Source organism: Phytoactinopolyspora mesophila, assembly GCF_010122465.1.
In the GTDB taxonomy this organism is placed as follows: Bacteria; Actinomycetota; Actinomycetes; order Jiangellales; family Jiangellaceae; genus Phytoactinopolyspora; species Phytoactinopolyspora mesophila.
This window is the reverse complement of the sequence record NZ_WLZY01000010.1, coordinates 115,344-172,167: the sequence shown is the minus strand read 5'-3', so window position 1 is coordinate 172,167 and position 56,824 is coordinate 115,344. Positions and strand designations below refer to the sequence as shown.

The 56,824-nt window shown below is 63.4% G+C and carries 59 protein-coding genes (2 of these 59 only partly in view); 29 read left to right on the top strand and 30 right to left on the bottom strand.

All coding sequences use genetic code 11. The annotated features are described in order from the left end of the window. The 5 genes from F7O44_RS24510 to F7O44_RS24490 form a co-directional block, all read left to right on the top strand. A protein-coding gene (locus F7O44_RS24510) for a tripartite tricarboxylate transporter TctB family protein (protein ID WP_162452931.1) crosses the window boundary here: on the top strand, positions 1-968 show its 3' end. The gene continues 1,990 nt to the left of window position 1, outside the view; 968 of the gene's 2,958 nt are visible here — the last part of the coding sequence; the start codon falls outside the window, past its left edge; the stop codon is at positions 966-968. Between the two features lie 396 nt (positions 969-1,364). Beyond that, positions 1,365-3,584 carry a peptidoglycan DD-metalloendopeptidase family protein gene (locus F7O44_RS24505; protein WP_162452930.1) on the top strand — a complete coding sequence of 740 codons (2,220 nt, stop codon included), beginning with the start codon at positions 1,365-1,367 and terminating at the stop codon, positions 3,582-3,584. Then, entirely contained in the window at positions 3,581-4,273 is a 693-nt protein-coding gene (locus tag F7O44_RS24500; protein WP_162452929.1) for a hypothetical protein, read from the top strand. The genes F7O44_RS24505 and F7O44_RS24500 overlap by 4 nt, the downstream gene beginning before the upstream one ends. Positions 4,274-4,425: 152 nt before the next feature. After that, positions 4,426-5,328 (top strand): hypothetical protein, encoded by a 903-nt coding sequence (locus F7O44_RS24495; RefSeq protein ID WP_162452928.1) that lies wholly within the window; start codon positions 4,426-4,428, stop codon positions 5,326-5,328. 467 nt (positions 5,329-5,795) lie between these two features. After that, positions 5,796-6,272, top strand: a complete 477-nt coding sequence (locus tag F7O44_RS24490; RefSeq protein WP_162452927.1) for an NUDIX domain-containing protein — start codon at positions 5,796-5,798, stop codon at positions 6,270-6,272. A 68-nt stretch (positions 6,273-6,340) separates the two neighbouring features. On the opposite strand, the gene F7O44_RS24485 is transcribed toward F7O44_RS24490, so the two are convergent. The 11 genes from F7O44_RS24485 to F7O44_RS24435 form a co-directional block, all read right to left on the bottom strand. Beyond that, the gene (locus tag F7O44_RS24485) at positions 6,341-7,507 is read right to left on the bottom strand and encodes a hypothetical protein (protein ID WP_162452926.1); all 1,167 of its coding nucleotides are present in this window, start codon (positions 7,505-7,507) and stop codon (positions 6,341-6,343) included. Positions 7,508-7,515: 8 nt separating this feature from the next. Next, the gene (locus F7O44_RS24480; RefSeq protein WP_162452925.1) at positions 7,516-8,190 is read right to left on the bottom strand and encodes a histidine phosphatase family protein; all 675 of its coding nucleotides are present in this window, start codon (positions 8,188-8,190) and stop codon (positions 7,516-7,518) included. Between the two features lie 13 nt (positions 8,191-8,203). Further along, complete coding sequence (locus F7O44_RS24475; RefSeq protein WP_222851658.1) at positions 8,204-9,253, bottom strand: nucleotidyltransferase domain-containing protein; 1,050 nt, start codon at positions 9,251-9,253, stop codon at positions 8,204-8,206. Next, entirely contained in the window at positions 9,234-10,136 is a 903-nt protein-coding gene (locus F7O44_RS24470; RefSeq protein ID WP_162452924.1) for a phosphotransferase, read from the bottom strand. Before F7O44_RS24470 ends, F7O44_RS24475 begins: the two co-directional genes overlap by 20 nt. Before the next feature lie 188 nt (positions 10,137-10,324). Next, positions 10,325-11,392: a protein-L-isoaspartate O-methyltransferase family protein gene (locus F7O44_RS24465; RefSeq protein WP_162452923.1), complete on the bottom strand. Its 1,068-nt coding sequence runs from the start codon at positions 11,390-11,392 to the stop codon at positions 10,325-10,327. A 27-nt stretch (positions 11,393-11,419) separates the two neighbouring features. After that, positions 11,420-11,830: a lasso peptide biosynthesis B2 protein gene (locus F7O44_RS24460; protein WP_162452975.1), complete on the bottom strand. Its 411-nt coding sequence runs from the start codon at positions 11,828-11,830 to the stop codon at positions 11,420-11,422. 17 nt (positions 11,831-11,847) lie between these two features. Then, positions 11,848-12,111, bottom strand: a complete 264-nt coding sequence (locus tag F7O44_RS24455; RefSeq protein WP_162452922.1) for a PqqD family protein — start codon at positions 12,109-12,111, stop codon at positions 11,848-11,850. Next, positions 12,108-13,988: an albusnodin/ikarugamycin family macrolactam cyclase gene (locus tag F7O44_RS24450; RefSeq protein WP_281353665.1), complete on the bottom strand. Its 1,881-nt coding sequence runs from the start codon at positions 13,986-13,988 to the stop codon at positions 12,108-12,110. Before F7O44_RS24450 ends, F7O44_RS24455 begins: the two co-directional genes overlap by 4 nt. A 74-nt stretch (positions 13,989-14,062) precedes the next feature. After that, on the bottom strand, positions 14,063-14,179 hold the full coding sequence (locus tag F7O44_RS24445) for a lasso RiPP family leader peptide-containing protein (RefSeq protein WP_162452920.1): 117 nt from the start codon (positions 14,177-14,179) through the stop codon (positions 14,063-14,065). 77 nt (positions 14,180-14,256) lie between these two features. Continuing rightward, entirely contained in the window at positions 14,257-15,477 is a 1,221-nt protein-coding gene (locus F7O44_RS24440) for a hypothetical protein (protein ID WP_162452919.1), read from the bottom strand. After that, positions 15,474-15,788: a hypothetical protein gene (locus F7O44_RS24435; protein WP_162452918.1), complete on the bottom strand. Its 315-nt coding sequence runs from the start codon at positions 15,786-15,788 to the stop codon at positions 15,474-15,476. Before F7O44_RS24435 ends, F7O44_RS24440 begins: the two co-directional genes overlap by 4 nt. A 399-nt stretch (positions 15,789-16,187) precedes the next feature. Here F7O44_RS24435 and F7O44_RS24430 point away from each other — a divergent pair, with 399 nt between their 5' ends. From F7O44_RS24430 to fxlM, 9 genes are all read left to right on the top strand, one after another. Then, a complete protein-coding gene (locus F7O44_RS24430; protein ID WP_162452917.1) occupies positions 16,188-16,781 on the top strand; it encodes an RNA polymerase sigma factor in 594 nt (197 codons plus the stop codon). A gap of 146 nt (positions 16,782-16,927) precedes the next feature. Further along, on the top strand, positions 16,928-17,620 hold the full coding sequence (locus F7O44_RS24425) for an SAF domain-containing protein (protein WP_162452916.1): 693 nt from the start codon (positions 16,928-16,930) through the stop codon (positions 17,618-17,620). Next, on the top strand, positions 17,617-18,420 hold the full coding sequence (locus tag F7O44_RS24420; RefSeq protein WP_162452915.1) for a hypothetical protein: 804 nt from the start codon (positions 17,617-17,619) through the stop codon (positions 18,418-18,420). Before F7O44_RS24425 ends, F7O44_RS24420 begins: the two co-directional genes overlap by 4 nt. Next, positions 18,413-19,936 (top strand): TadA family conjugal transfer-associated ATPase, encoded by a 1,524-nt coding sequence (locus tag F7O44_RS24415; RefSeq protein WP_162452914.1) that lies wholly within the window; start codon positions 18,413-18,415, stop codon positions 19,934-19,936. The genes F7O44_RS24420 and F7O44_RS24415 overlap by 8 nt, the downstream gene beginning before the upstream one ends. Beyond that, positions 19,933-20,826 (top strand): type II secretion system F family protein, encoded by an 894-nt coding sequence (locus F7O44_RS24410; RefSeq protein ID WP_222851656.1) that lies wholly within the window; start codon positions 19,933-19,935, stop codon positions 20,824-20,826. Before F7O44_RS24415 ends, F7O44_RS24410 begins: the two co-directional genes overlap by 4 nt. Before the next feature lie 278 nt (positions 20,827-21,104). After that, positions 21,105-21,710 carry a type II secretion system F family protein gene (locus F7O44_RS24405; RefSeq protein ID WP_162452913.1) on the top strand — a complete coding sequence of 202 codons (606 nt, stop codon included), beginning with the start codon at positions 21,105-21,107 and terminating at the stop codon, positions 21,708-21,710. 200 nt (positions 21,711-21,910) lie between these two features. Then, positions 21,911-22,129, top strand: coding sequence for a hypothetical protein (locus F7O44_RS24400; protein WP_162452912.1), 219 nt, complete (start codon positions 21,911-21,913; stop codon positions 22,127-22,129). 167 nt (positions 22,130-22,296) lie between these two features. Further along, positions 22,297-22,587, top strand: a complete 291-nt coding sequence (locus tag F7O44_RS24395; protein WP_222851655.1) for a glycoside hydrolase family protein — start codon at positions 22,297-22,299, stop codon at positions 22,585-22,587. Then, the gene (gene fxlM, locus F7O44_RS24390) at positions 22,584-23,909 is read left to right on the top strand and encodes a methyltransferase, FxLD system (RefSeq protein WP_162452910.1); all 1,326 of its coding nucleotides are present in this window, start codon (positions 22,584-22,586) and stop codon (positions 23,907-23,909) included. Before F7O44_RS24395 ends, fxlM begins: the two co-directional genes overlap by 4 nt. Here fxlM and F7O44_RS24385 read toward each other — a convergent pair. From F7O44_RS24385 to F7O44_RS32090, 3 genes are read right to left on the bottom strand one after another with little or no spacing between them, the layout of a single operon-like run. Then, positions 23,802-24,635, bottom strand: coding sequence for a hypothetical protein (locus tag F7O44_RS24385; RefSeq protein WP_222851654.1), 834 nt, complete (start codon positions 24,633-24,635; stop codon positions 23,802-23,804). The two genes, fxlM and F7O44_RS24385, sit on opposite strands and share 108 nt — an antisense overlap. 26 nt (positions 24,636-24,661) lie before the next feature. Then, positions 24,662-25,405, bottom strand: coding sequence for an AAA family ATPase (locus F7O44_RS24380; protein WP_162452909.1), 744 nt, complete (start codon positions 25,403-25,405; stop codon positions 24,662-24,664). A 12-nt stretch (positions 25,406-25,417) separates the two neighbouring features. Beyond that, positions 25,418-26,326, bottom strand: coding sequence for a radical SAM protein (locus F7O44_RS32090; protein WP_162452972.1), 909 nt, complete (start codon positions 26,324-26,326; stop codon positions 25,418-25,420). A 519-nt stretch (positions 26,327-26,845) separates the two neighbouring features. On the opposite strand from F7O44_RS32090, the gene F7O44_RS32375 reads away from it, so the two are divergent. The 10 genes from F7O44_RS32375 (at position 26,846) to F7O44_RS24325 (ending at position 34,106) form a co-directional block, all read left to right on the top strand. Then, positions 26,846-27,235 (top strand): TadE family protein, encoded by a 390-nt coding sequence (locus tag F7O44_RS32375; RefSeq protein ID WP_162452908.1) that lies wholly within the window; start codon positions 26,846-26,848, stop codon positions 27,233-27,235. Then, positions 27,232-27,681: a TadE/TadG family type IV pilus assembly protein gene (locus tag F7O44_RS24365; protein ID WP_162452907.1), complete on the top strand. Its 450-nt coding sequence runs from the start codon at positions 27,232-27,234 to the stop codon at positions 27,679-27,681. Before F7O44_RS32375 ends, F7O44_RS24365 begins: the two co-directional genes overlap by 4 nt. Positions 27,682-27,878: 197 nt before the next feature. Next, entirely contained in the window at positions 27,879-28,541 is a 663-nt protein-coding gene (locus tag F7O44_RS24360) for a hypothetical protein (RefSeq protein WP_162452906.1), read from the top strand. A 245-nt stretch (positions 28,542-28,786) separates the two neighbouring features. After that, complete coding sequence (locus F7O44_RS24355) at positions 28,787-29,479, top strand: hypothetical protein (protein ID WP_162452905.1); 693 nt, start codon at positions 28,787-28,789, stop codon at positions 29,477-29,479. A 363-nt stretch (positions 29,480-29,842) separates the two neighbouring features. After that, positions 29,843-30,478, top strand: coding sequence for a hypothetical protein (locus F7O44_RS24350; protein ID WP_162452904.1), 636 nt, complete (start codon positions 29,843-29,845; stop codon positions 30,476-30,478). Between the two features lie 145 nt (positions 30,479-30,623). Continuing rightward, positions 30,624-30,851 carry a hypothetical protein gene (locus F7O44_RS24345; RefSeq protein ID WP_162452903.1) on the top strand — a complete coding sequence of 76 codons (228 nt, stop codon included), beginning with the start codon at positions 30,624-30,626 and terminating at the stop codon, positions 30,849-30,851. Continuing rightward, entirely contained in the window at positions 30,841-31,902 is a 1,062-nt protein-coding gene (locus tag F7O44_RS24340) for a hypothetical protein (RefSeq protein WP_162452902.1), read from the top strand. The genes F7O44_RS24345 and F7O44_RS24340 overlap by 11 nt, the downstream gene beginning before the upstream one ends. A gap of 137 nt (positions 31,903-32,039) precedes the next feature. Then, positions 32,040-32,459, top strand: a complete 420-nt coding sequence (locus F7O44_RS24335; RefSeq protein ID WP_343073916.1) for a pilus assembly protein TadG-related protein — start codon at positions 32,040-32,042, stop codon at positions 32,457-32,459. A 22-nt stretch (positions 32,460-32,481) separates the two neighbouring features. Continuing rightward, positions 32,482-33,144 (top strand): hypothetical protein, encoded by a 663-nt coding sequence (locus F7O44_RS24330; protein ID WP_162452901.1) that lies wholly within the window; start codon positions 32,482-32,484, stop codon positions 33,142-33,144. Beyond that, entirely contained in the window at positions 33,135-34,106 is a 972-nt protein-coding gene (locus F7O44_RS24325) for a hypothetical protein (RefSeq protein ID WP_162452900.1), read from the top strand. The genes F7O44_RS24330 and F7O44_RS24325 overlap by 10 nt, the downstream gene beginning before the upstream one ends. A 544-nt stretch (positions 34,107-34,650) precedes the next feature. On the opposite strand, the gene argS is transcribed toward F7O44_RS24325, so the two are convergent. The 5 genes from argS to F7O44_RS24305 all read right to left on the bottom strand — a co-directional run bounded on the left by argS (position 34,651) and on the right by F7O44_RS24305 (position 39,523). Continuing rightward, positions 34,651-36,408 (bottom strand): arginine--tRNA ligase, encoded by a 1,758-nt coding sequence (argS, locus tag F7O44_RS24320; RefSeq protein ID WP_162452899.1) that lies wholly within the window; start codon positions 36,406-36,408, stop codon positions 34,651-34,653. 62 nt (positions 36,409-36,470) lie between these two features. Continuing rightward, positions 36,471-37,076 (bottom strand): hypothetical protein, encoded by a 606-nt coding sequence (locus F7O44_RS24315; protein WP_162452898.1) that lies wholly within the window; start codon positions 37,074-37,076, stop codon positions 36,471-36,473. Positions 37,077-37,204: 128 nt separating this feature from the next. Next, positions 37,205-37,717 (bottom strand): hypothetical protein, encoded by a 513-nt coding sequence (locus F7O44_RS29775; RefSeq protein WP_222851650.1) that lies wholly within the window; start codon positions 37,715-37,717, stop codon positions 37,205-37,207. 70 nt (positions 37,718-37,787) lie between these two features. Continuing rightward, positions 37,788-38,123, bottom strand: coding sequence for a methyltransferase domain-containing protein (locus F7O44_RS29770; protein ID WP_222851649.1), 336 nt, complete (start codon positions 38,121-38,123; stop codon positions 37,788-37,790). After that, on the bottom strand, positions 38,120-39,523 hold the full coding sequence (locus tag F7O44_RS24305; protein WP_162452897.1) for a pyridoxal phosphate-dependent decarboxylase family protein: 1,404 nt from the start codon (positions 39,521-39,523) through the stop codon (positions 38,120-38,122). Before F7O44_RS24305 ends, F7O44_RS29770 begins: the two co-directional genes overlap by 4 nt. 400 nt (positions 39,524-39,923) lie before the next feature. On the opposite strand from F7O44_RS24305, the gene F7O44_RS24300 reads away from it, so the two are divergent. Further along, on the top strand, positions 39,924-41,138 hold the full coding sequence (locus F7O44_RS24300) for a helix-turn-helix domain-containing protein (protein WP_162452896.1): 1,215 nt from the start codon (positions 39,924-39,926) through the stop codon (positions 41,136-41,138). Then, complete coding sequence (locus F7O44_RS32085; protein ID WP_162452895.1) at positions 41,135-41,737, top strand: flavoprotein; 603 nt, start codon at positions 41,135-41,137, stop codon at positions 41,735-41,737. The genes F7O44_RS24300 and F7O44_RS32085 overlap by 4 nt, the downstream gene beginning before the upstream one ends. A gap of 114 nt (positions 41,738-41,851) precedes the next feature. On the opposite strand, the gene F7O44_RS24290 is transcribed toward F7O44_RS32085, so the two are convergent. The 6 genes from F7O44_RS24290 to tyrS form a co-directional block, all read right to left on the bottom strand. Further along, a complete protein-coding gene (locus F7O44_RS24290) occupies positions 41,852-42,421 on the bottom strand; it encodes a flavoprotein (protein WP_162452894.1) in 570 nt (189 codons plus the stop codon). Further along, positions 42,418-43,950: a helix-turn-helix domain-containing protein gene (locus F7O44_RS24285; protein WP_162452893.1), complete on the bottom strand. Its 1,533-nt coding sequence runs from the start codon at positions 43,948-43,950 to the stop codon at positions 42,418-42,420. Before F7O44_RS24285 ends, F7O44_RS24290 begins: the two co-directional genes overlap by 4 nt. 103 nt (positions 43,951-44,053) lie before the next feature. Then, complete coding sequence (gene tgmC / locus F7O44_RS24280; RefSeq protein ID WP_162452892.1) at positions 44,054-45,268, bottom strand: ATP-grasp peptide maturase system methyltransferase; 1,215 nt, start codon at positions 45,266-45,268, stop codon at positions 44,054-44,056. After that, a complete protein-coding gene (locus F7O44_RS24275) occupies positions 45,265-46,116 on the bottom strand; it encodes an MvdC/MvdD family ATP grasp protein (RefSeq protein ID WP_162452891.1) in 852 nt (283 codons plus the stop codon). The genes tgmC and F7O44_RS24275 overlap by 4 nt, the downstream gene beginning before the upstream one ends. 11 nt (positions 46,117-46,127) lie before the next feature. Beyond that, positions 46,128-46,373 (bottom strand): putative ATP-grasp-modified RiPP, encoded by a 246-nt coding sequence (gene tgmA / locus F7O44_RS24270; RefSeq protein ID WP_162452890.1) that lies wholly within the window; start codon positions 46,371-46,373, stop codon positions 46,128-46,130. 639 nt (positions 46,374-47,012) lie between these two features. After that, positions 47,013-48,416, bottom strand: coding sequence for a tyrosine--tRNA ligase (tyrS, locus tag F7O44_RS24265; RefSeq protein WP_162452889.1), 1,404 nt, complete (start codon positions 48,414-48,416; stop codon positions 47,013-47,015). 763 nt (positions 48,417-49,179) lie between these two features. Here tyrS and F7O44_RS32370 point away from each other — a divergent pair. Beyond that, complete coding sequence (locus F7O44_RS32370) at positions 49,180-49,755, top strand: HD domain-containing protein (protein WP_162452888.1); 576 nt, start codon at positions 49,180-49,182, stop codon at positions 49,753-49,755. Here the strand turns inward: F7O44_RS32370 and F7O44_RS24255 are convergent. Both F7O44_RS24255 and F7O44_RS24250 read right to left on the bottom strand, forming a co-directional pair. Then, positions 49,723-50,193, bottom strand: coding sequence for an NUDIX hydrolase (locus F7O44_RS24255; protein WP_162452887.1), 471 nt, complete (start codon positions 50,191-50,193; stop codon positions 49,723-49,725). The genes F7O44_RS32370 and F7O44_RS24255 overlap by 33 nt on opposite strands. 14 nt (positions 50,194-50,207) lie before the next feature. Beyond that, complete coding sequence (locus F7O44_RS24250) at positions 50,208-50,954, bottom strand: XRE family transcriptional regulator (RefSeq protein WP_162452886.1); 747 nt, start codon at positions 50,952-50,954, stop codon at positions 50,208-50,210. 1,543 nt (positions 50,955-52,497) lie between these two features. On the opposite strand from F7O44_RS24250, the gene F7O44_RS24245 reads away from it, so the two are divergent. Further along, positions 52,498-55,110, top strand: coding sequence for a BTAD domain-containing putative transcriptional regulator (locus F7O44_RS24245; protein ID WP_162452885.1), 2,613 nt, complete (start codon positions 52,498-52,500; stop codon positions 55,108-55,110). A gap of 27 nt (positions 55,111-55,137) precedes the next feature. Here F7O44_RS24245 and F7O44_RS31340 read toward each other — a convergent pair whose 3' ends face one another. From F7O44_RS31340 to F7O44_RS24235, 3 genes are all read right to left on the bottom strand, one after another. Then, positions 55,138-55,266 (bottom strand): hypothetical protein, encoded by a 129-nt coding sequence (locus F7O44_RS31340; RefSeq protein WP_281353664.1) that lies wholly within the window; start codon positions 55,264-55,266, stop codon positions 55,138-55,140. A gap of 61 nt (positions 55,267-55,327) precedes the next feature. Further along, entirely contained in the window at positions 55,328-56,026 is a 699-nt protein-coding gene (locus tag F7O44_RS24240; protein WP_162452884.1) for a hypothetical protein, read from the bottom strand. 163 nt (positions 56,027-56,189) lie between these two features. Next, positions 56,190-56,579 (bottom strand): VOC family protein, encoded by a 390-nt coding sequence (locus F7O44_RS24235; RefSeq protein WP_162452883.1) that lies wholly within the window; start codon positions 56,577-56,579, stop codon positions 56,190-56,192. Between the two features lie 89 nt (positions 56,580-56,668). Between F7O44_RS24235 and F7O44_RS24230 the strand changes: the two genes are divergently transcribed. Further along, on the top strand, positions 56,669-56,824 hold the beginning of the coding sequence (locus F7O44_RS24230; RefSeq protein ID WP_222851648.1) for a plasmid pRiA4b ORF-3 family protein. It continues 1,380 nt past the right edge of the window; only the first 156 of its 1,536 coding nucleotides appear in the window; it begins with the start codon at positions 56,669-56,671; its stop codon lies beyond the right edge, outside the window.

The window sequence follows — 56,824 nt, the reverse complement described above, 5'->3', positions numbered from 1 at the left end:
CCACGATGGCCATGGGCGGCGCGTTCGCCGGAGCAGCCGGCGGATCAGCGGCTGGCACACTTATTTCTCGGCGAGGCCGTCAGGCCGGACGCGCGGCAACCGACCGAACGAGATCCGAGATCGGGCGTTATCTGTCAGGTGCGAACGTGACTGGATCGGACCGGAAACGGCGTGGGCGTGGCTCCATGTCGGAGAGCCTGGCGTCCGACACCAACAGGGGAACCGCGCCGGAGAGTTCTGAGCCGAAGTTGACCACGTTGACGCCGGAACAGCAGGAAAAGGCGAAGACGTCGAGACTGGCTGAGCAGCGGTTGGCACTCAAGGATCAGCGTCAGCAGGCCCGGACCGGCAAGCGAATCCAGAAGGACATACTCACCCAGCGGTACGGACACAAGTTCGGTCCTCGGCGGATGGGTCATGCCGCGGGAGAGCGCGTCGCCGCCGCCACACGCCGATTCGCGGCTTCGCCGGTCCGGGCGACACTCAAGTACGGCGGGCTCGCCGGGGCTGGACTGCTCGCTGGATTCGGCTCGTTGCCGGTGGTCGCCGGAGGCGCCGCGGCACTTTGGGGGGTGCGTCGACTCCGCCGGCGTCATGATCTGCGTGATGAGCGGAACCGGCATCGGATCGGGTTGTGGAGGGAACAGCAGGACCGGATTCGCGAACGTCAGCGTGCCGAGGACAACAATGCGACCAAATCGAACACGCAGCGGCATGTGCGCGAGACATCGAGAGTCCACCGATCCCGGCGGCACCCTGATCCGGGGCCGCTGCACGGACCACAGGGCCCACCTGACCAGGACGACTCGCCCGACGGGAGCGCATCGGCGACCGAAAACCAACCGGTCACTGGTCGCGAGCGGGACAAGCGGCGTAGGCATGACCCTGACCGGCGGAGACCAGATGACCGTCGGCGAGCCGACGACGACACAGGGCCCGATCCAGGCGAAACGAACCGAGGCGAGTGACGGCGCGCAGTATCCGCATCAGCGGCACATGTTTCTGACCTTCGCATGGTCTGTAGCGTGGCGACTGGGAAAGGTGCGAAACCGGGACGATCCAAGGCCGGTGGCTTGCTGGGCCGCGTGTCCCGGCGCCTCGGCAGTCCTCGTAACGCCAGCAAGCGTGGTAAGGGGCGGACAGACCGGGCCCGAGCAGCCCGGCAGCGGCCAGGCAGTCGCGGAACGCCCCGCGGTCAGTCGGCCAGGGGTGACGATCGTGCGACTCAACAGCACGGATCGTCGGATGGTGCGATGGCGCAGCAAGGGCGATCAGGAGATCGGCAGACGGCGCGGACCTCCGGGCAGAGGAGCGAGCCAACACAAGGACGCGGGTCAGCATCGCGCAAGAACGCCCGCGCGGGCGTGGGCGCACTCAAAGGGCTTGCCCGGGGTACAGCCAAAGGCGCGAAGAAGGGCGGGCATGTCGGTGCGGTGCTGGGAGGTGTCAAGGGCGCGTTCTCGGGTGGCGGGACCCGTGGAATCGCGGTGCTGTTGGTCGTTGTACTGCTGATATCGGCCGCACCGGGGTTGTTCCTCATAGTGGTGATGGGAGCTTTGATGTCCTCGGTCAGCGCATCATCCCAGCTGGCTGAAGGCTCGGTACAAGTAGCTGGGGAGGACGGCGTCGAGAACGCGCAGACGACGTTGGACGCTGCTCACGCGTATGACGTTCCCTGGGAGTTGATCAGTGCAGTGCGGCGTGTACAGTCCGGCGAATCCGAACTCCGACCCCCGGGCGATCACGACCCAGAGCTTGATCCGGACGAGTTCGAACCGGACGATGAAACCTGGGTGGTCCCGTTGCCGGAGGGCTCATACCGGGTCGGATCTGGCTTCGGGCAGCCCGGACGGCTGTGGTCGCTCGGGTATCACATGGGGCAAGACTTCGTCGCCGCCCGCGGCACACCGATTCTCGCCGCTCATCAGGGTCTGGTGATTACCGCGGGACAAGGTCCGGACTCTGGGTGGGCTGGCCTCTACGTCGAAATCGATCATGGCAACGGGCTGACCGGTGTTTATGCCCATGCCTCGCACATCGCCGACGGGCTGGTTCCTGGCGTCGTCGTCCAGTCGGGTGATCAGATCGCGGCGGTCGGTTCGACGGGCAACACCACCGGGCCACATTTGCACTTCGAATTGCGACTACGCGGGACGCCGGTGGACCCTTTGCGTTATCTACGGGGTATTCCCGCGGCTTCTGGCGGGGATGACCTGGAGGGTGGCGTGGTGCGGGGCGCTGGCCATTTCTGGGGGCCGTACCGGATCGACGCGGACGCACTCGATGAGCTGGGTGTGGAGTATGAACGAGCCGAGAACCTGACGTGGTCGAGTGGTCAGATCGGGCACTGGCTCGCGGCTGGATGGTCGGAGCACGCCCGGCCGAGAGCCTCGCGCACCTTGTCGGCCGGGGTGGCGCTGACCTCCGGTGAAGGCGCGTCATTGGACAACAAGAGCGCGGAGGCCGTAGCTACTCGGGACGCTTACGTCGCGGCGATCGCCGAGCTTCCGGTGCGTGGTGCCGGCCGCGACTTCGCCGAACGTGTCTATGACACCGCGATGGCGTGGCATCTGGGTGAGTCGTCTGGTGAGACGTCGCCGGACGGGCCTGACGACGGAGTCGTGTGTTATGTGGGAGATGGCGAGACAGTCACAGGAACGACGACGCGTGGCGAAAAGGTGGTGATCGGTGAGGGACAGTTGGCGCACGCCGCTGTTGTCGTGCAAACGGCCCTCGGGATGGACGAACTCGGCGCAGCCGGGGAGCACGCGATGGTGACCGCCGTGATGACAGGGTTGCAGGAGTCGAGCTTGCGGAATCTCGCCAACCTGAAAGTCCCGGAGTCCTTGGAACATCCGCATGATGGGTTAGGGCGTGATTATGACAGCGTCAACGTATTCCAGCAGCGCGCTTACGCCAACAACTCTGCCTGGGGAAGCGTTGATCAGCTGATGATTCCGGCGCATGCGGCAGCCGCCTTCTTCGGGCGCGCTGAGGGGGCACGTGCGCCGGGACTACTGGATGTGCCTGGATGGGAGAAGACCCGGCCGGGCGCATTAGCACAGAAGGTGCAGGTGTCGGCGCATCCGGACGCGTACGACAAATGGGAGCCGGTCGCGGCGAAGGTAGTTGGGGTGGCGCTGGGCATCGAGTGCGACACTGGCGACCCCCCGTCCGACGGGGACGACCGGGAGGTTCTCGTCGCGGCCGCGATGGACCAGTTGGGGGTTCCCTACGTGTGGGGAGGCGGGGACGAGAACGGCCCGACGGATGGTGGGTTCGACTGCTCGGGCCTGACCGTCTACGCGTACGCCCAGATCGGTCAGCGACTGCCGCGTACCTCCGCGGAACAGTGGGAACGGGTACGGTCGTCGGCCGATGGACATGTCGGTACCGCCGCGGAGCTGACGCGAGGTGATCTCGTGTTCTTCGATACCGGCCGCACGGTGGGCGTCGACCATGTCGGTATCTATCTGGGCGAAGGCGAGATGGTGCATGCGCCACGTCCCGGTAAGGAAGTCGAGGTCGTTGACATCATGTCGGGCTACTACGCGGAGCGCTTCGTCGGCGGTGGTGTCCCGTGAGGCGCCGGGCGCTGGTTGTCGCCACGGCTGTTGCCTTGACCGCTTGCTCCCCCGGCGAGGATTCTCACGACGACGGCCCGTTCGGGGGCAACCTCCCCGCACCGCACCATACTCCCAGCGAGTTGGACGACGATCCGACCAGTGCGTCGCCTACCCCCGTTCCGGGCAAAGATGATGAGGAAACCCGCGAGCGCGACAGCCTGGACCGGTATTCGGAGGACGAAGCCGGCTATCTCCTGCCCGACGTGCGTGCTTGGGCAGAGCCGGGCACGGCGGAGTGGACCGCGGCCCGCTACACCGAAGCGGCGTTGAGCCTTGACTACCGATGGCCGGACATCGGCCATTGGGTCGAACTAGCCGCGGACTATATGGCGCAGGACTATCTTGACGAGACTCGAGCCGCGGTGAACGCGGCACTGGAGGCTGGGCGCGACGACGCGCACTGGCGTGACTACCAGGTTGTCGAACGGAGGGAAGAAGTCCGCGTCATACACGCATACGTCGTGACGGCCGCTCCGCTCACCGAGGACGAGCGCGTTGTCGAGGTGCGTTACCAGCTCACCAAACGCGGCACTGACGTGTGGCGTGGCCGCTGGTTGTCCGACGAGCTGGTGCGAACCGCCCGGATGGTTCGCGCCGACGATGGCTCGTGGGGTGTAGCGGCCTTCGAAACACCGAACGCCGGATAGCCACCAGCAGCGAAGCACTCCGGTGGCATGACCAGCCTTCGCCGGTGATGCCACCATTTCGATCATGTGGCGTGAGGGGCGAATCCTTCGCATGTTCTTGAGATAGGAAATTCCGTCGAAGCTGGGAGAGGAGGGCGTCACGGTACCGTCAGGTGGCCGTGCCCGCCGACATGCAGACACGAAGGAAGCCCTACCTGTTGGAGAAGGGCGAACCGCTTCTCATCGCGACCGACCCGATCATGGCAGCTATCCGGTTCGGCGACGTTGTCGCCGATACCGGCATTGACGAGACCAGTCTGCTCTCCTCGCCGTTGTGTGCTGTGGCTCTCCCGAAGTATCCGGCGTCCTGGGGGCAGGATATGCGCCGCTGGGAGGGCACAGACGCTCGGATGATGTGGCATCCATTGCTATGGCTTCCTCATCGGGTCGCTGCGCGCTACGTCGATTCCGAAGGTGAGATGGAGGACGATCACGCGTGGGCGGCCCGCGTTTCGCTGGAACTGACCCAAGCCGGCTTCTACGAAGACGCGTCTGGCACCTGGTTGGACGTTCTGTCGCTGATCGGCATCGACATTGACACCGACGAAGGCAGTCAGCGGGTGGAGGCGTGGCTGGAGGGCGCGGCTGACTCGGCGTTGGACAGTCTTGATCTGACCGAGCATCTTGACGTTTCTGATGATCCACATTGGGCGCTTGAGAGTGTCGCGGAACTGATGCCCGACCTGTGGGCCGTGTCGAGTGCCCTGGCGGCCGATTCGCTTCTCGAGACGACGGACGATCTGCTTGCCGAGAACGAGATGGGTCGCGAAGACGTCACCTACGCATGCGGGGTAGTCGCCAGTCTCGCGCTGGCATTCGTGACTGCGCCGGAAGTATCCGGCAGTGCCTGGGAGCAGATTCGCGACCGGTTGCGTACCAGCGGCGACGTAGCCGATCAACGGACCCAGTTGCATGAGCTGTCGGCGCGGTTGCGATCGGTCCGGGATCAGTACTGGCCGGCTGTCGAAGAGTTGCGTCGGCAGACTCAGGGCGTGCTGGATTCGATCCGATCTTGACGCGGAGTGTGTCCCGGGGGGGGCGACGAATATCGCTACAGTTGGCTGAATCATCTATTGCCAAGAACCCTGGTTCTGGCGTCTGTGGCGACGTTGCGCTTTGTGAGCACTTCGCCCCAATCGACACAAACATGCGCGGCAAGAATCTCCCTGCGCGTCCGATGCCTGCCCAAACTTTTGAAGGATTACGAATGACAGTTCGGGAAGCCGATACAACGGACAACTGCCCAGGCACTGGCCAGCGTGGTCAGCTGGAATTCAGTGCGCCAGGCGACGAGTGGTACGTCACGTGCCCGGTGTGTGGAACTACCTGGGCGGGCGGCAGTGAGGTGATCGACCCTCATGGGGATTGGCGAACTCGCTGACTTCTCAACGGGCGCAGAACGCTGCTCACTACTGGGCAACGGACCGCCGTCGAACACCAGGTTGCCGTAACAAGCGGGATATCGAACCGTAAGGTGGATAGTGTGGCGAAGCAGTTGACAGTGGCCGTGGAACGGCGCGCAGCGCGGGCGATCTTGATCGACGATCTTGGGCGCTTGGTGTTGATCAAGCGGACGAAGTCGGGACAACCGCCGTACTGGACCGCGCCCGGTGGGGGCGTCGAGGACACGGACGCCTCGGTGGAGGCAGCTCTGCACCGGGAACTGGCGGAGGAACTGGGCGCGAAGACCACGGAAGCCTCGCAGGTGTTCTTGTTTAGCTCGCCGTCGGACGGCGGGGTCGCTGTGCAGCACTTCTTTGTGGCGCGGCTGGCCAGCCTGGACGAGTCGGCCAGGAGCGGCCCGGAGTTCAACGCCCCGGCGCGAGGCAGGTATGACCTGGACCGAGTTGACCTTCGAGGAGACGAACTCGTGTCGATCGACTTGAAGCCGACCGCTTTGAAGGAGTTCATCCTTACCAACCGCCAGGCTCTGCTGGTCGAGGCAGGCGCCGTCGTCTGATCTGCGGCTACATGCCCCAGCGGATGTACGCAGGAGCGACGCGGCCCGAAAGGGAGCGGAGGTGATGGCTACGGCGCGGCGCTCCCGGTCCCATCCGGCTCTCCGGCCTCGACCATGTCTGGCGAGCTAGGGGCGGCTAACACCGTGCCCAAGAGGCGTCTGCGTGTGAGCCAGTCGGTTTCGCCTACGGCGACGGCCTCGTGTATGGAGGCGAGCTCGAATGGATCGGCGTGGGAGGGGCGAGACATGTAGGCCCGCATGAAGTGCTTGAAGAGCTGGGGGAGCAGTCCGGGGCGGGTCCCGCCCTTCTCCTTGAGGGAGAAGAGGGGGAGGAACCACGTCTCGAAGGTCCGCCGGGTGGCTGCTGTGGCTCTGTACGCCGCATACACGGGCTGGAGAATTGCGGTGTAGTCGTAAGGGAGGTGGCCATGGAGGGCGTACTTCAGCCGAGTCTCGCGGTACTTGCGGAAGTGCTGGCCATGGGCGGCGATGTGGTTGGCAGCATTCTGCGTGATGGTCATGACGGCCGTGTTCGCGTTTAGCCTGTGTGCTGCCGCGAGAACAGTGGCGTGGACACCGACGCGGGGGTCCAAAACCAGGCGGGGAAGACCAAGGGGCGATAGGTCGATGCCGTGGTCGCGGGTGCGGGAGATGAACAGGCGGCTTGCGACGTTGGCAGCTGTGTTTTGCAGGTGTTTGGGATGGGCGCGGTGGCTGGAGTGGATGTCGGCACGGTCGAGGACCGGACGGTCTCTCGCGACCTTGGCGATGAGATGCCGTGCAACGCGATCACGGATGTCGGTGCAACCGCAGGCGTTGCAGGTACGGGTGCCTTGACCCGTCATGTGGCCGCAGACGCGACAAGTGGGGACGGTCTCGCGACTGATCGTCACGGTACCTGTGCGCAGATTCTCCTCGATCAGCTCCAAAGCTAGTACGGCGACCTCGGGATCGGTGTCGGTCACCGTGCCGGCCGCGGGCGCGGGATGCGGCGCATACTTGGCGGCTATCAGCCTGGCTTCGAACGCAGCGCGGGTGACGGACCCGCCGCTTACTGCGGCGCGGTGGCGTAAGTCGCCGTCCAGGGTGACCGTATTCCACAGATGAGGTGTGAGTGGTGCGCCGAGGATGGCGTTGAGCGCGGCCGCAAGACGGATGCCGACGGCCTTGCCGGGCTTCGCCTGAAATGTGAACGGTCCATTTTGGACAGGGCCGTTGAAGAACAGGGGGTGCACGGCGTCTCCTAAAAGGGCGGGCGGGTCATTCCGTACCTGATGAAGTGGCCATCGTGCAGGTCGTAGCGGAGGATCGCGGCGTTGGGGAGCTTGCCTCTGCGCTCCTCGGCGAGGACTTCGGGCAGGGGCAGACCTTCGAGCAAGGCTCTAAGCGCCACGGCGGCGGTCTGGTGGGTGAAGGCGACGACGGTACAAGGGACGGAAAGCGCGGTGCGCGCGAGCGCGGTGAACTCAGCGGCCCTCTTGGCGACACCATCGACGAGAGACTCGCCTCCCCCGGGGGCAATCCAGGTGTGCTTGCGGCGTCGGCGGTCCTCGGCCAGCTCGGGGTAGGTCTCGTACAGTTCGCGCTTGGTCATGTAGGTCGCGTCGCCGTAGTGCTGTTCGTCGAGGAGCGGCGTCGGGCGGGGCCAGCCGTCGGGGACGGTGGGCAGTGCAATGGCAGCGGTATCGATCGCACGACGGTATGTGGACGTGTAGATGGCCAGCGTATCGTGCATCAGGGCGGGGATGGTTTCCGCCAGCCACTGGGCCTGGCGGAAGCCCCGCGGTGTGAGGCCGACAAGGTTGCGCGAGATGCCGTGGGCAGTCGCTCCGCTGAAAGGGCGGGGATCCTGGTAGAAGCCGTTGTACTTGTCGGCGTTCTCCACTGACTCGGCATGCCGGATGATCAGCAGGGTCATCGGCGCTCGGCTCCTATCCGGCTAGGTTGGCGACGTAGGAATTGCTGACGGTCCACGGGGTGAGTTCGATGCCGAAGCCGCTGCGTTCGCCGTCCTGAGTGTGGACGAGCTTGCCGGACAAGTGCACGGTGTCCCCCGATCGGAAAGCGCCCGTGTATGCGCCGAGGTAGGAGCGCATGTGCGTTATCCTGCGGGCGAAGGAGTCTGGCTCATCGACGGTGGAACTGAGGATGGTCTTGACACTTATCTCGTAGACCGCCGGGGTGGTCAGGCCTTCCGTATGGTCGGTGATCTCAGCCAGTAGGGAGACCTCGCCGATCTCCTTGGAGGAGACCCTGCTGAATGTCTTGTCGCGGTCGGCGCGGATGGGCTCGCAGTTGATGTGTGCTCCCGCGTTAGCGGTCAGGCCCTGGAGCTTGCGACGCTCCTGCTTGATGAGGGAGTCGAAGGAACTGCCCTCCATGTACTTGGCCCGCCGGATGTACAAGCGGGTCAAGTCTTCCCCGTCGTAGGGCCTGATCAGCTGCTCGTGATTGAAAAGCTCCTGAGCGGCCTCGTATCCCTCGGGGCCGTAGCAGACGAGGTCGATGTCGGAGCGCTCGTTGTAGCAGCCGACCAGAAAGGACCCGGTGACGCCGATCAGCCCTTGGACGTCGTTCGTGGCGATCCAATCGGTGATCGCGAGCAGGTCCTTGCCTGCGGGGCGTTCAGCCACAGTTCCGGGATTCTCGTGAATGGCTACGAGCGCATGACGGCAGGAGTAGTGGACTGCGATGTCGTCGCGGGGGAGGCCCGTGATGACGCAGCCGAGCGTGTCGGAGTAGACGTAGCACTCGGGGCGGCCTGCGAGAATGCCAAAGGATTTCGACACCACGCTGTTTTGCCGGTATGTCCGGCCGAACAGGCGCCGATCGCCGTTCTCGTCTGGGTGGTACTTCACGTAGCCGAGGTAGTGACTGCTCGGGTGGCTGTCTCCGATGACCTTGAAAATGACGCCGTGGTGATCCATTAGGTAGTCGCGGTCACGGACAGCGGGTACCGGCCTACCGGTACCCGTCTGCAAACTCCGCCAGTGTGGGGAAACTATCGGTGTCGATAGTGTTGGACGACTCATACTGCTCAAGTCCCATCGTGAAAAGGGCGCGGCGGTACTGCCACTTGACATGCTTGTCCGGCCGTGTGGAATCGGTGGGTCGCATGAGGGCGAGGAAGAAGAAGCACTTGACGAACATGAAGTCGCCCAGATGCTCGCTCACCGGCCGGCCGATCAGATCGGCGGTCGTCTCGTCGAGGGTGCTCATGTAGGCCGTGCGTTGGGCGGGGCTGACGCTGTACCCCTTGCCGCCTCCCTTGAAGCGCACGATGTCGAGAGCGGGATACACGTCGTATCCGAGGGGGATCGAGCCGTGGTGCTGCCAGTCGATTACGCCGTTAACGAGGAGGTTCGGGAGCCCGTAGTCAAGGTGTCCGTGGACCGTGGGAAGGGCCGCGGTGCGGTCGAGGGCCCGTTTGACGGCATCGTGCACTCGAGGGGTATCGAGGTCCGGGTTCTCCCTGAATACATCGGCCGCAAAGGCTGCCTTCTCGAACCATGATGCCGCGGGAAGGGGGTGGGTAGCCTGAGCGCGCAGAAGACGGGAGGATATGGTGGCCGCCAATCCGATCACGTGGTCGCTGATCCTGCCATCTCGTTGGGCGTCGGCGAGCGCCTTGTCGTGAAGTGAGGTGGTGCCCAAGGAACGTTCGATGACGAAGTAGCGACCGTTCTCCCTGCCTCTGTCGACGATCTCCGCCACGGGGAAACCGAACCCGGCGGCGAGCCGCTGGAACTCGATCTCCCTCCGTAGGTCTTCGCCTCCGGTCCGTTTGTAGAGAAGGCCATCAGACGACCTCCACACTGATCCCTGCGTGGCTGTCCTGTCCTTGACGAACTCCCAGTTGCTCATCCATCCGTCCTTATTCAAATTCGAGTTGACCCTGGTTCAGGCGTCGAACCTGCGCGTACGAGTCAAATTGTGCGGAACCTAACTGCCTGGCTTTCGGAACAGTCCCGATCATGTATCGGAGCGGCCGACACGGTGCCTTGTTTCGGCGTGAGGACTCCCGAGATAAACAGGCATGGCTCTTACAGTGCCTACGTCGATGAACCTTGATTGCTCGCGTGGCGATCCAGCGTCGCTTCGAGCGTCCAGCCGTCGTAAAAGGGGATGAGTTGCGTACGTAGGTCGGCAAGGCCAGGGCTTCCCAGTTGACGCCAGGTATCGGCCCAACCAGCGAGCACAGCGGCTGCCTCGGTATCACCGTTGGTAACGGTTTGCGTGGCGCTTCGGACGTCGGTCAGGGCTGCTCCACCAGAATGGGCGTAGCCCAATTGCCAGAGAGGTTCGCCGAGGGCGGCGGTCGTGAGCCCGCCAGGCCTCGTGGCGAGTAGCCAGGCCCGGAAGTCGGTTGCGGACTCCTCGGATCCCAGCGGACCGGCAGTTGATTCGCGGTTGGTGATGAGACTCTGGAGTAGACGCTGTCCCTGGACATAATGCTCCGGGCTGCGCAGCCATGGGCCTGACAGCCAACAGGGGCGACCAGAGTCGTCTCGGCTGACCACGTCAACGCCGTATGGTGGGAGGAGCCATTGGTCTAGCTCTTGGCCGTGCATCTCGACAAAGCCAGCGGGAAAGAGTTGATCGACGTATGGCGTGGCGCCACCTTTGAGGCGAGTTCGAGTGCCGACACCGCTCTTGCTGACCGGCGCCAGTGCGATCGGCGAGACGATCACACCGTCGGGGGCAACTTGGGTAGTCCACGTGGTGGGCAGATGAGGCGCGGTAGTCCAGACGATGATGCGGTCGAACGGCCCGTGCTCTGGGGCACCCTGAGCACCATCAGCACGCAGAATCGTGGTGTTTGAGTAGCCATCGGCGGCCAGGAGCCTTCCAGCTCGCTCGACAAGATCGGCGACAACATCGATGCTGACGACCCAGCCCGTATCCTCGGCGAGGTGTGCGAGCAATGCGGTGGAGTAACCGGAACCAGTCCCGATTTCCAGCACCCTCATGCCAGCCTCAAGATCGAGACGATCGATCAAGTCAGCGATGATCTGCTGTGACGAGCTCTGCGCCACTAGGTCGCCGCCTTCACGGCGCACGTACGTATCTTCATGGACAAGGGTCAGCGCCTCGGCCAGCGTGGGTGAGTAGATGGGCATCGTGGTCCCTTCGAGATGTTGGCCCGGCTATATACGAACTAGCACGTTGTAGGGGCGGTCGCGGTGCTCGGGTTCTCCGACCGGGCAGCCGTTGAGTTCGATCCAGGCGTGTGAGCCGTAGGGCATGAGCCGTGCCCCGATGCACCACTGAACCGACTGGCGATGAAGACCGGCGAGGAGGACGGTGGCCAGTGAATACTCCAGGCATGCCACCCGCCCTGCCCGGTGACGCGCGGCAGAACGGACAGCGGCTGTCATGCTGGCCGCCTCGGAAACCGTCGCAGGCCGGCGGCACCGGCGGCTGGTCCAGCGCGCGAGTGCGAGGACACGGCCGAAACGTAGCTGTAGGATCATGCAGGCCAGAGAGAGGCAAAGGGGCGCGAGGAGTTGGTCACTGCGGCGCTGAAGCTGCCTTCGGTCGCTGGCTTCTAATGCCATTGGACTGCTCATAGCGGTCAGCCGATTGCCAGCAGGCCGCGATCACACAGTTGCGCAACCAAATCTGTCACGTCACCGCGGATGCGGTCGGGCGGGGTATCAAAGCGCGTACCCAACTCCCGGATCACCTGGTCGACAGTATTGCCCTCGCATAGGGCTGTCCAGATCACGCTGCCGGCCGGATTCAAGCCGTAGAAGTGACCGCGGTCGGCGGCCAGCAGCACGGTCCCATCAGCAGTGCTGACCTGGTGGACGTCGGGCATCGGGTGAAGTTTGCTCATCGAGTCCCCTCCTCTTGGATACGAGGTTCCCACCATCCAGCGGGATCGAGCGTGTCGAGGTTGTGTAGCCAGGCTTCAGCGGCGACAACCGCGCTGAGAGCACCCAGCGGTGCCGCCGCGCCGGCTAGGCTCCGACCCAGTGCTCCGCGAGCTTGGTCTGGGTTGATGACATCGAGGTCGGCCAGCATCGAGTTGTCCAGCAAAGCGTTGAGTTGCCTGGCATTAGTACGTAGGCCGTGGTATTCACACGCGGTGTAATCACCTTTGGTCCGTCGGGCAATCAGAGTGGGTGGCATCCGATCCCCGACAGCTGCGGCTAGAAGTGGTTTTGCATGATCAACGGTCGTCCGGCTGGCGGCTGTAGCGGCAAGACATGCATCAACGACCTGGCCATCGAAGTATGGAGCCTGCACAGTGATGCCGAGGGACCGAGTGACTTTTGTGAAGCTGCGGGTGGCTGCTCCGTGCCAGTGAATCGCCCGTAGCGCAACGGCGTCGGCGCTGTCCGGGCGTATGCCGTTGGGATACGGAGCTCCAACTACGCGCAGCCGCTCAGCCAGTTCTTGACGACTACGCAGGGTGCCCCAAGAGGCAGCTGGCGAGAGCATGGCCCAGGCAAGGTGCCCGGCCGGGCCCCGTCGCGGAGGGAACGGCACGTGAGAAGCGGTGAGTTGGCTGGTGAGAAGCTGGAGCGTTTCGTTCCAGGACGTGTTCGCTAGCGTGGTCGCGGTTCTGCGAACTGTCCGGGCAGAGTGGTGCCGCAACCGGGCCCAGCCGGTGGATTCATGTCGGAGCTTCGCTCCGCTCCCAGCGCGGGCAAGATCCCCCAGATAGATCATGCCAGGCGCGGTGAGCACGACGTCGCCGCCGTCGCCGGTCAGGTGACAACTACTCTTGTGTGCCAACGCTGGAGCGAGTCGATGGCTGGTCCTGGCATAAATGACGGCATCGAGAGTGGGGTCGTCGGTCATCGGTGTGGAGTTGAACGCGGTAAACGGCAACGTGGTCTGGTTGCCGGTCACCACGATGTGGTCGAGTCGGGGCTCCGTGGCGGCGATGGCGCGGGCGAAATGAAGATCCTCGTCATTGCCGGCGTACGGATCCGTGTAGGTGACTGCGACCGGAGTCCCTCCCGCTTGGGCGGACAACACCGCGAGCGTCGAAGAGTCCAGGCCCCCGGAGAGGTCCGTGCTTAGTTTGCTTGCGGCGCTGACCCGACGATCGACTGCTGTGAGCAATGCAGATCTGAGCAATGAACAAGCTTCCTCGGCATCAGCGAAGGCCGCCCGGATCGCCAGCGCGGTGACTCGTGTGTGACCGCTGGGAAAGAGCGTAAGGACGTTGCCCGGACCGGCCCGTGCGACGCCTCTGAACATGTTGGAGTTCAAGGACTCGGTTAGGTCTGGGACGAACAGTCCCGCCGCCAGAGTCCCGGAGTTCACGGCTTCGCCGAGGTTTCGATGGCGCAGAGCCGCCAGTATCAACGCGTCGGATCCGAAGACTGTGCCCTCGGCTAGCTGCGTGTGGTACACCGGGTGCAAGCCGGCTCGATCGGTCAACACGTGAATGTCCTGGCCGTACTGGACGACGACCGCGTACGAGCCCGGGAGTCTCTGAAAGCTGTCTAGCATGGTTTCTACGGTTGCGGTTCTCAACGCGCGGCGAAGTTCGTCATCGGTCGCGAGGCAGGTGCCGAGGAAGACTGCTTTCCTCGAGCCTTCTGCCACCGCGCGTGCTTCGTCGGGACGCCAGTCGCCGACCGTCCATAGCGGCGACGGTGCGGACCATACCGGTGTACGTCCGGCGGGCAGCATGGGAGGATGCGGCGATTTGCCTGTCCACCCTACGAAGCACCGGGGTGTTTTTGTGTGGATCATCGATACTTATGAACTCCATCAAGCCTGGGGCGGCCCAGAGCTTAGGGGCTCCGGGCCGCCTGGTCTGTCCACGATCAGTAGTAGCGAGCCGTGTTCATATCAGCTGTGTCGTGCGCAGCGGTGCCGAGTGTGAACTCGGTGACCTCGCCGAGGTCAGTCAGCTCCGGTGGTTCATAGGGCTGAGTCTCCATATTCGTCACCTCCTCTGTTAGGTACTTGTGTATTTCGCGGAACACAGGTGCGTGCTGTCGGGAGTCGGTTCAGAGGCTCAAGTACTGGCGTGGTCGGTCTCAAAGTCTTCAAGCATTCTGATCAGTGATTTGTGAATGTCGTCCGAGCACTCTCCGAGGGTCCGGAAGCCTGCTTCGACGAGTTTGGCGGCGGCGTATGCCCAGCGGGCTTGATCGGCTTGTAGCGTTTCGGGGCATTTGGGCACAGAGGCTGTCGAGCGCGTTGGCGGGTTGGTTTCGGCCACACTTGCGGCGAATGCGGTGACCGCCTCGCGGGCGAGTCGTGAGTCCATGCCTTTGGCAGCGGTCAGTGCGGTGACCTGTTGCCGAAGCCGGGTAAGCGTCTTGGCTTTCGGCGGAGGCCATGGTGTCACCGCGCTCAGGACGAGCTGGTGTGCGACGTGGGGGTCCATGTGCGCGAGCTCGTCCAACTCGTCGTTGGACCAACCGTCGAACACCGCAGCAAGGTCCGCCATCTCGTCGTCCGGTTGTTCCCCTGCGGCCAGGTGTCTGACGGCCCGCGCTGCGGCGGCCACATCGCCCTCGACTGAGCGCCGCAATTGTTCCCGTCGCTCTGGTGCGACGATCCGGCCCGTGTCGGGTAAGCGGAACGCTGCTCGCAGTGTACGGGCGGCTAGGTGGGTCTTCGAATAGCCGCGCAGTCTTGGGGCCATGCGGGTGTATGTGTCGATCGCGGCCTCGATCCGGGCGTCTTCGGCGTCGAGTACGTCGTAGGTCTGTGTCCTGGCCGTCCTCTTATCGGCGAGCATCTCCAGGGCGGACTTCCCGGAGCTGAGGTCGCGGTCGTCGTACTGGATGCCGACCGGCGCCACCGGAACGCCGTTGCGGCGGCGGGCCCGTACGAGGTCCCGTTTGAGTGAAAGCGCGCTGCCTCGGGCGAACTGCCGCATCCAGCCTCGAAACGATGTCCCGCCGACAATTCGTCGCAGGTTCAGCGGGCTTGGCTGTTCAGCGGTGCCGACCACCTTGGTGATGACCAGATCCCGCAACATGCTGGTGAGATCGACTGCGACCTGATCTCGCTGGTTCAAGAATGCGGCGGCGACAGTGGGACATACATCGGATTTGTACACGATTGCCGCGAGCCGCCACCTTCCCTCCGGCTCGGAGATCCGGCCAGCGAGCACTGCGCCTGAGATCTGCCTCGCGGTGCGATCCTCATCGTGGGCTCGGTCATCGAGGCCTGCGCATTCGCTGCCGGACTGTGTGTGCACCTGATCCCGCTCCGATAGGTTCATCGCTCGCCTCCGCTGAGATCAGGGGTGTCAGGGCCCTGTGGTGGCGGGGAGGGTACGTCGCGTTTGCCATGTTCGGCAGCAGGGTCCTTGTCAGACTCGAGTAGTGCCATCAGTTCGTCGCGCCTGAGTTCGTAGATCAGTTCATCGGCCGCTACGATGGCGCATTCTTGAAGGCGTTTGATGTCGTTGGGTGCCTTCTTATCCATGGGGTGCGCGCCTAGCTCGGCGATAGCTGTGTAGAGCTCGCTTTTCGCCCGCAGCGATTTCACCGCAAGGTGCAACTGGCGCCGGGAACGAACGATGTCTGCCATCCCAACCGGTCCCTTCTGTCGGACTCGTTTCCTGATAGCCCGGCATCACACACGTTGTGACAAGCCAGTTGGTCCTGTTCCGAGGAGACGCAGAAGTTCTGGTCATTTGACTGGTGATTCGGGATCGGGCAACCGATCGGGCAACCCCGGTTGGGTGCGCTGGGCGCATCGAACCGTTCGCGCTGACGCGCGCACACGACTGAGGAGCCCGCCGTGTCCGCATCGACCGCAACTACGCCAGCGACATCTATCATCGACAAGCTCAACGCCGACTGGCTTCGGCTCCAGGGGCGCCCCGCGCCCAGGGCTCTTGTCGAGACTCCGGCCCTGCAACCTTGCCGCACACTTGGCGAAATTCATGATTTGACCAAAGCGGCTATGCGTGACGATGCCGATCAGGTGAGGGCTGATTCTGCATTGGGGGCACTTATCGAAGCCGCTCAGCGCGACGCCGCCGCTAACGACGCTGGGCGCACCGTTCTCCAGATCCTGCTCGGCCATGCGGTCCGAATCGCTGCTCGGGCGTATCGGCCCGGCGTGGCTGGGATTTGCGGAGACCTGTCCCAACTGTCAGCATCGTCGGTCACAGGCGTGTGGGAAGTCATCCGTGTCTATCCCGTCCGGCGTCGAAGCCGCCGGATAGCCGCCAACGTCGCGTTGGACGCGAGGCGCACCTTCGCCCGGACCCTCCATCAGGCGAACTGCGCGGAGTTGCCGGTTGAACCGGCGTATCTGGACGTGCCCGTTCCGGAGGCTGCGCTCGATGCCGGAGTTGAACTGCTTGGTGTCCTCGCGTGGGGGATAGACCAGCGAGTCATTACTCCTAGCGAGGCGGCCTTGCTGACGCGCGTGTATTGTCCCGCTCCCGGCGAGGCCGGCGGTGCCGCCGTTGCCGATCAGCTAGGCCTGCCTTGGCCGACGGTGCGGCAGCGTTGCAGCCGGGCAGTGCGGAGACTCGCATCGGCGGTATCGGCCGTCGGCCACTGCGCTTAGGCGTCGACAAGGACTGTGACAGTGCGTCGAGCCCATGCACCCGAAGGGAACGCTACGATCATCCCGATGTCGTAGCCCAGCGGTCCGGCGACGGACGGATCACCCTTCTCATGGCCACGCAGCACGATTCCCAAGCAGGAGAGCCCGTGAGTACCAGTGTCGATGATCAACAAGCGGGAGAGTACGTTGACCAGCGTGAGGATGCTGGCGGCCGGCCGGTCGCGGCCGTCCGCATGCGATATGCGCGTCGCCGTGGCTTGATCGGTCTGGGCGCGGCGCTCCTGGCACTCGGTGGCGGGGGCGCATACATGTTGGCGGAGCAGGCTAGCGATACAGTCCAGGTGATCGCGATCGCGGCCGATGTCCCTCGAGGTCATGTGATACAGGCGAGCGACCTGACAACCGCGGCAGTAACCCCGCAACCCAGCCTGGAGTTGGTCGCGGCCAGCAGGTTGAACGAGCTCGTCGGCCAACGGGCTTCCGTGGACCTGAGTCGTGGGAACTTGCTTACTCCGGAAGCTGTGTCCGAATACCTTATTCCGGCAGCGGGCCAGACCGTCGTGGGTGTCGCGGTCACGCCCGCGCAGCTGCCCACCGAGCCGATTACTCCGGGGGACCCTGTGCGGGTAGTGGACACTCCGGGTCAAGGCGGCGACCCGCCGTCCGGTGATCCGGAGGCCATCCCCGCCACGGTGACTAGCGTCGTGCACACCGATACTGGCCACATCGTGGTGAACGTGCTCGTGGATCACGATGCCGCGCCCGGCCTTGCCGCACGGGTCGCCACCGGCCGGATCGGTATCGTCTTGGACTCGCTTGAGACCGGAGGCAACCCGTGACCGTGCTGGCCCTTACGTCTACACGTGGGGCGCCCGGGGTCACCACTACTGCGCTCGCCTTGGCCTTGGCCTGGCCACGCGCTGTACTGCTCGTCGAAGCGGACGTGTCAGGTTCAAGCAGCATCAAGGCTGGGCATCTCCGAGGCCAGGCTGGTCCCGAACCCAACATCGTCGACCTGGCGGTCGCGTATCGCAACAATGCGCTGAACCTCACCTCGCTCCGCGCGTCCACCATCGAGCTGCCGTTGGATTCCAGCCGAGCTGTGCTACCCGGCCTGGTCAGCGCCGCGCAACGAATCAGCCTTACCCAGGACTTCTGGATCGCCTTGGGGGCGCTGCTGGTGGGACTTCCGAATCACGGCATCGATGTGATCATCGACGCGGGCCGGCGCGGCATGCGTTCTGGCCCAGATCCGCTGCTCGAACGGGCCGACCTGTTCATCGCCGTTTCGCGCACCCGGCTCGACGATGTTGTGTCAGTCGCTGCCAATGCCGCCGACCTCAGGGGTCCCACCGACGTCGCCGTTGACCGGGTTGGCACCGTCCTCGTGGGGGAAGGGCAACCGCACTCAGCTCCGGCAGTCGGCCGGGCGACAGGTATCCCCGTCTGGTCGACGATCGCGTGGGATCCGGTCAATGCTGAGCGTCTCAGCGGCGGCAAGGAGATTAACAGCCGACAACGCTTCGACAAGTCGCCGCTCATGCGCAGCGCCCGGACAGCGGTAGACGATCTGTCCCGCATCTATCAACGACGCCAGCATGTGGTGGCGCCGCCTATGGGGGGACGAGTTCATGGCTGAGACGCCCTCCGACAAAGCGAATGAGATCACCGACCTACCGATCTTCCGCCGATCGGCCGCACCAGATACAAGCGAGCAGTACGAGTCGTCACCCCATGGCCGCTTGGCCCCACTAGCCGGGTCAAGACCTGGCGGTACTTGGCACACGGCGAAGGCGAACGGCAGCTACGGCAGCCGGAACAACTCGGACCTCGAGACAGCGGACGGCGAGGTCGACTGGGCACAGGTGAGGGCGTTCCGGCGCCTGGCGGCTGACCGTTTGGCCGAGCAGCTGCGCGATCTAGACGCCATCGACGAAGAGCGCCGACGAGAGATCGGGCGAGAGATCATCTCTCAGATTCTCGACGAGCATGTTCGGCGCTCCATGCAGACGAGCGGCACCAGCATGGGACCTAGCCAGCAGGCCAGGCTCGAAAAGTCCATCTTCGATGCGTTGTTCGGCCTTGGCCGCCTGCAGCCGCTCGTCGACGACGAGAGCTTAGAAAATATCGAGGTGTTCGGTGCGGACAAGGTCGTCACCGTCGATTATCACGGCGATTTCACGGAGTTGCCGCCTGTCGCGGACAGCGAGGACGAGCTCCGCGACATGCTCGCTTTTCTGGCAAGTCGGGGCGGTGCTGCTGAGCGCACGTTCACTGAGAACTCGCCTATTCTGCATCTGAACCTGCACGGTGGGCACCGGTTGGCTGCCATCGGGTGGGTTGCTAGCCAGACGGTGGTCAACATCCGGCGTCATCGGCTCGTCGACCTCACGCTCGAGGACCTCCAGGGCCGCGGGACTCTCACGCCTGAGCTAGCCCGCTTCCTTGACGCGGCGGTGCGAGCTCGACGCAGCATCGTAGTCGCCGGTGAACCCAATTCCGGCAAGACCACGCTTGTGCGGGCGCTGGCAGCATCTATTGAACCAACAGAGAAGATTGGGACCTTCGAGACGGAGTACGAACTCCACTTGGATCGGCTACCGGGGCATCGAGTACGTAACCCCATCGCGCTCGAGTCCCGGCCCGGCAGCGGTGAGCGTGGGCCTGACGGTCGTGCCGTCGGAGAGATCAGTCTCGATGACCTCCTTGAAGCGGCGCTTCGAATGAACCTGAATCGGATGATCGTTGGTGAGGTGCGGGGAAAGGAGGCGTTGACCATGTTCAAGGTCATGCAAGCCGGAGCCGGTTCACTGTCGACGATCCATGCTCGTGACGCTCGTGACGCGATCCAGAGACTGGCTACATGCGCTCTTGAGAGCGGTGTCACCGATTCGTTCGCCTACCGGCTGATCGCCCACCACGTGGACCTGATCGTCCACATCAAGCTGCGTGACGTACGTCAGCCCGACGGTTCCGCTGCCCGGATGCGCTACGTCGACGAAGTCATCGCTGTCGAGCCCGGGGAGAACGGCATGCCCGCGGTGACCGACGTGTTTCTGTCCGGCCCGAATGGGCACGCGGTGCCCGGCACCTTTCCGAACTGGGTCGCTCAATTGGCCGATTATGGCTATCGCCCTCCAGCGGGGCAGGCATGAATCCTCTACTGGCTGCCTTGACCGCGATAGTCGTGCTGGGCGGTGCGTGGGCTGTTGTCGCCGGTCTTGTTCCGGTGCGGCAGGATCCATCCAAACCGCGCGGGGGGCGGCTCCGCACGCGTATTGATCGGCTTAGCGGCGGTTCCCCCGCTCAGCGGCGACAGCGCGCAGCAGTGGTCGGTGCGGCTATTTTCGGCGCGCTGATCTGGCTCATGACCGGATGGATCTTGGCGATCGTCGTCATGCCAGTTGCGGTCGCGGGGCTTCCGGCCATCTTACAAACGACGAGCGACAAGGCTGAGATTGCTCGGCTGGAGGCGATGAGCGCATGGACGCGAGATCTAGCTGGAGTGATCGGCGCCGGGATCGGCATCGAGCAGGCTATCCGTACCAGTCTGGTCACCACGGCTGCGCCGATCCGTACTGAGGTCGGCAGGCTCGTCGCTCGTCTGGAGGCACGCTGGTCGACCGACGAAGCCCTGCGTGCATTCGCAGACGATCTCGACGACCCGACGGGCGACCTCATCGCCTCCGCTCTCATCCTCGGAGCGCAGCGGCGAGGGGCCCAGCTATCCAGCGTTCTCACCGGGCTGGCCGATACAGTGGCCGACGACGTCCGGATGCGGCGGGACGTATCGGCTGAGCAAGCACGGCCCCGTTCTAACGCAAGGATCATCACGCTGATTACCAGCGCAGTCCTGTTGGTCCTGTTCGCGATGCCATATTCGGAGCCTTACCGCACACCATTGGGACAGATGATCCTCGCCGTCTATCTCGCCCTGTATGGGCTGTGTCTTGTATGGCTGCGTAGCATCACCAAGACACCACGTCAGCCACGGATTCTCGGTGCGGGCGCTAAAGGCCCCACCCAGGGCGTCGGTGCCATATGACGACGCGGCTGGTCATTGCTTCAGGACTGGTGGCAGCACTGGGAGCCATCCTCATCATTCGTGAGCTTCTGCCTCGCCACCCGCATGCGGCTGACACGGTTGACAGGCTGACTAATGTCCGCCGACCGGCGGCAGTGCTAGCGAGTGGTTCTTCGAGTCTGTCCGAGCTTGTCGGCCAAGTGCTGGCGCGACGTGTAGGCGCGTGGCCAATCATCAGCATTCCTCACCGTGACCTTAGTCTGCTTCGGATCAGCGTCGCACGTTTCCTCGGGGAACGTGTGCTCTTCGCTCTCGTCGGGCTGGTGACGCCTCCGGCGGCCGTCCTGGCTGTTTCCCTGACTGGTATAGGCGTGCCCGTAGTCATCCCGGCTGTGGTTGGTGTTGGGCTGGGGCTCGCGATGTCCTTCCTCCCTTATTACAACGTTGCCGACGGCGCGAAGAGAGCCCGCGCAGAGTTCTCACGAGCGATGACGTGTTACATCGACCTGGTGGCCTTGGAACGTGCAGCCGGTGCCGGTCCAGTTCAGGCCCTCGAGCATGCGGCGGCTGTCGGAGATTCGTGGGTATTCCACCGGTTGCGGGACGAACTTGCCCGCTCTCGCTATCGAGGTACCTCGGCCTGGGAAGCGTTGCGGGCCGTCGGCGAAGAGCTTCGATTGCCTGAGCTCGTGCAGGCCGGCGACGTCATGCGTCTTGCGGCCGTCGAGGGCGCCACCGTATATGACAACCTTCGGGCCCGCGCCCACGACATGCGCAACGAGTTGCTTACACAGGACAAGGCAGCCGCAGGTGTGCGAACCGAACGAGCGAGTGCCCCCGTAGCTATGACCACCATCGTTTTCCTACTGATCTTTGCCACTCCCCTAGCCCTCACGATTGTCTGAACCTGGAGCCTTGGAGGTTGTCTCGAATGGCGGCTGACTTGGTGCCGGTCGGCCGAGACCAACTTCAGTATGTCGAGTATGCGCCGAAATAGCTGAGACGTTCAATAACGTCTACGGACACCGTACAAGCTGAAAGTTCCGGCACCAGTCACCCGCGGGAAGACTTGGCGCATACACGGCCCGGTACGGACGAGCGGAAGATGAGTAAGTCCTACGGCAACACAATCCCGCTATTCGCTCCCGAGGCGAATCTGCGCAAGCTCCTTCGTCGGACTCCGACTGACAGTGTCCCGGTAGATGCCCTGAAGGACCCGGACTCAGCAGCGGTGTTCACGTTGTTAGAGCGTTTCGGTGAAGCTGAGGCGGTGAATGAGACGAGGGTGGGGCCGCTGGCGGGCGGAATGGCTCTGGCGACGTGAAAACCCTGCTGACCGAGGCCCTGGTCACAAGGTTGACACCGTTGTCGGAGCGCTACGAGGCGTTGATGGAGTGCAGGAGCGGGTTGGACGACACGGCCAACACCTTGTCGGGCTCGCCCTGAACGACCACCAGCGGCAACGTCTCGCGCTCGAGACCCTCGCTTGGTGTGTCACCGACGAACCAACTCGCACGCTTGGGGGATGTGTCGCTGTGCCACGGCTGGGCCGGGCTCGTCTACGTCGCATGGCGCGCGGGTGCACACGACCACCGTATTCGGGCGGCCGTGCCGCGCCTGATCGACCGGCTCACCACCGCGCTACATCAGGAACCCCGCGAACGCGGGCTGCTGGTCGGCGAAAGCGGCGCGCTGCTCACCCAGCTCGCCGTGACCGCCGACACACCGCCAAGAACGCAGTGGGACGCTTGTCTCCTCCTCAACGCTGAAAGGACACGATGACCACGAACACGGCGACCCTGGACGCTCTCCGCGTAACCATGATCGAAAAAGTGCAGAAAATGGGCTGGGCGAAGCGGCCCGAGGTAGAGCGCGTGCTACGGGACACGTCCCGGCACGAGTTCGTGCCCGAGGCCCCGTTGGAGAAGGCGTACGACCCGTACAACGCGGTGATTACCCACCGGTTCTCTGACGGGTCGTCGCTATCGTGCGCGTCCGCGCCGTTCGTGGTCGCGATGATGCTCGACCAGCTCCAGGTGTCCCCCGGTAGCCGAGTGTTGGAGATCGGCGCGGGTACCGGCTACAACGCATCCCTCCTCGCCGAGCTGACTGGCCCGACGGGGCGCCTAACTACGATCGACATTGACCCTGACGTGACCGCTCAAGCCTCCCACGCGCTCCATGCGGCCGGGTACGACGACGTGCGAGTGGTCACCGGTGACGGTGCGGCAGGCGTGCCCGAGAACGCCCCCTATGACCGACTCATCGCCACCGTGTCCCCCTGGGACATCCCGAACGCGTGGTGGGACCAGCTCGCCCCCGGCGCACGCGTGGTCGCGCCGCTGCGCTGGCGTGGCCAGGCCCGAAGCGTCGCGTTCACCTACACTGATGGCCGACTCGTAGCGGACTCCATCGAGCTGTGCGGATTCGTCTACCTCGTCGGCGAGGGCGAAGGTGAAACCTCCGCTCCAATCACCAACGACCAGACGATCACGGTGCACTGGGACCGCGACCAAGCCGTGAACCCGGACGCGCTGCGAGGAGTGTTCGATCAGCCGCGCGTCACTGCGTGGTCAGGCGTGACCATCGCCGGGGACGAACCCCACGACGGGGTATGGCTGCGGCTGACGGTCACCGACCGCCGGGTATGCCGCATCAACGCACCCGGCGGCACCCCGCCCGAGGTGTGCGATCCGGTAGAGGCGTGCCGCGCCCCGGCACTGGTCGACGGCGACTCAATGGCCTACCTGGCATCCCGTCGCCGCGAAACCGACGACGGCGCGCGCTGGGAGCTGGGTGCGTACGGCCACGGCCCAGCAGCAACCAAGCTCACCGAACGGCTGTGCAACGAGGTCCGCGCCTGGTCAGTCGAACGTGACCAGCGAAAGCCCAACCTGACCGTCTACCGCGCGGGTACGCCGGACACTGACCTGTCCGGCACCATCATCGACAAAACCAACAGCCGTTTCGTTCTCAACTACGACATCATCGGGTGCCTACCGTCCGACGAGTTGATCGGCGAGGCGGTGAAGAGGAAGCACGAGGTCGGGATAGTCGCCGAGGATGCTTCGATCGAAAATCCGAGCAATGACCAAGAGTTGTGAACGGACTCCATCCGGGCTGTCGAGAATCTCCGCGTAACCTCTCCGGATACGTTCGGCGACTCCGGGGACGAGGAGGCTGTGACAGTACAGCGTGGCGATGTCGTAACCGAACGGCGCTTGGCCCCAGCTCTCCCAATCGAGCAGAACACAATCCGGTGCGGTGAGGTTGTTCCAATGCAGGTCGGCATGTGCGGTGTGCCAATACGTCACAGCAGGATCCACCCTGTCGGCGAAGTACGCACGCAGGCGCCGTGTCGTTTCTAGTTGGCTGTAAGCGGCACGATCGGTCGGATGTCCAGCAAGTGATTCCAGCGCCGAATCGAATGTCCGCCACCACTCGTCGGTCAGGTCAGGTTCGGCGAGCAACTCCTGGCTGGCAGACACCGGCGAAGGACTGATGTAGGTGAGTAACTCGGCGCGGAAGCGCCGATCGCGATGGCCCCATTCGAGCATGTTCAGAACTTCCGGTTTGGGTACCGACGTGATGTCGGAGGATGCCGCATTTCCTTCCCAGAAGTTTCCACTTGCCCAACTGACCAACTCCGACACGACCCGCAGCCAGAATGTACCGGAATCAACGGTGACCTTGGCGGCAATAGTCCGGTCGTGCCACCCATAGACTGGAGTGCCATGGATGGTGCAGTTGAGCCGACGGGCTGCGGTCAGCAGATTGCTTCGGAGCATCTGTCGGTGTTGCACGTTCAGGCTGGTTGGCTGGTACTCCATGCGAACCTACTTATCAGAGTTCCAACTCATCGCGCCGTCACGTGTCGGAGATAGGCATTGGGGTTGTTCAGGTAGCGCCGCCAATGGTCGACTATGTCGAGCTCTTCCCACGGCAGTCGGCGAACGCCGTGGTCGCCCATCTCGATGATGTCCGCTTCTGGGGTGGCGGCGAGCAGTGGCGAATGTGTAGCACAGACAATCTGTGCGCCATCGGCCGCGAGTTCGTGCATGAGCCCGATCAGCCGCAGGCATGAGGTGAAAGACAAAGGCGCTTCTGGCTCGTCCATGATGTAAAAGCCGGGGGCCGTGAACATCGTGTCGAATACGGTTAGAAACCCCTCGCCGTGGCTGAGCATGGCGGTGTCTTGTTCCCAGTAGCCGGCCATGCCGCTCACGAATGACATCAAACCGAACGCGGTCTCGGCACGGAGGAAATAGCCCTTCTGTTTGAGCCTGTGACTGCTCTTCATTCGTGCGCCTTGGGTGGTGAGGTCGAGTTCCAGCACCTCGCCCAGCGCGGTTTTAGGGCGGTCGTTGACGTACTTGCGCCCGGCGCGCCCGCCATGTGCGTCTAGGCCGAACGCCTCGGCGAGCGCCTCGACCACGGTCGATTTGCCAGAGCCGTTCTCGCCGACCAGGAAGGTGATCGGTTGCTTGAACTCAAGTCCGTGCCCGATCAGCTGGGCGACGCACGGCACCGTGAACGGCCACTCCTCCCGTTCGGCGTCACTGAGTCTCTCTTCGCGGACGAACGCACGACGAATCAACACACTCCTATCCTGTCAGCGATACCATGGGACGCATGCCCCGACCGGCCGGCAGTTGTTCGATGGAGGGCAAGCTGGGCTGCACGACGGGCCGCACTGCGGGTCGCACATGTCAGGTACGCACGGCAGTTTTGTCGTGAGGGTTGCGTCGAGTTCAGCTACGACTGACAAGTACCGGCTGCCTCTAAGGATGGCACTCAGCGGCTCCACAAGCACATTGCCGACAGGTAGCCATCGTGAAAAAACACATGGCCATACTGCGCCACTCGAGCCGATGGCGAGCTTGCCCTGAGCGCAATGACCGCACAGCTGCGATATGTCCGGGTTGGGCTGGCCCGCACCCCGACCGACATGTCGGAGGTCGTCGTAACCGATATCCTCCACGCCGAGATCCACGAGCACTTGGCGTGCTTTCGCTACGCGTTGGTCTTTGAGCACACCGACCAGACCAACTCGAATCGGTATCGACCGGCGAACCGCTTCTGCGATGTTCGCTCGGGTGGGGGAGTGGGATGACCGCCTGGTGACGGCGGCATGCTCTTTCGCGTTGTCGGAGTACCAACTCGTCGCAAGCCGCACTCCAGGGCGTGCGAAAACTTCCCACAGCTTGGGTGTGACATGTACTAGATTTGTATACACCTCGACAGCAAGGTGCCGTGCCAGGGCGTGTTCGATCATGTCCGGTAGGTCGTTGTGCAGGGTAGGTTCGCCGCCGATGAACTGAACCATCGACACGCCCATGTCATAGACCTCGTCTATCAGTCGCGTCCAATCCAGGGTGGTCATACGGCCATGTGTGCCGGACGGTCCGCGGTCGGCGTAGCAGTGAACGCACTCCAGCTGACAGCGTCCGGTGATCTCGAACGAGACAAACCGAAGCTGCTGGTGATGCGGCGGTCGAACGACGTCGGCTGCGGCGCTCATCATGCGGTGTGTCATCAACGACCTTCCCGATGCAGGTCTGGACGCCACAACTCGAGCACGTTGGGGTTGCCGAAATGGTTGCCCTTGACGATGACCTCGGGTGTACGCGATGGCAGTGGATGACGGAGGCGTGTCACAGGGGCGGGGTGAAGTTGGCTATCAGAGGTGAACATGGCGGCTGCGACGTGACTTGGGGTTCCGCTAGCTGGCGAGAAGCCTTACTGTTTGGTCACGGAGATCGTCAAGTGCCGGCAAAGACGGTGTGCGACCGTGGAGGAGAACAGCATGAACAATGAGGCGGTTCTAGCCGTCAGCGCCTGGTTGCACGCGGGCATGGAGCACGTTCGAGGTCGTGTCCGTGATCGGCTTGGCAGTACTGGGCGGCGTGAGGGCGGGGCGGCGGGTTTGGAATACGTCATTATCGCCGCGGCTACGTTCGTCGTAATCACTGCCTTGGCTGCCTTGCTCGTCCGAGTGATAACACAACACAGCAATGAGATCACTCCATAGGCGGCAGCGATGAGTACAGCGCGCCGGAAGCGGAACGAGCGCGGGTCGGTGGCGCTGGAATCCGTCATCGTCTGGCCGTTGGTGCTCGCTGCACTCTTCGCGATCATCCAGGGTGGGTTGTGGTTCCATGCTCGAAACGTCGCGCTGGGCGCTGCGCAAGAGGGTGCCCGGGTGGCTTCTGCCGAGTCTCGTGGGGATGGCGCAGCTCGTGCGAGTGCGTTCATCTCTAATGCGGGTGGTCCAAAGATCATGAGCAGTTGGTCGACGTCGCAGAGTTCCACTGCGAGCGTAGTCACGGTCACCGTTACCGGGAGGGCGCCGTCGGTGCTTCCCGGGGTTTCGGGGCCTAAGGTGACTCAGTCTTCGACGGCACCGCTACGCGAGTGGACGACGCGATGACCGCACCGCCGCTGTTCAAGCGAGGCTTGCACCGTACGGGTGAGAAGGGGTCGGTGGCGCTGGAGTGGGTGATCATTGCGCCGGGGGTGTTGCTGGTGATGGCGGTGCTGGCGTTGGCGGGCCGAGTGATCTTGGCGTCGGGCGCAGTCGAGCAAGCGGCGGCAGATGCCGCCCGTGCGGCTTCGTTGGCCCGGCATCCCGCCGCCGCGGTCAGCGAGGCGCAGTCGGCGGCGGCGATGTCCCTGCAAGGCCAAGGGCTTGAGTGCCTGTCGACCAGCGTGGATGTAGATACTTCGGGATTCGCGGTTCCAGCGGGACAACACGCTACGGTCTCGGTCACCATCACGTGTCCGATCAAGGTGAGTGACCTTCCCATCCCGGGTCTAAGCTCGCGCACCGCTGTCAAGACCGGGGTTAGTCCAATCGACACCTACAGGCAGCGGTGAGCGTGATGCGACGGCGTGGCGGGGAACGTGGAGCGATCGGCCTGGGCGTGAGTGAGGGCGGAGATGATCACCGTTGCCACGACCATCACCGAAGGTACGACGCTGCTATCAATAATCGGCATCACGACGGTGACGCGATCCGGTGAAGCGGACGTGTGGATGACGACTGTTGGCCAACTTTGAGGATTGGATACTCGATGCGACAGAAGCGTTACCTCATCCCTGCGGTCACAGCGGCCATGATGCTCGTGGTGGCTGCTTGTGGAGGCGACGACGCTGACGACGACACACCGCCGGTCGCCGAGCCCACCGAGGACACCACACCGGAACTGACGGCGCCGCCCCAACCGACAGAACCAACCGAAGAAGAACTCGCCGAAGAAGACATCCAGGCCGCCTTCGAACGACTGGTCGTGGCGTGGGAGGACACAAAGATCAACACCTCCGATTACGCCACCGACGAGTCGGGGTGGGCCATCGAAGTCGTCGAATCGTGGCCCGTCTACGGGGATGCAGGGCTTGAATTTGAGAACTGGATCAGCGTGTGGGGGACTGTTGGGATCGAACAAGTCGGGGACTCCGACGTCGCCTTCCACACCGTCAAAGACGTGGAGCTCTCCGACGCTGAACAGGTCGACCTCTCCGACGACGAAACGGTAAGCACGGCCACCTCCACCGCGTGCCTTGATCAACGCAACCTGGAGCTTGTGGACTACAACGGGGATCCCTACGACGCCCCCAGCGACCCGGCCCAGTTCCAGACCTGGCGAATGACGTGGCAGTTCCATCCGTCGTTTGGAGATGATGGTGGCTGGGTTGTTGTCGACATTGCGTTGACAGTGGACGAACCATGCGAATGATCGGCCGCGGCGTTGCAACGCTAGTTGCCGGCCTCCTCATCGCCACAACCTCAGCGCAGGCGTCGACCCGCCCGCCAGATCATGACTGCCCCCCAGGAACTTCTTGGACGGGTACCTTCTGTTTGCCCGATGACGACCCAGAGACCGAGACTGGCTGCAATCAGAACGACCCCACTGTTCCCAATGCGCCGTGCACGTCGGCTGGGTTTTTGTTCGTCAGGGAGCTGGATCGATACCTGCGCCCGGTGTCGGAAGCTCGCATCGGCTCGTTTGAGCCAGGTGGGGATAACCATCATTACTGGGCAGACAATTACCCCGACGGCTGGATCTATGAATGGCGCAAACTCTCCGGAGTGATACCGCCGGCCATCGCGATCTGGGGCGAACGGGGACACATGTGGTTGGCGGAGACCCCGATCGGCGAGGCCCCTCGACGCGACCCTGCCGAGATCGCGCGGGAGATTCTCGATGACATGGATCTGCAGCCGATCGAGATCGGGATGGCGCCGGCCACGTTGTCCCAGAACCCAGGATCGATGGGTCTGGTGGGCGCGCCGGTGTGGATGTGGGCGGTGGATCCTTCGCCGCAAACGTGGGGGCCGCTGGAGGAATCCGGCAGTGAGCAGGGTGTGACTGTCACCGTGGTGGCTGAGGTTGAGCACGTCGAGTGGGACATGGGCGACGGTGGATCGAAGACGTGCGGTACGCCGGGTCAGCCTTACAACGAGGCGATGGGTGTGCGAGATTCGCCGGACTGTGGGTATCTGTACACGCGCACCAGTGGCGATCAGAGCGATCAGGCCTACACGGTGACGGCTTCGACGATGTGGGCTGCGAGTTGGGAGGCTTCGACGGGGGAGTCCGGGACGTTGGATGTGGATCCGTTGACGTCTTCGGCGTCGGTGCGTATCGGTGAGCGGCAGCTCATTGAGCAGTAGGGAGAGGGGCAGCGTGCGCCGGTTTTGGAGGTCTGGCTCGCGCCGAAGAACATCAACGATGCCGCAAGGCGCCTACAGTGCGATCCGGCCCAGGGGCCCATTTCATGCCGAGATTCCCAGAACGCGAAGGGTCTAAGACGTGTCAGACACAGTGAGTGCGCCGCGACGGAGCGATTGCGAGCGTGGAGTGATCGGTTCGGGCGGGAGTGAGGGCGGTGGTGATCATCGTTGCCACGACCATCACCGAAGGTACGACGCTGCTGTCAATCATCGGTGTCACGACGGTGACGGGAACCGGTGTAGCGGACGTGTGTGGATGACGATGACGACTGGTGTTGGCCAATTTTGAGGATTGGATACTCGATGCGACAGAAGCGGTACCTCATCCCCTCGGTCACAGCAGCCATGTTGCTCGTGGTGGCTGCTTGTGGAGGCGACGACGCTGACGACGACACACCGGCGGTCGCCGAGCCCACTGAGGACACCGCCCCGGAATTGACGGCGCCGCCCCAACCGACAGAACCAACCGAAGAAGAGCTCGCCGAAGAAGACATCCAAGCCGCCTTCGAAGACCTCATAGCGAAGATGGACCACTACTACGCGAACGTCACCGAGCTAGCGGGCACAGACGATGAAGCCTGGCCCCTCGAGGTCATCGCCGACTGGCCTCTGACCCCTATCGGGGTGGCCGGACTGGAGCTTGAAGGCCTCGTCCACGCCTGGGCGCGCAACCAAGCCAACCAGATCGGCGAAACCACCGTCATGCACCACGAGGTCAACGAGTTCGAAACCATCGGCAATCTCGACACAGCCACCTCCACCGCATGCGTCGACCGCGGCGGACTGGAATACGTCGACGTCAACGGCGAGCCAGTCGACATCCACCAGCCCCCGGTGACAACGCACAGGTGGCACATGACCTGGCATTACATCGAACTAGACGGGCAGAGTGCCTGGCTGCTGGACGAAGCCGAGGTCGAGTCAGACGAGGATTGCTAGTGTGGCGCACCGCCTACCGCTATCCCCCCAGGCGAGTACGCCCGCTGGGGATGACCACGACAAGCACCTTCGATGTCACGCGGCGCGCCACCGGGCTGCCCTCCCCATGTCTTATATCCACCGGACGGCGGCGAGGTGACAGCTAATGGCCGATTTCAAATCAGGGGTCAGGGTATACGTGCTGGACGAGGGGCTCGCGCAGTTACGGGCCCTCATGCGCCAGGCGACGGGCATCGACCCAAAGCCCAATCACCACGGACCCATAGCCGAGGTGTGGGACGACGACGTGTTGATTCACTTCGACGACGGCAGTGGCGCGCCATATCCCCCTGCTCTCGTTAGGCACCTGAAAGAGGCGTCCAATGGCGAGTGAGATAACACCGAACGAGAACGACCATCCAGGCTGGCGCAAGTACCGGCCGTTGGCGCGGCTCGCCCTGGGCACCGGTATTGCCGCCACGTTGATCCTAAGCGTCACGTTCGCCACCCTGGCCAGCACGCCGCCCCAAGACGACTGCAGACCTGGGCAAACCTGGCAGTTTGGAATATGCGTAGACGACGACCCAGACGGCCCGGACCTTCCGGACCCTCCGGACGTTCCGGACGTTCCGGACGTTCCGGAGAGGACTCTTTGCGCGCAGAACGACCCCACAGCGCTCAACATCCCATGCCGATATGGAGACGCCGTCTTCGTCTCCGAGTACGACGGATACCTCCGCCGAATGAGTGAGTCTGAGGCCGAGATGTATGCGCCGCACGGCACACACGGCTGCGACACCTGTCTCCACCCAGGCGTCTGGGAAAACTACCCGGAAGGGTGGATTTATCAACTCCTTCGGCTGGCCGGATCTGGATATCCACCAGCGTGGGCGTCCCGAACCCCCGTTTGGCTTCCGGAAGGCCCCGAGGGGCCTCCGCCGGTGGATCCGGCCGCACTCGCGCAAGAGATCCTCGATGACATGGACCTTCAGCCGATCGAGATCGGGATGGCGCCGGCCACGTTGGAGCAGCGTTCGGACTCGATGGGCCTCGTCGGTGCGCCGGTTTGGATGTGGGCGGTCGACCCTTCGCCGCAAACGTGGGGGCCGCTGGAGGAATCCGGCAGTGAGCAGGGTGTGACCGTCACCGTGGTGGCCGAGGTTGAGCATGCCGTGTGGGACATGGGCGACGGTGGATCGAAGACGTGCAGCACGCCAGGTCAGCCTTACAACGAAGCCATGGGTGTGCGAGATTCGCCGGACTGTGGGTATCTGTACACGCGCACCAGTGGCGATCAGAGCGATCAGGCCTACACGGTGACAGCTACGACGATCTGGGCTGCGAGTTGGGAGGCTTCGACGGGGGAGTCCGGGACGTTGGATGTGGATCCGTTGACGTCTTCGGCGTCGGTGCGTATCGGTGAACGGCAGCTCATCGAGCAGTAGGGAGAGGACAGCGTGCGCCGGTTCGGAAGTCTCGCTCGCGCCGAAGAACATCAACGACGTCGTAAGTCGCCCACAGCGCGATCCGACCTAGGGGCACGCTTCATGTCGAGATTTGCAGAACGCGAAGGGTCTAAGACGTGTCGGACACAGTGAGTGCGCCGCGACGGAGTGATTGCGAGCGTGGAGCAATCGGCCTGGTCGCGAGCATCCTGGCGGTGGCGTTGATCGCGATCATCGGGCTCGTGTTCGACGGCGGCGTGAAGGTCCGAAACATGCAGCGGGCGGATAATGCTGCCGCTGAAGCGGCGCGTGCAGCGGGCCAACACATCGACGGTACGGATCTGGGCGGTGGTTTCGGGCTAGATGCCGGAGCCGCAATTGCCGCTGCGCGAAGTTACCTGGCCGAAGCAGGTGTCCAGGGCGACGTGTCGATCAGTGGCGACTTGATCACCGTCACGACAATCACCACCGAGAAGACCGTCTTCCTGTCCATCATCGGAATAACCACTATTACCAGCCACGGCGAGGCCACGGTAAGAATCGCCGAAGATCTGTGACACCAAGGAGCGGAAGGCGAGTATGAGCGGGACGGGTTATAGAGCCATTGTCCTTACCGGGATAACGGTGTGTGTGCTCACCGGATGCACGAACAACAGCGAGCCAGATAGCACGACTCCGATCTCCACTCAAACGCCGCCAACTGCCACCCCGACGTTTGCCGACCCGGACGAACCTGTGGGGCCGCCCCTCACGGCGCCGACTCAGGAGACGGCGACGCCGGATGAAACAACGCCGGAGGCGGAGCTTGAAAGCGAAGAGGATCTCGCATCTGGGGCGGCTGAGCTGGCGATTCTCGATTTTCATACGGTGATGGACCGGCTCTTTTCCGATCCAGAACTAGAGCTCGAAGAGTTGGACGAGGTTGCCATGGGGCAGGCATGGATCAGCGTTCACGAGAGTGTGCAGGATGCGCGGGCGGCTGGCCGTATACGTACGGGCGAATCAACAGTCCACGGCTTTGAGGTTATTGATCACGACCTTGATCCTGATCAGCCTGAGGAAGGGGTTGCGCCTCGACGAATCGTGGTTCGTGGCTGTCTCGTTACTCACAATGGTGATGAGGTGTATTTCCAGTACCTTTTGCACGATACGTCGGGCAGTGAGGATTACCACTGGCGAGTCGTCGTCGACGAACCGGTGTTCACCGATGATGATCCGCCGGAGCCTGAGCCATGCCCCTGAACCGCTGCCGCTGGCTCGTCCAGGTTATTGCGCCCTTAGTTTTGATGAGTTTCTTGGCCGTTGGCCCCTTATCTTGGCAAGCCCATGCAGGCCTCGCAATCTGCTGGGATCGCGATAGCGGAACTTTCATTGATTGCGAGGTGACGGATGACGACGACGATGGAGGCGGCGAGGGGGACGACGGTGATAACGACAACGGAGTTGAGCGCAGCTGCTACGTCATCCGGGGTGAAAGTCGGGAGGAGGTACCCTGTACCGCTGAAACTGGATACGGCACAGGTACGTGGTCGAATGGCCGCCAATGTTATGTAGGATTGGCGACACCTCAGCCAGAACCGGATAATGCGGTGTGGGAAGGGAACTATCCGCAAGGCGCTATCTACTACTGTGCCGATATGGGGCTTACCTTCTACGGCGAGACCTATCTGTTTTGGTCGGAATCATCGCCCGATGAGATTGCCGTCGACCCCGAGGTTCTCGCTTACCAAGCCTTGACGTCAATGCAGTTGGGCGCCATCGGTGTTGGTATGGCTCCGGCGACGTTGTCCCGGAATCCTGACTCGATGGGGCTGGTGGGTGCGCCGGTGTGGATGTGGGCCGCTGACCCGTCACCGCAGACGTGGGGCCCCAATACGGCCTCGGCGTCGGCCGGAAGCGTGTCCGTCACGGTGACCGCTGCGGTGGAGGAAGTGGTGTGGGATATGGGTGATGGCGCCTCGGTTACCTGTTCGACCCCCGGTGAGGCGTTCAATGAGGCCAAGGGTGTCCGTGAGTCCAGCGACTGTGGTTACCGATATCAGCGGACGAGTAGGGATCAGCCTGAGCAGGGCTTCACCGTCACGGCCACGACGTATTGGGTGGCGCCGTGGGAATCGAACACTGGCGCTTCCGGCACGATCAGCTTGGAACTGACGGCCACTGAACAGGTCCGTATCGGTGAACGCCAACTGATCGAACAATGAGTGGGCGTTCAGACACCAGTTGCCGGGTCCGGGTGGCGCCAGTGGTCTTCCAGCTTCCGTCAGCCACTCCGACTGCCGCATCGGTCTACAGCAGCTCAAGGTACACCGCCACTAGATCTCAAGTGCGGGAGTGCCGTCAGCCGCATCAGGATCCAATGCGTGTAGGTCGCCACTCTGTACGGCGAGTAGCTCGGATACGATGCTGCGATGCCAGGTGACCGCGGCAAGATGTTTAATCGGTCACCGCAGCGGAAATCGTCGGACGCCGTCAGCGCGAATCGTTCACGACTGATCGGCGTCGGGCGCGTGTAGAAGCACGGAAGCGCTTGTCGAGCAGGGGAGACTTCCACTTGCGACAGTTCAAAGTTCCTCAGGTGGAAGGCACCTCAGCCGCCCAGTGGCAGCAGCAGCGCGTAGGCCTCATTTCGCCTGGACCGCTGAGGTTGGGAGCTGCCCGTTATCCGGACCGTGCCATGGCGGTCTCGATTCGAGGGTGGACCCTGAGGTTCGGCGGTGACCCACTGATGCCGATTGAATGCTTCGGTCACATCCGTTCTGGTGCCTTGATGCCAAGGAGGCTAAGGCCATGTTCGAGCGTGCGGGCTGTGAGTTGGCACAGTGCGAGCCGGTTGCTGCGGAGAGGTTCGGCGGCGCTGAGGACGTGGCAGGCTTCATAGAACGTGGTGAAGTCACGGGCGAGGTCGTAGAGGTATCCGCAGAGCCGGTGCGGCTCGAGGGTGTCGGCTACGTCGGTGAGCGTGGTGCCAAAGGCATCGAGTTCCAGGGCGAGGGCGCGTTCGGCCGGTGCCAGCGGAATGCTGGGATCGATGGGCATTTCGGCGTCGCTGGCTTTGCGGAGGATGGACCGGATCCGCGTGTGCGCATACTGGAGGTAGACGCCAGTGTTGCCGGTGAACGACACCATGTGGTCCACATCGAAGGCGTAGTCCTTGACCCTGGAGGTGGACAGGTCGGCGTACTTGACGGCACCGATTCCCGCAGCTTCGGCGATTCGGTCGAGATCTGCTGGGGCCATGCCGGGGTCGCGCTCCGCAACAATGGTGCGAGCACGTTCGACCGCGTTGTCCAGGAGATCCATCAGTCGCACAGTGCCACCCGCACGTGTCTTGAAGGGGCGACCGTCCGGGCCTAGCACGGTGCCGTAGGCAACATGTTCGGCGTCTACGGCGTCGGTGAGCCAGCCGGCGCGGCGGGCTGCTTCGAAGATCAACTGAAAGTGCAGTGCCTGGCGGGAGTCGGTGACGTACAGCAGCCGTTTAGCCTTGAGATCGTGGATGCGATAGCGGATAGTTGCTAGATCGGTTGTGTCGTAGCCGTAGCCGCCGTCGCGCTTGCGCACCATGAGCGGTACGGCGCTGCCGTCGGGGCCGGTGACCTCTTCAGAGAAGATCACCAAGGCGTCGTCACTCTCCACGGCGATACCTGCGTCGACGAGTTCGTTGATCGTGCTGGTGAGCATCGAGTTGTAGAATGACTCGCCGACGGAGTCCTCCGGTGTGAGCAACACGTCGAGCCGGTTGTAGATGTCGCGGAAGGAATTCTCGGACTCGTCGACGATCTCCTGCCACCGGGCGGTGGTGGTGGGCTCGCCGGATTGGAGCGCGACCACACGTGCGCGGGAGCGGTCGGCGAAGGCCGGGTCGGCGTCGAACTCCTTGCGCGCGGCCTTGTACAAGTCGTCCAGGGCTGATGCGGCCGAGGTTTTGCCAGTAAGTTCGTCGTGGCGCCAGGTCGCGTCGGGGTGCTCGTCCAGGTATTGGATTAGCATGCCGAACTGGGTTCCCCAGTCGCCGAGGTGATTCTGCCGGACGATCTCCGCGCCGAGGAACTCGAGGATGCGGGCGAGACTGTCACCAATGATCGTCGTGCGAAGGTGGCCGACATGCATCTCTTTGGCGATGTTCGGCGCCGAATAGTCGATGACTGTCCGTCGTTCCGCTTGGGACACGGCAATGCCGAGCCGATCGCTGGCCAACCGTGCGGACATCTGCTCCCAGATGGCGTGCTCGGGCACCATGATGTTGAGGAAACCTGGACCGGACAGCTCGACGCAGCCGAACTGCTCGCCGTCGAGCGCAGTGGCCAACTCGGTGGCGAGGTCAAACGGTCTCATGCCCACCCGCTTCGCGAGCGCGAACGCCGCATTGGACTGGAAGTCAGCGTGTTCGGATCGGCGTACCACGGGGTCCGCACCTGCCAGGTCGGGGCGTGAGCGGTCGATGGCCTCGGACACGGCGGAAGCAACGTGGCCCGATAGCGGCAGCACCTCGTGGTTACTCACAGATACAGTCCTCCTTGATCGTCGGGCTATCATCCCAGGTCCGCCCATTGGGCCGTCGCCGGCTATGGGATGCGCCTGAGCGCTGTGATGACGGCGTGAAGCACCGCTTGGTCAAGTGTGAAACAACTTCCGTCGACATCACGGACGATACCCTCGGCGGCCAACTGAGCCAGTCCGCGGTGCAGGACGGAGATCAGGTAAGTGTTGGCAGCGTAGCCGAGGTAGTCCTTCTTACTTGCGCCATCGGGGCCCAGGGTGATCGCCGCTACCGCACTCGAAAGTGTGATCACCTGTCCATGATGGAGCGATAATGCGAGCATTGCTACAGCACGCTCGGCTGCTTGTCGATGCTTTTCGTATAGCGCAACGTTACCGCCGAGGAAGGAATGGGGGCTGGTCAGCGCATTGAGCAGAAGCCGAAGACGAAATTGTTTGGAGTTGAGGAACCATGGCTCCACCACGACTGGTTGCACCTCGATCATGTCGTCGTCGGCGAGGAAGGAGCATAGCGAGACAGCGGCGGCTACGTCGTTGCAGGTGGCGTGCAACTTGACCGCATAGTCGACCTCTCGGTCGAGGCCCAAGCCATGATTTTGGTGAAGCTGGCAGGCGGCGTGTACGAGCTCCGCCAGATGGCGGTCGGCGAGCGGCTCGGGCGTAACGAACACGAGGTCCAGGTCCGAGGTCGCGGTGGCAGTTTCCGCAGGAAAAGAGCCGTAGGCGATGCCATATCCGTCTGGTCCGGCGAACCGCTGTCGCAGACGGCTCGCCGCGTGGAGCGGAGCCAGTGGCGACATCATGGGACGCGCCCAGGTAGGTGGCAGGCGGGATGGGGTTTGGTGTGGAAATCGATCACGTGGACACCGCTGGGCAAGGCGACGTCGCCAGACGGTTGTACGTAGCGATCCACGAACCTGCCGATCTCACGCTGGACGGCGGGTGCATTGATCAAGTCGGGAAAACTCTTGAGGTGTACGACGTTGAACCACGCCATGGCCGCCTCGCGATCGGCAGCCCAAGCCACCCCGCCGTAGCGGCTGTGGGTCAACGTTCCATGACCGTGCTCCTCGGCCTGTCGAAGTCCACTGAGCAGGAGATTTAGGGTGTGGTTACGCCCACCTTCTGGGAATGGTGCAATGCGCTCCCACAAGCGGGTAACCAGTCGCTGCTCAGAGGTCTCGGCATCGAAGAACAGCGCCAGAAAATGACCGCCGGGGGCTGTCAAACTTAACAATTGGTGCACGAAGTTGAAAGCCTGCTCACGACCGCGGGTGATGTCGTCAACAGGTCGTACACCTTCAGCGGTCATCGTTTCGAAATACTCGCCAAGCGGATAGCTCAGCGACCAGAACGCGGCGACGAGGTCGAACGAACCGAAATTACCCTCGTCCAGTAGGTGAATGACCGCGTCGCGGGTCTCCAGGCAGAGGGTCTCGGCATCCGGAAATCGTCGCTGAACGAGCCTCGATCATGATCGGGCTGTAGTCGGCTGCGATCAGTCGTCGTGAGTACGGAGCGAGCCGAGAAGTCATGCGGCCGGTGCCGCAGCCGAACTCTACGACGGCAAGGCCGGCTGCGGCCTCACCGTAGTATTGATTCAGCACGTCGGTGACCAGGTCCACGTCTTCAATGCCGTTGAAGAAGTGCGGCAGTAGCCGCTGGTCGTATACACCGGCTACCTCGTACACTGCCCGGAAGTGTTCCAGCTCGGTCATCGGGCTTCACTTTCGAGGTCGCGGCCGAGCCTGGAAACGTAGGTCAGCACCTGTGTCATATCCTGCTCTGTGGTGCGCGGGTTGTTCGCCATGAATCGCAGCGGGTACAGAGTCGCGCCAGGGCGGAGGCGACCCAGATCGTCCGGGAGGCTGAACTGGTGCAGATGCCACTGCCCTTCAGCGAGCATTCGCGAGTGAATCCGTTGATTGACCGCGTTGATTCGCGCGACGACCGTCGTGCTCAGATTGCCTCGTCGCAGTTTGGTGCCCTCAGGTAGATACATGAACGCCACCGCGACCAAGTCCGGCTCGTGCACGCGCACCAGACTAGGATGGTCGTCAACCAGCGTGGCGAACCGGCGTGCTCGCTCGATTCGGTTCTCGGCGATTTCGGCCAACCCGGTCTGGCCGTGCGCGCGTATCATCATCCAAAGCTTCAATGACATCCAGCCCTTGGTGCCGATGAAGGGTGTGACCTGACCAAAGGCGTAATCCTCTTGCATTATGAGATCGGAATAGCTGGAGATCGTCCGCAGGGCCGCCGGGCGCCGCACCAGCAGCGCGCTTAGGCTATAAGGCACCGCCATCACCTTGTGCGGGTCCACGGTCACACTATCGAACAAGTCGATACCGTCGATCATGGATCGGAAGCGCTCGTTGAATGCACACACGAGTCCCCAACAAGCATCCACGTGGAGCCAGATGCCTTGGTCGGCAGCGTGCACAACGTCGTGAACGGCCCGCAAGTGTTCCACCGTCTGGGTGCGACTGTCACCGGCATAGGCAACCACCGCCATGATCTGCCCAGCGTGGTCACGCAGGGCCCGTCGCAGGCTGGACATGTCGTAGCGGAAACCTGCCGTGTCGACCTCGATGATCTGAGCGCCGACGCCGATCCAGGTCAGCGCGCTCTTCACGCTGTAGTGTCCGATTCCGCGGGGAACAATCACTCCAAAGCGGCCCGGATCGGTGACGCCGTGCTGCGTGGTGTCTGGAGCCGCGTGCTCGCGCGCCAGCATCATAGCGATCGTATTGCTTGCCGTTCCACCGTGGGTGACTACGCCACCCACATCCCAAACGGTCGTTACATCGGACGCCGCAGGATTGGTGAAACCAAGCAGATCACGCAACCAGCGGAGAACCTGCATTTCGACGAAGGTCGCACTCGGTGAATCGAAACTTTGGTTGATCAGATTCTGTTGTGTAAGGAGCGCCAAGATTCCGCCGGCAAGGGCGGCGGCATCGTCACCCGTGTCCCCGAACCCGAGAAACCGAGGGCTGGCTTCGTTCTTGCACAGCGGCAGAACTTCGTCAACGAAGGACTCCAGGACGGCGTCGAGGGTGCTCGCCTTCTCAGGTAGGTCACGGATCAGCAGGTCTCGGATCCGCTGCGGGGCCATGCGGCGGCCGAAGATCTCGGGTCGGGCCTTGAACTCTAGACCGACATCCAGCGCACGATGTAAGAGCGCGGCTTCACGATCGGCGTCGGAGGCATGGTGCGCAGAGTAGAAGGCCGTGTCTCGCGCCGGACTGAGCCTAGGCCACCGGGAGGAGCGTGCGTTTGTGGCCAACGGTACCTCCGCGGTTGGCGACGAGCGGAGCGACAGGCTATCTCGCCCTGACCATGCCTGGCGGCTCAAGAGGCGATTCAACGGTCTTAGCGGCGGCAATTGAGCCCACATCACCAAACTCCGATCTGGTGTTGTCTACAGCGACAACTCCAGGAGACACGAGCCAGCCGCGCGGTAGCCGGACAAACTGTCCGGGTCCAAGAACGTGTGCTGAACTATCGTTGGCTCCATGCGTGGAGCGGGAGACCACCTCAGCATCGGGGAGCGCATCGCGTTCTACCGGATACGCCGTGGGCTGACGCAAGCCGTACTCGCGAACCTCGTGGGTCGCTCAGAGGACTGGCTCAGCAAGATCGAGCGCGGCGAGCGGGAGATCCGGCGACTCGACATTCTGACGGAGCTCGCCCGCGCGATGCGCGTAACGCTAGGCGACCTCGTCGGCCAACCCGTTTTGGTCGAAGACGACCGGGGGGACGACGACGTACCAGCCGTACGCGACGCGCTGATGAACCCACGGCGTCTGTCTCGACTTCTGTTCGACCAAACCGCCGCCGACCCGCTCGACGTCATGCGCACGGAACACATGACGGTGGCTGCGTGGAACGACTACCAGAACGGTAGCCTCGGCCGGACGATCGCCGCCTTGCCTGGACTCATCATGTCGGCACACGAGCTTGAAGGCGACAGAACGCGGCCAGGATGGCGTGTTTCAGCGAGAATCCATCACCTGGCCGCTACGACACTCAGCAAGATCGGTGAGGTCGACCTGGCGTGGATCGCATCTGAGCGAGCGATGGGTGCGGCAGACCTGTCTGATGACCCCTTGGTGCTGGCATCCGCCGCACGAGCTAGCACCCACGCGTTGCTGTCGGCTGGTCGCTACGACGACGCACTGCAGGTTGGCGAGGCTGCCCGCTCGTGGCTCGCCGACAGGGCCCAAGGCGGAGATCCCGACGCCCTCAGCCTGATCGGTATGTTGGACCTCCGAATGTCGGTCGCCGCCGCGCGGCGGCAGGACCGCGAGACCGCGACAACGCTTCTGAGCCGGGCCGGTGTCGCCGCCGCTCAACTCGGTCGCGATGCGAACCATTGGCAGACCGCGTTCGGTCCGACCAATGTCGAGCTACACCGGATCTCAACCGCACTGGACCTTGGCGATATCGCGTACGTAGCCGAGCACGGCCCCAGCATCGACCCCAGCGGCCTGCCAGTCGAGCGGCAGGTATGCCATCGCATCGACGTTGCCCGTGCCCACAGTCACCTCGCCCAAGACGAGTACGCTGTTGAGGCATTGCTTTTGGCCGAACAACAGGCGCCGCAGTTCGTGCGCCACAACCCGGTAGTCCGGGAAACCGTACGCGCGATCTATCGCCGTTCACCGGTCACGATCGGCCGCCGTCAATCTGATGTCATGCAATTCGCCGACCGCTGCCGCGCCGTATGACTGGCCCCGTCCTCGGACTTGTCGCCTGTGCAGCCGGCGGCATAGAACATATCCGGTCAAAGCTCATTGCCCCGATGCAGGCCGATGGTTGGACCGTCGCAGTGACACTGACGCCCACGGCCGCGACTTGGCTGCGAGCCTCTGGGGAATACAGCAAGATCGAAGCCCTCACAGGATTACCGGTCCGCGCAGAGCCGCGGCTGCCTAGCGAGACCAGCCCCCATCCGCCGGTCGACTGCTACGCCGTCGTCCCAGCCACAGCCAACACCGTCGCAAAGCTATCCCTTGGTATCGCCGACAACCAGGCACTCACCACCGTGTGCGAAGCAATCGGAAACCGTCGCCCGCCGGTCGTGATCTTCCCACGCATTAATGCCGCCCACGCCGCACAACCGGCGTGGTCAGGACACCTAGAAGCGTTGCGGCAATGCGACGTGCGACTGGTCTACGGCGAGGACGTGTGGCCGCTGCATCCTCCTCGAACGTCACCGGGCCGAAAGCTGCCCTGGCAGGCGCTGCGCGCTGTAATCGCCGAGGTCGGGGGGCGGCTGGCGGAACGGCGAGCTAGCAGTGGAGGAAGTGGTATGGGACATGGGTGACGGCGGTTCAGACACCAGTTGTCGGGTTGCTCCTGGTCTTCCAGTTTCCGTCGGCCACTGCGGACGCCCAATTGGACGCCATGAGCGACGACAAGCGAGTTTAGCCGAGAAGACTCACTGCCCGAGTCGGCGGTCCGTCATGTCGGCGATGGGTGCGAGTGCCCACTCCCAGCGGAATGCGCGAGCCACCGCGTCGCCGGTGCCAGACTCCAGCGGTCCGTCCACACCGAGTTGCCCGCTGCGTGGGTCCACGAGATGCGCGCCAGCTTGCCGCAGCGTTGCCAGTGAAGGCGTCCAGGCTGGGTGGCCGGCCAACGACTGGCTGACGAACGGCACGATTACCAATCGCCGGTCCGCTCCGAGCGCTTCGCAGAGCACACTCAGCGCGTACGTGTCGGCGATCCCGGCGGCGAGCTTGTTGATCGTGTTGAATGTCCCGGGCGCGAGCACGACGGCGTCGGGTCGCGCCAGCCGCTTGGTTGTGTCCGGCTGCCGGTGCTCATTGAGGATGGGCACGTCGAGACGTTCGAGGGCGTCGTGGTCCAGCCAGGCCGAAGCCGCGTTGGTCGCGATGACGGCCACGCGCCACCCCTGATCGCGTCCAAGAACGACGGCACGGTGAACGTGACTGGACAGCGGAGCACCGGTGGCCACCAGGTAGAGCATGCGGTTGGAGCTGATCACGAGACTCCTGCCCGTCGAGCGATCGGTCGGAGCGCGGCGATGCGACCATGGCGTTCTCGCCGCAGCAGCTCACGGATCACGTTCGTGCTGACGCCGTTGAAGCGGAGCAGCTCCGGAGCCGTGCGGTCCAGCGCCTGGAGCTGCACTACGGCGGCGTCGTCGTTGCGAAGCTGGGCGTGGGCCCACGCAAGGTTCAGGTGGACTTGGGCGCGCCGCCCGCGAAGACCGACGGGAAGAGTCTCGGGGTCGAGCGAGTCGGCGAGTCGCAACACTTTTCTCGGGTCACCTACCTCCATCGCAGCGGAAAGCCGGTGGATCACGACGTTGGTCGGACCGAAAGCCGTCCAACCGTGATTGGCGTTTCGCCCTAGCCGTTCGCCAAGGCTCTCAGCCTGCGCAAGTCGCTGGTCCGTCTCTACAAGGTCTCCACGGCGCGCCGCGATGACTGCGGAGATCAGCCAAAGGGCGCCGGTACGGGACAGCAGTTCTGGCTCGTCAAGGGTTCGACGGGATGCCGTCAGCCTTTCAGCGGTCCGGACAGCAAGACACTCAGCGGGTTCCTTCTCCCCGGCTGCAAGCATCGCGCCAACAAGCTGGTACGCCGCTGCGCTTTTGGCACTGGTGGAGTCCGCGACCATCGCTGCTGTCGCGGCACGATCGGCACACACCCAGGCGAGTTCCGCCTCGCCGACCTTCGTCAACAGCTTGGCCGCGACCGCATATGTCGAACTGCAGGACTCCTGCATGCTTCGTGATGCATCGCCGGCGACGCTTGCGGCCTTAATGAGACCGGGGAGCTTCCAGGCAACCGCCTCGTAGTTCGCAGCCTGGTAGTCCAACTCAGCCTCGCGCACTGCGGCCTCACGCTCAGCCAATGGCACGGCCACCGGTTCGGCAGCCATGTGGTTATAGCCCAGCGCGGCGAGCCGAATGCGGTCGACAATCTCCGCCCGCAGGTACTGCCGATGGCGCCGGTCCGGCCGAGGCTGCCGAGAGTCTCCCCACGCGGTGGCCGCGAGCCCATATGCGAGCACTCCGAGGGCGTGCCCTCGCGCGATCTCCATGTCATCTCTTCCGGTGCCCTCCTGCCTGACGCACCCGGACTCGGCGGCGACAGCGGTCGGGTTGGCCGGCACACCAGTGACGCCGGCAGGAATGTTGAAGATCGCCTGGCCATCAGCAGGGTTGACAAAGAGCGGAGTCAACACCGTCTGGCCGTCGACGACCAGAGGGAGGAAGATATCTGACTTCTTCAATGCCGCCGGCGGCTCCTCGGAGCTTGATGTTTCACGATCTGTTTCGACCAGTTGGGCGAATCTGGCTCTCTCATGGTCGGATGCTCGGTTCAGGACGACGTCGAGCATGGCCTGGCTGGCAGGCTGCAGCGTGATGCTGTCCCGGCGTGTTTCCCACTTACTGACAGTCCGGATCGCGACCCCGAGGTGTGCGGCGAAATCGCGGACGCTCATGCGCATGGCGCGACGCAGCGCGGCAGTTTGTATCCCCGTCCAGCTGTGAACGGTGTCCATACACCCAGGTCCTTCGTCGAGGCGGCTGAGCTCCAGCGTAGCGCGACGCGACCCGAAAAGATCACGATAGGTGCAAGGCAGGACTATCGTCCGCACAGCTGTCCTACCTCAGAGGGGCTGACTGCCAGCTGGAACTGTCGAGCCGTGTCTCAAGGACAAGCCGTTGAACGCCACCCTCATCGACTCGCAGGTCGTACCTGTGTGGCGCAGGCCGGCCGTGGGCTTGCCAGGTGTCGTGGACGGCCGTGAGTTCGTTCCAGAGGGCTCGGTGGCCCCCTTGTTCGAGCAGCCAGTCGTCGCCGTCGTGGTGGAGGCGCACCCAGCTGCCGTCGGTGTGGTGAGAGAGGTAGGTGTAGGTGACGTCGCCCTCGGCGACGGTGAAGTACATGACCTGCGGCAGCGCGTACTGGGCGGTGAAGCGGAAAGCAGGGTCTTCGAGGACCGCTGGGGTCAGGCGGGTCGGCTGCGGAGCGCCCTGAGTGGGGCCCATGCGATCCTTCAGGTCGGCAGGCTGTGGGTTAGCCTGGCTGCGGGCCAACATGAACGACGCCATGTCTGGCAGAATCCGCCCGGACGCCGTGCCGTTCTCGTTGACGGTGAGCTTGACCAGGCCGTAGGAACCGAGCGCGCCGGTGACGCTGGCGACGAGGAGAGCTCCCGGCCGGGCCTGGGTGAGCCAGGCTGCCGGGATCGACGTCGGAGAGCAGAACGCGATCACCCGGTCGTACGGCGCGCCGCTCTCGTGCCCAGCGAGGCCATCGCCGGCCACCACGGTAGGCGTGTATCCGGCCTGCCGGAGACGGTTTCGGGCGCGGTCGGCAAGGATGGGGTCGACGTCGACGCTGAATACCTGGCTGGAACCGAGTCGCTCGGACGCGAGCGCGGTGGAGTAGCCGGTCCCGGTGCCGACAAGCAGTAACCGATCACCATCGGTGACGTCGAGGTGTTCGAGCATCATGACCAACAGACCGGGGAGCGTCGACGAACTGGTCGGGTTTCCGACCTGCGGACCTGCTCGATCCCATGAGGCGTCGTTGCCGTCCAGCTGTGTGGTCCAGGTCGTGTTCTCGTACACCTTTGTTAGCCAGGCGTCGTTACCCGCGGTCTCGCGGGTAACGGGCACCCACGCCGTGGGACCACGATCGGTTTCCTGCCGGGCGTAGAACCGGGGTAGGAACACATGCCGCGGCACCCGACGGACGGCATCGCGCCAGCCCGTCGTGTTCAGGTCGCCGTTCGCTGCGAGCTGGTCGGCGAGTTGGTCCCGCATCTGCCGAGCACACACCTCGTCCACACCTGACGGGGCCTCGGTGGTCACGACGCCGCTCCTCTCTGCAGCAGGTCGGCCAGGGCATTCGAGATGGGCAGGCCGGTGACAGTCTGGATCCAACCCCATTGGCCGTTGGGGTTAATCTCCAGGAAACGCCACTCTCCTGCCGGCGTGACGACGAAGTCCAGCGCTCCGAACACCAATCCGAAGCGGCGCATCAACTCCACCACACCACGCCGCACCGCGCCGGGAACGTCGACGACCCGGTAGGTGAGTGAGGCGTAGTCGTTGCGCCAGTCCACGTGCGCGGCGTCGCTGCCAGCGTGGATCTCGGCGGCGGAGAAGGCGTTTCCCACGACAGTGAGGCGGATCTCGTGGTGCTTGTCGACCCATTCCCGGGACTGATGCGCGCACAACGTGATCGAGTCGTCCAACCCCTCCGTGTCCACGATGCTGGTGGGCATCCCTTTCGGCAAGCCGTCGTCGTCGACCACGCCGCCGGTCAGCTGCCACGGCTTGTAGCTCGCGTCCCCGTTGCGGCCAGGATGGTTCACCCACAGGCAGTTCAGTGACACCAGCACACCCAGCAGGCCGGCTCGGGACTGCGCGGCGGCGAACCGCCGCGTGGCCGGGCTCATTGACTCCGGCATCACGAACTCACCCGGTCGCCGGTAATAGACGGAGCCCGCCCGGGCCAGCTCGACCTCCCGTCCGCCGAACCACAGCGAACCGTTCCAACCGTCGTCGAGCTGCGCCGACACCGTGAGTTCAGTCGGAAAAAGCGCGGTGTCGAACCGAAACACCGCTACGTCCCGCTCGTTCAGCTCCCGGACGACGAGGTCAGCGGTTGTGTCGGTCTGCGTCGTCAGGACCAGCACGGTTGGTCGGCTGCCCATGTCAGCCGGATTCACCACGGATCACTGTTGGTGTCTTCGCCGGTCTGGTTACCGTCGTTGTTCGTCGACGTCTCCGAGGCCATTGCATCGGTCTTCCAGGGGTTGCCGTCCGCACCGACCGTCAACTGCAGCTCCGGGCTGTAGCTGACACCGTCCGGCCGCGGCTGGGCCGCATGGCGGGGTGCCTGTAGGTACCGCATCCCGTACGGTCGTCGCGGCGACTCAGCAGATTCGTTCATGACGTCATGGCGGCTCATCGTCGTGTCTCCTTCTACTCGTTGTCGTTGACCATCCGTGCTCTATGGCGTGCGGCGCGCGTTGCGGAGCCTCCTGTCGCGGCGCACTGGGGGATCGAGCCAGACGACGACTGAGTCACCGCCATGTCCATGGATCCGTTCGATGTTCAGACCGACTCGAAGGCCGTAGCCACCCGGATACCAGGTCTCGTACGCCACGATCCCGACGCCAGACAGGCCGGCCGGGTGGTGATGTCGCTGTCGTGCGAACCGTCGCGCACGGCATCTCACTCACAGGCCTCGGAGTAATCGACCCGGCCACTCCACATCGGCAGCTCCACCGCTGTTGCTGCGCTTCCAACGGGCACCAAAACGCCGCCCTGACGCTTCACCGGCCGTGCCAGCCAGCAATGGTCCCGCGTGCTCCAGACCAGCACATACTCGGTATCGCGCCGCAGCATTACGCACCTCACTGTCTCCGCGATCTGTCGAAGTCCGAGGCGATCGCACCGCCCGCTCGACCGTGCGAGCCGTACGACAATCGTGTCGACCATCAGACGACACGACCATGACCGCATGTGGAACTGCCGTGGCATCCGCAGCGCCCCCGAGACGTTGCAGCGTCGGCACCGGATACCAGCAACTGCGCCGCACCTGATGTCAGAGTTCGATGCGGGCGACCTTGCGGCCCGCCTTGAGGTACAGCGCGGCACCTTCGAGTGCCCCTACCGCGCTCACGATTTCGCCGAGCGCCTGCTGGACAGAAGCCTCGGCGAGCGGCATGGCCTGCTGCTCTCCGTTCGACTCGCGGATCAGGCGAAGGCCGTTTTGCTGAGCCACACGGCGCACGGCGGAGATGCTGGGAGCGAAGTCCAGCGTCCGGCTGACCAGCGCGCCGAGCGTCTCCTCGGCGTGGTCCTTCAAGGAGACCACGGGCAGGGTCTGGGTGTCCCCGAAGGAGCGCCTGGAGAAGCGTGCCGTGAACTCCGCGCGGGCAGCTGCAGCAGCGTCCAGACCGTGTAGCGCAGCCACTACCTCACCGGCCAGAATGCGCTTGACCGCCATCGGGTGCGCGGTTCCCGCCTCCAGGCGCTTGGTGACCACGCGGATCTCGTCGTCCGTCCACTCGGTGAGCAGCTGGAGATACTGCTCGATCAGGTGGTCGGGGATGGACATCAGCCGACCGTAGACGTCGTCGGGTGACGCCGTCAGCCCTATGTAGTTGCCCTTGCTCTTGCTCATCTTGGTGCCCGTGCCGTCGGTGCCCTCGATGAGCGGCGTGGTGATGACGACCTCGGGGGTCTGATCCGAGATCTCCATGACCTTGCGGCACATCTGGAGGTTCAGCAGCTGGTCCACACCGCCGAGCTCGACGTCGGCGTCGATGGCCACCGAGTCCCACGCCATGACGACGGAGTAGACGAACTCAGCGACGGACAGCCCGAGGCCTTCGGCGAGCCGGGTGCGGAAGTCCTCGCGCTGGAGTGACATGGAGACAGGTACCCGGGCGAGGACCCCGACGAGCTCCGGAAGGGTCACCTTGTTCAGCCACTCGCCGTTGAAGCGCAGGTCGGCGCGCTCGAAGTCGATGAACGGCGTGACCTGCTGCTGGTAGCCGCTCAGGTTGCGGGCGATGTCATCGTCTGTGAGGGGCGGGCGCTCCGAGGAGCGCCCCGACGGGTCGCCGATCTTTGCTGTGACGTCGCCGATGATGAAGACGACGTGGTGGCCCATCCGCTGGAACCGGCTGGCGATGATGATCGGCACCGCGTGTCCGATGTGGACGTCGGGCGAGGTCGGGTCGATGCCGTACTTCACGACGAACGGCCGTCCCGCCACCTGCGCGGCCTCGATCTTCTCGGCGAGCACCGCAGCTGAGGGGATCAGGTGATTCGCGCGCCCCTCGACCAGGGCAGCCTGCTCCTTGGGGGAGAGGTCGGAGAGGTCGAGCGAGCGCCTTGCTGTTGTCTCACCGAGCAGCCGCATGACCGTATAGTCCGCGCCCAGGTCCGCTCCATCAAGGATGTGCATGACGCGGGTGACGGACTCACTCAAACGGCTCATGGCTCTTATGCTCCTGGGTCGGACAACTGGCCTGGCCAGTAGGGATTGGAAGCAGCGACCTTATCAGCGGTGCCTCCAGCACACCGCGGAATGATCACGAATGGGCCTGCCATCATCGGCTCCGAACACTTCAACGTCCGGAAGGTAGGGCGCGTGGTGAGATGGATACGGGGATCGCAATAGGCCGTCTCCAGGAGCAGCGGAGCACCGCCCGTCGGTGAGGAATCAGACACGGAAACGGGTACTGGTCCTTGAGAGCATGAATGGGCTGGTCGTGGGTATTCACTCCGTCGACCATGTTGCACACGTCGTCCACGCCCGGTACAACTCGTGCCGCTGGAAGCCTTAGCTCTCCGCCTCGCGTATTGTTCTCGCAGCCGATGGGTCGGTACTGGGAGAACAGCCAGTTCTCGACTCCGTCCCTTGAACCACCTCGGCGATGAACTGCGCCAGGCGAGATAGTTCCTTGACAGGGTCGGCTGTGGTGAACGGGTTGAAGGCGAGCCGTCGCTGGTCGGCGGTCAGGAACTTCACGTTGGCCCGTTCGAAGTGTCCCTGAGCGCGGAACCAGCTGGCCGTCTCGGGTTCGTGAACTCCTGACCTGGCCCGTTACGTGAACAGAGTGCCCGTTCGTGAAGAGTCCATAAGGTCCGGCCGGCCGCACTCATACAGGCTCGGCCTCGTCGTGGGCAAACTCGTAGGCCTAGCCTCGCTAGGCTTCAGCCGTTGGGATCCATCGCGGAGGCGAATAGGCTCAGCTGTGATGGGTCAAGACTGGTCTGTTCCGGCATGTGCAGGGCTGGCACGCGAGTTCATGTCGGCCATGGGGCGTCGCTGGGCGCATGTGCAAGGAGTCGGGACTACGGCCCAGGAGTTGGCCTCGACTACGCCCCGGGTGCCCGAGTTGGTCGTCGCGGCGGCGTGGCTGCACGACATCGGCTACTCGCCGCGCGTTCGGTCATCTGGCTTTCACCCGATCGACGGCGCGGAGTTCCTCGCGGTCCGAGATGCGCCCTCGGAACTAGTGTCGCTCGTCGCGTACCACTCGGGCGCCGAATTCGAGGCCGAGGAACGTGGGTTGTCGGATGCGTTGGCTTCGTACGATAGACCAAATCAAATGAACCTTGATCTGCTCACATTTTTTGATATGGCTGTGAGTCCCGCAGGCGAGAGGATTCTTGTCCAGGACAGGATCGATGGGATCCTGCAAAGGTATGAGCCCGATCATCCCGTGCACCGCGCTGTGGTGTGCTCTCGCGATTCTTTAATAGCATCATGTGTTTGTGCGGCCCGTAAACTTGACCTGCTAGCCGATGAATGGGTGTTCGCGTCCGTCTAGGTAGTGCTTGATGCGTAGTCGCATTGAGGGGTGCATTTCGAGATTATTTATCTCCGGAATTGTGGCCCAGGTGACCTCTTTGCTCTCTTCGCTGGTCCTCTGTGAGCCGCCGAGGAGTCGCGCGGCGAAGCATATTGAGAATTGTTGGCGAACCTCGCCATTGTCGTATGCCATCACGTGATTAGGGTTCGTATACGTTCCTACTATCGTATAAGGTTCTACGTCGTACCCGGTTTCTTCTTTGACTTCCCGCATCACCGTTTCCCGAATGGACTCGCCCATCTCATGTCCGCCTCCAGGCAACGCCCAAAGGTCGTTGTCGGTCTTGTGGATCAAGAGAATCCGGGCGTCGTGGTCCTGGATAAGTGCGGTGACCGACGGGACGACATTGGTGATCGCCGGCGCTTCCGGGTCGTCGACGTAGTCGATGCGCGCCATGTTGGGCTCCTTTGTCAAAGATCTGTAACCGGTTCCCCTGTGCTCCATACTCGCTCGAATCCGAGCATATAATTCTTGAATAGCCGACCCTCGGGTAATCTTTGAATATGTAGTGTGGGTGAGTGGCTCGCGGGCGCGCCATAGATATGAGTATTTGTCAGCATTGCATCGTCGAAACGAAAGATCGAATTGTACAGAGTGCTGCCGTGTTTTCGTGCGATAACGCCATCTGTCGTGATTATGGATGCGAAGTACCTCCAAGTGAGGCGACATCTCGCAGCCAGCATGTCGTCAATTCCTTCTTCGCGCCCGCGCAGGCGTACGCCATCTGATTCGGGATCGCCGAGCAACAGTCGTATGCCGACGCCTGCGGCGGCCTTTTCTGCCAATATGTCGACAAAATCCGGCAGGGCGTCATGTAGGAAGCTAGCGGCGTACGCGAGGATGTCAATCGACTCACGCGCGTTGCGTGTAAGGGATAGCCACGTGTCGAGTGGAACGGTACGGCGATTCTGGTGGATTGTGACGAGTTCGGCCCGACTTATCGCTGGCGTTCTGCCCTGTTCAAGAATCGAGGGCCACAAGTAGCCGTCATCTTGACCGAGTGCGGCGGCTACCGACATGCGATGGGTGCGATGAGGGATACGTTCCTTTGCAATCCAGCGCTCGACCGTCTTCGGATCGACACCTACATACTCGCTAAGAGTAGCGATGGTCATGCCAGCACTGGTCATAGACGCTCGCAGTCGATCGTTGGCCATGTCACCCGCATCTCTGTGCCGAGGAGTTCAACTCACACCAAGGACGTCTCGAAACGTCCGCTGACGTAGTGCTCCCGTCCCGGTGTCTTGCGATGACATGGACCACAGATTGCTGCGGCGGCAGCCGGTGTGGCTGGAGGCCGACCTTGTCGGATCGTCACAGGCGGCGTCATCGGTGGCTATCAGGGACGAAGCCGGTGAGGGAGCTAGCGGCTTCCTGGCGCGTGGCATCGGACGGTGCCGACGTGGTTCTTTGTTCGCTATGCAAGGAGCGGGTGGTCATGTTCACGATCTTGGTCCCATATGAAGGTTTGGTCAACTGGCCGCTTTCGCGCATCGAAGCGTATGCAACCAAGTTGCTGGCTGAACATGTGCCGCTGCGGCGATGGTCGAAAGCTGGAGCGCAATGCCGAAGGTGCGGTGTCGCCTGGCCGTGCCGGGCATCAACATGGGCTAAGCGTCACGCTTGCGGCTTCGGCCGGGTGAGCGCCCGATGAGCGAACCTGTCATCGCCAGTCCGCGTTCGGTACCTTCGGCGGCAGAGTCTCTACTGCCGCGGCGATTTGCGCTGCATCGGGAGGAGGACTTGAGTGGCGTTTCCGGTACGGGGGTGGTCGCCTACGGGATCACCTTCGCCGGCGGCAGGACCACATTGGCTTGGTGCGCCGGCGATGTTGCTTCGATCACCGTGTTTGATCATCCTGATGAGGTGCTTCGGATACACGGACATGGCGGTGCCACTCGCCTGGTCTGGATCGATCCACCCGGACGCCATGTCCGGAGTGCCGGATGACCGCGATTTAGGCGAACGGGTTGTTTTCCGAGTTTCGCAGATCGCCAGGTTGCCGGTGCTCTGTTTGGTGACGCGGTGACTGCACCCAGCAGCTTCGTGATAATGCGCAGTTCGGGTATCCCGATTACCACGCATGAGGCTCTGGTCGAGACGATGGCCGTATGTTCGCTCTCGCTGTTGATCCGCTCGGTTTGGTTGCGCGCCGCTCGGGCTCGAATGGTGGCCATACCTGTCACAGAATCCCGCTCCGTGTGCTATCGGATTGTGAAGTCTGCGAGCGGGAAGGATGATGTGGCGATGAGCGCATCCCGAGTGCAACGGCGTGGCGCTGACGCGCTCCGCGGCATCTTCGCATTCTTCGGTCTGGTCGCATTGCTGGGTGGCGTCCCATATGGGTTGTGGAAGGTGGGCGGCTCTCCGGTGCCTACAGGTATTCCGGAGATCGGTGTGATCACGGATGTGTTGACGAGTCCCGACGATGGCTCAGTGTTCATCGGCGTACTGATCCTGACCGGATGGCTCGGTTGGCTATCGTTTGCGCTGGCAGTGGCCGTCGAGATTCCTTCAGCGATCCGAGGAGTGCGGGCACCGCGGTTGCCCACCATGGGCGTGCAACAACGATTGGCCGCAGTACTGATCACCGCGTTACTCGGGTTGCTGGCCGTTGGGCCAGTCGCGACTGCGGCTCCTGCATCGCCGAACCCGGGCGTTGAGAACGCCATGCCCCCTCTGGCGGCCGTCGATGACCGAGTGGCCGGCCGGGACGCCGCCCCCGGCACCGCTGGGCAACGCGATTCTGTTCAGACGGAAAGCGATGGCCACGGTGCACCTGGCGAAATATACGAAGTGGTACCTGGCGACACTCTCTGGGATATCGCGGAGCAACATCTCAACGATCCCACTCGGCACCCGGAGATCTTTGCCGAGAACCGCGACGTCACCCAGCCGGACGGCCGGACACTGACGGATCCAGATCTGATCCACCCGGGGTGGCAGCTCGTCATCCCGGGAGACGCGGATGACGATGCGGGCGACGACGTGACGGCCGATGACGACGCATCTGATCTGGACGACGGGCAAGAGCGCGATGGGCGCCGTGATCAACCGGAAACCGATGAAAACGTCGATGAGAGTGATCCAGCCGACGATGGTGCTTCCAGTCCGGATGTCCCCCCGAATGAGGGAAGAGAAGAGAACGGCTATCCCGAGGACGATGAAGTGGCTTCGGGATGGTTGGGGCTGAGCGATGCGGAAGAGCCTGCCGATGCAGCTGGGACAGGCGTCGAGAACATCCAATCCAGCGTTCAGGCGAGCGACGATTCCGGCCTCATGCGCGTGGTCGCGACCACCACCGGCGTGGGCGCGGTACTGGCCGCTGGGTTGATCGGATTGATTGGGGCGCGCCGGTCGCGCCAGCAGCGGCGTCGAAAGAGCGGTCAACGCCTGCCGGAACCCGATACGAGCGGGACCGCGCTGGAAGCCGAACTTCGGGATGTGTCGGACCCAGCCGGCGCGGATTTCGTAGATCAGGCGCTACGAACTCTAGCCGCGAGGTTGGGTGAGTCTGGAGATCCACTGCCAGCCTTACGCGCCGCGCGCCTTACCGAAGACCAGTTCGAGGTTTACCTAACCGAGCCGGCCAATTTGCCTGAGCCGTTCGTAGGCACGATGGACGGTGGAGTGTGGGTACTCGTGACAGACACCGAGGACCTACTCGATGGTGAGAGCGCTCAGGCGATACCCGCGCCGTACCCCGGATTGGTCACCTTAGGTCAAGACCTTGAGGGCGGACATCTGATGCTGGACCTGGAGCATCTCGGTGCCCTGAGAGTGACTGGGGATGCGACAGCCATAGAAGCTTTCCTCACGGCTGTGGCGCTCGAGTATGCGACTAGCCGTTGGGCCGATGACATCCAGGTGACGCTGGTCGGCCGCGACATCGAACTGGAAGCGTTGAATACTGGCCGGATTCGACGAGCTCAGGACGCGGACCAATTGTTGCGTGAGTTGGAGGTCCGAGCTCAAGCAGATCGCGAGTTGATGGGGCATCTGCGGGTCAATGGCCTCGCGGCTGCGCGCACGGGCGGGGGCGCACTGGAGGCATCGACGCCAGAGATCGTGCTGATATCCCGACCGCTCCCGGAAGAGCATTGGCGTCGTCTGGCGGCGCTTCTGAGTACGGAACCGAAGGTCGCGCTCGCTATCGTCGCGAGTGGCGCTGAGATGATCGATGATGGCCTGGGGGGCGACTGGGAATTACGTGTTGACAGTGCTCGTGGGGCCGTCATCGAGCCGCTCGGGATCACAGTGCGACCGCAACAGGTCGACAGCAGGACTTACGAACAGATCGCTCGGCTTGTGGAAGCTGCAGATGCCGAGTTGTTGGGAGCCGGTGAGCCTGAGCTGAGACTCGACGATATCCCGATCCCGACATCCGAGGCACGGCTCTCTGCTGGTCAATATGTGGATGTGGGGACGTTGGTCCGCGGCGACACTTCTGACACCGCTGTAGATCAAACTGAGCAGGACAAACTATCGCTCGCGGCGACCGATGCGATGCTTCGGGACGGGGATGTCGTCAAGCTGGCCCAGGAGGAACATCCGCGCGTGTTGCTCTTGGGCGAGCCAGATGTCGCGTACGCGAAGGGGAGCCTGGAGAGCAGCAAACGTGGTCAGGGTATTCAGATCGCGGCCTACCTGTCGTTGCGACCTGGTCGTAGTGGCCCGGCTATGGACGAAGCGATTTGGCCAGGACGGCGGCTCGGGCAGAAGACGCGCGACACCGCGGTGTCGAAGTTGCGCCGTTGGCTCGGAACCAACGAGGCTGGTGAGCCATATCTCCCATATGCCGTGAAGGACTACCGGCTGCATGCTGATGTGCGTTCTGACTGGCAAGACTGGTGTGAAATGGTCGGCAGGCAACCACGCGAAGCCACGACGGAGAATCTGAGGACGGCTCTCGACTTAGTTCGTGGACGTCCGTTCTCGGGGATCAGAAGCGGAGCGTACGCATGGGCTGACATTCATGCGCAAGAGATGATCGCGTCAATCGTCGATGTTTGTCACGTGCTGGCGGAACGCGCCATGGGCGTGGGTGATTTGCGTGGTGCGCAGATGGCAACGTTGCTTGGGTTGGATATCGAGCCTGGCTCCGAGCTGTTGTGGCGTGCGCGCTTGAAAGCGGAAGTTCGGCTAGGCGACCCAGCACAGGTCGTGTCGATGATCAGGAAGCTTCGGGAACTCGCCGAGCAACTCTGGGGCGACCTCGAGGACGAGACAGTTGAGCTTATCGATCAGATCGAAGAGCGCTTGTCTGTGACGGGTTCCGCCGCTCGTGGCGTTGAGGGTCCCGGCCTGGCATAAGGTTCCCGGGCGGCGGCATAGACGGGCCTAAGCGCTACGTGCGGCCCACAAGGCTTGCACGTGGAGTTCGAGCATCCGGGTGAAGAGGTTGCCGATCTGGCGTAGACCAATCACCAGCACGTCGTCGGGACTGAGCGGACTCGCCGCAACTCCCATTCGTGCAGTTCATTCCCAGGATATCGAACCTCGGGCGGCGCTCGGGATGTTGGACGGCAGCCTAGAACTCCCATTCCCAGCCGGCACCATCCATGAACCACGGTTTGAACACGAGCGTTCCGCTCTCCGCGGATACATCCAAGGCGACCATGCCGGTGGCGTTCTCTCCTGGGCCGATGCGGGGCATCTCGTCCCGGCTGGCGAGGCACATGTAGGCGTTGCCTTCGACGTCGTTCTCCGTGACGCCGTCGGCTCCGACGACGGAGAACTCGTAGGAGTCGAACCAGACCTCTTGGCCGTACAGGGACTCAGACAGTTCGGAACCGGTTGACGCGGCGATACTGACGATGAGGAAGTGACCGTTCTGCGACGCTTCGGCGTAGTCGCTCGTGCACTGTCCACCAACCTCGATGTCGGTGACCTGGAACTCCAGCCACGGGGACTCCGGCCCGTCGTGCTCGTTGTACGCCCCCGCGGTCTCGCCGATCTCCTTGATCAGGTTGCCGCGCTGGCTTCTCGGCAGTTCGGGCTCGTCTGGCTCGTCCGTCTCGTCGGCTTCATCCGGGGCGGTTTCGCGCGTCGGCATCGGCGCCGATTCCGCCTCGGCGGTGGGCGGCGCGTCGTCGTCCTCGGCGACTGTGGGCATCGGTACCGCCTCGACGTCTGGGCTGACCGACTGGTTGTCGTCGCTGCTACCGCAGCCGGCGACGGTGAGCGTGGCCGCGGCCAGCACGGCAGCGAAGCGCAAGTTTGTGTTCACGGTGACTTCCCCCTCTTGGCGGGCGGGCCGAGAATGCGCCAGGTCTGACCTGGGCAAGCCCGCTAGTCCAAACGGTAGGGAGAACCCCGGACACAACCGCGATGTCTGCGCCGGGCGAGGACGACATCACCTCGGAGCGGTTGGCTACGCTCGCGAAGTTTCCTCAACGCGTATCGCGCCGGAGCGGGTGCTCATCGGGTACCTCGACGAGCACGATCCGCACGCCGTCGGGGTCGGTGATCCACATCTCGATCAGCCCCCACGGCTCCTCACGTGGTTCCCGGGTGACGGTCACACCGGCGGCGGCCAACCGTTCATGCTCGGCCCGGACGTCGCGCACCTGCAACCACAGCCGAACTGGCCCCGGCGGTGCGTCGTCGTTCGAAGAACCGGAGACCTCGAGCATGCCCTGGCCGAGAAAGAAAACCATGCCGCGATGTTCCGGCGGGCCGAACTCACGATAGACGGCCAGGCCGAGCACATCTCGGTAGAAGCGCTGGCTGCGCTCCAGGTCGGACGGGCGGAGCAGGACGCGGCTGCTGAGGATCTCCATGCCCGATCATCCCTCTCACAAGCTGGTTCGAACCACTCTGCTGGGCAGGTTGCCCTTGACCGGCCAGGCGATCTCGGTAGCGTAGCGATGTGACGCAGAACGGAGCCTCGTCCAATGGTGCCGGCAAGCCCGACCTGTTGAAGGAGTTCGAAGCCTCCATAGCGGGCCTCGGCCTGCACGACATGCAGACTGTGCTGGAAGAACTCCTCTCTCGTGGCGGCGAGCTCAACGATCCGTTCCACCGT

What these genes read in the sequence shown, in the direction of transcription:
- F7O44_RS24480 (WP_162452925.1), bottom strand. Translation starts at nt 8,190, where the DNA reads ATGACCCTGCTGATCATCCGGCATGCCGAGTCAGTGGAGAACGCCGAC.
- F7O44_RS24470 (WP_162452924.1), bottom strand. Translation starts at nt 10,136, where the DNA reads ATGAGCAACTGGGAGTTCGTCAAGGACAGGACAGCCACGCAGGGATCA.
- F7O44_RS24465 (WP_162452923.1), bottom strand. Translation starts at nt 11,392, where the DNA reads ATGCCCATCTACTCACCCACGCTGGCCGAGGCGCTGACCCTTGTCCAT.
- F7O44_RS24460 (WP_162452975.1), bottom strand. Translation starts at nt 11,830, where the DNA reads ATGGCATTAGAAGCCAGCGACCGAAGGCAGCTTCAGCGCCGCAGTGAC.
- F7O44_RS24455 (WP_162452922.1), bottom strand. Translation starts at nt 12,111, where the DNA reads ATGAGCAAACTTCACCCGATGCCCGACGTCCACCAGGTCAGCACTGCT.
- F7O44_RS24450 (WP_281353665.1), bottom strand. Translation starts at nt 13,988, where the DNA reads ATGATCCACACAAAAACACCCCGGTGCTTCGTAGGGTGGACAGGCAAA.
- F7O44_RS24445 (WP_162452920.1), bottom strand. Translation starts at nt 14,179, where the DNA reads ATGGAGACTCAGCCCTATGAACCACCGGAGCTGACTGACCTCGGCGAG.
- F7O44_RS24440 (WP_162452919.1), bottom strand. Translation starts at nt 15,477, where the DNA reads ATGAACCTATCGGAGCGGGATCAGGTGCACACACAGTCCGGCAGCGAA.
- F7O44_RS24435 (WP_162452918.1), bottom strand. Translation starts at nt 15,788, where the DNA reads ATGGCAGACATCGTTCGTTCCCGGCGCCAGTTGCACCTTGCGGTGAAA.
- F7O44_RS24415 (WP_162452914.1), top strand. Translation starts at nt 18,413, where the DNA reads ATGGCTGAGACGCCCTCCGACAAAGCGAATGAGATCACCGACCTACCG.
- F7O44_RS24410 (WP_222851656.1), top strand. Translation starts at nt 19,933, where the DNA reads ATGAATCCTCTACTGGCTGCCTTGACCGCGATAGTCGTGCTGGGCGGT.
- F7O44_RS24400 (WP_162452912.1), top strand. Translation starts at nt 21,911, where the DNA reads ATGAGTAAGTCCTACGGCAACACAATCCCGCTATTCGCTCCCGAGGCG.
- fxlM (WP_162452910.1), top strand. Translation starts at nt 22,584, where the DNA reads ATGACCACGAACACGGCGACCCTGGACGCTCTCCGCGTAACCATGATC.
- F7O44_RS24385 (WP_222851654.1), bottom strand. Translation starts at nt 24,635, where the DNA reads ATGGAGTACCAGCCAACCAGCCTGAACGTGCAACACCGACAGATGCTC.
- F7O44_RS32090 (WP_162452972.1), bottom strand. Translation starts at nt 26,326, where the DNA reads ATGAGCGCCGCAGCCGACGTCGTTCGACCGCCGCATCACCAGCAGCTT.
- F7O44_RS32375 (WP_162452908.1), top strand. Translation starts at nt 26,846, where the DNA reads ATGAGTACAGCGCGCCGGAAGCGGAACGAGCGCGGGTCGGTGGCGCTG.
- F7O44_RS24365 (WP_162452907.1), top strand. Translation starts at nt 27,232, where the DNA reads ATGACCGCACCGCCGCTGTTCAAGCGAGGCTTGCACCGTACGGGTGAG.
- F7O44_RS24360 (WP_162452906.1), top strand. Translation starts at nt 27,879, where the DNA reads ATGCGACAGAAGCGTTACCTCATCCCTGCGGTCACAGCGGCCATGATG.
- F7O44_RS24350 (WP_162452904.1), top strand. Translation starts at nt 29,843, where the DNA reads ATGCGACAGAAGCGGTACCTCATCCCCTCGGTCACAGCAGCCATGTTG.
- F7O44_RS24345 (WP_162452903.1), top strand. Translation starts at nt 30,624, where the DNA reads ATGGCCGATTTCAAATCAGGGGTCAGGGTATACGTGCTGGACGAGGGG.
- F7O44_RS24340 (WP_162452902.1), top strand. Translation starts at nt 30,841, where the DNA reads ATGGCGAGTGAGATAACACCGAACGAGAACGACCATCCAGGCTGGCGC.
- F7O44_RS24330 (WP_162452901.1), top strand. Translation starts at nt 32,482, where the DNA reads ATGAGCGGGACGGGTTATAGAGCCATTGTCCTTACCGGGATAACGGTG.
- F7O44_RS24325 (WP_162452900.1), top strand. Translation starts at nt 33,135, where the DNA reads ATGCCCCTGAACCGCTGCCGCTGGCTCGTCCAGGTTATTGCGCCCTTA.
- F7O44_RS29775 (WP_222851650.1), bottom strand. Translation starts at nt 37,717, where the DNA reads ATGACCGCTGAAGGTGTACGACCTGTTGACGACATCACCCGCGGTCGT.
- F7O44_RS29770 (WP_222851649.1), bottom strand. Translation starts at nt 38,123, where the DNA reads ATGACCGAGCTGGAACACTTCCGGGCAGTGTACGAGGTAGCCGGTGTA.
- F7O44_RS24305 (WP_162452897.1), bottom strand. Translation starts at nt 39,523, where the DNA reads ATGGCCCCGCAGCGGATCCGAGACCTGCTGATCCGTGACCTACCTGAG.
- F7O44_RS24300 (WP_162452896.1), top strand. Translation starts at nt 39,924, where the DNA reads ATGCGTGGAGCGGGAGACCACCTCAGCATCGGGGAGCGCATCGCGTTC.
- F7O44_RS32085 (WP_162452895.1), top strand. Translation starts at nt 41,135, where the DNA reads ATGACTGGCCCCGTCCTCGGACTTGTCGCCTGTGCAGCCGGCGGCATA.
- F7O44_RS24285 (WP_162452893.1), bottom strand. Translation starts at nt 43,950, where the DNA reads ATGGACACCGTTCACAGCTGGACGGGGATACAAACTGCCGCGCTGCGT.
- F7O44_RS24275 (WP_162452891.1), bottom strand. Translation starts at nt 46,116, where the DNA reads ATGGGCAGCCGACCAACCGTGCTGGTCCTGACGACGCAGACCGACACA.
- tgmA (WP_162452890.1), bottom strand. Translation starts at nt 46,373, where the DNA reads ATGAGCCGCCATGACGTCATGAACGAATCTGCTGAGTCGCCGCGACGA.
- tyrS (WP_162452889.1), bottom strand. Translation starts at nt 48,416, where the DNA reads ATGAGCCGTTTGAGTGAGTCCGTCACCCGCGTCATGCACATCCTTGAT.
- F7O44_RS32370 (WP_162452888.1), top strand. Translation starts at nt 49,180, where the DNA reads ATGGGTCAAGACTGGTCTGTTCCGGCATGTGCAGGGCTGGCACGCGAG.
- F7O44_RS24255 (WP_162452887.1), bottom strand. Translation starts at nt 50,193, where the DNA reads ATGGCGCGCATCGACTACGTCGACGACCCGGAAGCGCCGGCGATCACC.
- F7O44_RS24250 (WP_162452886.1), bottom strand. Translation starts at nt 50,954, where the DNA reads ATGGCCAACGATCGACTGCGAGCGTCTATGACCAGTGCTGGCATGACC.
- F7O44_RS31340 (WP_281353664.1), bottom strand. Translation starts at nt 55,266, where the DNA reads ATGGGAGTTGCGGCGAGTCCGCTCAGTCCCGACGACGTGCTGGTGATT.
- F7O44_RS24235 (WP_162452883.1), bottom strand. Translation starts at nt 56,579, where the DNA reads ATGGAGATCCTCAGCAGCCGCGTCCTGCTCCGCCCGTCCGACCTGGAG.